The following is a 44,127-nucleotide window of genomic DNA, read 5'->3' as shown; positions in this document are numbered from 1 at the left end:
CAATCATTGTGGGAAGCCCCGCACCAGGTAACTGGTGCGGGGCTTTTCTGCGTTTAGGGGCCGGCCGGCGACCCGCGCCACGCCCGGGCCGGCGCTCGTGCCGGGGCGGCGCTGGGTGGGCTGGGGGGCTGAGATCGTGCGTTTGTCCTGCGGATGCCCGGCATGGGGTCCGGGTTGACGCGCACTGTCTGCTCGTAGTGTTGGGACATGGGCTACGACCTCGTCATCTTCGACAACGACGGCGTGCTGGTGGACAGCGAGCCACTCGCCAACGGGATCCTCGCCGGGTATCTGAGCGAGCTGGGGCACCCCACCTCCTACGACGACTCGCTCCGCGACTACATGGGAGCCGCCGTGCACCGGGTGCACGATGTCGTCTTCGAGCGGAGCGGGGCGCGGCTGCCGGACGATTTCGACGAGACCCTCCACGCGCGGACGTTCGCCGCGTTCGAGCGCGAGCTGAAGCCCGTGCCCGGGGTGGAGGAGGTGCTCGGGGCGCTGACCGCGCAGGGAGTGGCGTACTGCCTCGCTTCCTCCGGGAGCCACGAGCGGATCCGTGTCGGGCACCGGGCGGCCGGGATCGACGGGTGGTTCGAGGAGGAGTGGCTCTACAGCGCGGATGACGTCGGGAAGGGGAAGCCCGCCCCGGACCTGTACCTGCACGCGGCGGACCAGATGGGCGTGCTGCCCGCGCGGTGCGTCGTCGTCGAGGACAGCCCGCTCGGGGTGGAGGCCGCCGTCGCCGCCGGGATGGACGTGTTCGCGTTCACCGGGATGATGTCGGCCGAGCGGCTCCCCGGGGCCACCGGGTACTTCGGGGACATGAAGCAGCTGATCGGGCTGCTCGGCCTGGAGGCCTGAGCGCACCGCACATTGCCGTGTGATCTCTCTACCCACGGGTAGCCGCCGGGCCTACGCTGAGCCGCCATGACAGCTGATGCGCGGCTCCGCCGTGGGCGAGGGTCCCTGGGGTTCGCTTTCTTCGCACAGGGCGTGACCTTCGCCCTGCTCGTGACCCGGATCCCGGCCATCCAGGACCGGTACGGGATATCCGACGGGCTGCTGCCCGCCTTCCTCGCCGCCGTCCCGGTCCTCGCGGGGGTCGCGAGCGTGGCCACCGAGCACCTGGTGAAGCGGGTCCCGCCCGCCCTCGTACTGCGGTGGGCCCAGCCGCTGGTGCTGCTCTCGCTGCTGGGCGTCGGGGCCGGTACCCAGCTGTGGCACGTGGCGGTGGCCCTGGCGGCGTTCGGGCTGTCGGTGGGCGCGCTGGACGCGTCCATGAACATGCTCGGCGTCAGTCTCCAGCGGGCGTACGGGCGCAGCATCATGCTGGGCTTCCACGCCGCGTACAGCCTCGGCGGGATCGTCGGGGCGTCCGCGGCCTGGGCGGGGGCGCACTGGCACCTGTCGCTGCTCACGGGGTACTTCCCGGCGGTGGCGGTGCTGCTGCCGCTGGTGTTCTACGGGAGCCGGTTCTACGTCGGCCACCAGGGCGGGGCGGAAGTGGTCCCCGAGAAGGGGCTGGGCGCCGGCGGGTTCAAGCTGCTGCTGCCGCTGTGCCTGGTGATGGCGTGCGCGTACATCGGGGACTCGACGGTCTCGAACTGGAGCGCCAAGTACCTCCAGGACGTGCTGGGGGGCTCGGAGCAGCTGGCGACGGTCCCCTACAACGTGTACATGGTGACGACGCTGATCGGGCGGGCCGCCGGTGACGTGGGCGTGCGGCGGTTCGGCGCGGTCGCGGTGGTGCGGGCCGGGACGGTGGTCGCCGCGGGCGGGTTCGCGGTGGTGGCCGCCGCGCCCGGGGCGTGGGTGGGGATGCTCGGGTTCACGCTGCTGGGGATCGGGCTGTGCGTGATCGTGCCGCAGACCTTCGCGGCGGCCGGCCGGCTCTTCCCCGGTGCCTCGGACACGGCGATCGCGCGGCTGAACATCTTCAACTACGTCGGGTTCCTGATCGGGTCGCCGCTCGTCGGCGGCATCGGGGACGCCTGGAGCTACCGGGGCGCGATGCTCGTGCCGATGGGACTGGTGCTGGTGACGCTCCTGTACGCCCGCTCGTTCGGTGCGCAGGGCGCCCGATACGGTGTCCGGCATGAGCGGCGAGCCGGTGACCGGGCTGTTGATGTGGGACGAGGCGGTAACGAGGTATGACTTCGGGCCGAGCCATCCGATGGACCCGGTGCGCCTGGCGCTGACCATGGGCCTGGTGCGCGCCTTCGGGCTGGACCGGGAGATGGAGGTGCGGGCGGCTCCGGAGGCGGGGGAGTCGACGCTGCGGCTCGTCCACCGCGAGGACTACGTGGCGGCCGTGCGGGAGGTGTCGGCGGATCCCGGGGTGGCCGACGGTTCGTACGGGCTCGGCACCATGGACGATCCGGCGTTCCACGGCATGCACGAGGCGTCCGCGCTGATCGCGGGGCAGTCGGTGGCGGGCGCGGAGGCGCTCTGGCACGGGGAGGCCGAGCACGCGGTGAACTTCGCGGGCGGGCTGCACCACGCGATGCCCGGGGGCGCGGCGGGGTTCTGCGTGTACAACGACGCGGCGCTCGCGATCGCGCGGCTGCTGGAGCTGGGGGCCGAGCGGGTCGCGTACGTGGATGTGGACGTGCACCACGGTGACGGGGTGCAGGCGGCGTTCTGGGACGACCCGCGGGTGCTGACGGTCTCCCTGCACGAGCACCCCCGGACGCTGTTCCCGCAGACGGGCTGGCCCGAGGAGACGGGCGGTCCGGCGGCCGAGGGCTCCGCGGTGAACGTGGCGCTGCCCGCCGGGACCGGCGACGAGGGGTGGCTGCGGGCGTTCCACGCGACGGTGCCGGAGCTGCTGGCGGACTTCCGGCCGCAGGTGCTGGTGACGCAGCACGGGGCCGATACGCACTTCGAGGACCCGCTGGCCCACCTGGCGGTGTCGCTGGACGCCCAGCGGGCCGTCCAGGAGGCCTGTCACCGGCTGGCGCACGAGCACGCGGGCGGGCGCTGGCTGGCGCTGGGCGGCGGCGGCTACTCGGTGGTGGACGTCGTACCGCGCTCGTGGACGCATCTGGTGGGGATCGCGGCGCACCGGCCGGTGGATCCGGCGGCGACGGTGCCGGACGCGTGGCGGGACGAGGTGTACGCGCGGACCCGGCAGCCCGCGCCGGCCCGGATGACGGACGGGCGCAATCCCGTGTGGCGGGACTGGGAGGCGGGATACGACCCGGCGGACCGGACGGATCAGGCCGTTCTCGCGACCCGGCGGGCGGTGTTCCCGCTGCGCGGCCTGCTCACGTAGCGCGCTGCCGCATCGTTACGCCAACTGTGGGGCTGTTCGCCGGAATTGAGGATCCGCCGGATGCGGTGCGGCAGCATCGGACGGATGTTGAGCACCGCAGCGCTGCGCGCGCATCTGCTGGCCGCCCGGTTGGCCGGGCCCGTGGCGACCTCGCGGGAGGAGAGCCTGCGCAGTTACCGCCTGTTCGCGGCGCGCGATCCCCGGGTGCTGCTGGGGCTGGATCCCGAGTGGCGCTGGGGCGAGGGTGACTTACTGCGGCTGATGGCGGACAAATGCGGGGTCTCCGCGGACCCTTCGCACGTCAGCGGCCCGGACGTGATCGATCCGGAGCGGACGGTCGCGGCCCTGGAGGCGTTCGCGGAACGGCTGCGGGAGGCGGTCCTGGCGCGGTCGCCCCTGCTGTTCGGGACGGGGCATCCGCACCGGCTCCTGGGGTTCTACGTCAGTTTGGCGCAGGCGCTGTCGGCGGCGGGCTGTGTTGTCCTCACCCCGGCGCAGGGGGTCGGTGTCGACATGGCGACCCGGTTCGGCGTACGCCCGCACCGCATCGATTACGTACGGGGGGTCGCACTGGTGCGAGAACCCGGCGTGCGGGAGCCGGGGAGTGCGACCGGCGCGCACACCCATTCGCCGCTGCCGGTTCGGATCGCGCTCGGGGCGCTGGCGGAGGCCGGCGGGCCGCTGCCGGAGCTGGTGGTCGGAGATCACGGATGGGTCTGCGGTGCAGGTCAGCTCGGTGTGGACGCCATCGGGCTGGCGGACACGGATGATCCTGCGCTGTTCGTCGGGGAGGCCGAGGGGCGCGTCTCGGTGGCGGTTCCGCTTGATGACGCGGTGCGCTCGGACTACTACCGACCGCTCTTGCGCTGGGTACTCCATCGAGCCAGTCTTCCGCCGGGTCAGGAGTGGCTGTAGCTCCTCTTCCCCACTCGTATCACACGCCCCTACTCTGGGGAGTGAGCGTGCGACGACGAGGAGTAACCGGAGGGGAAGCCGGTGCCCGTCATGCGCGGAAGGTCAAGGTGTGTCATGGCTGCTGGCGAGAGGCCTCTCAGTGAGGTTCAGTTCCTGACCGTGGCGGAGGTCGCCTCGGTGATGCGAGTGTCGAAGATGACCGTGTACCGCCTGGTGCACAACGGTCATCTGCCCGCAATCCGGGTGGGCCGGTCCTTCCGGGTCCCCGAAAACGCGGTCCACGAGTACCTTCGAGAGTCCTATGTGGGGGTGGAGTCGGCCTGAGGGGGACGCCTCGGGTCCCCGCGATCGCCCTCGGATTACAAGCTCAGAGCTCGGGCGGGTAGGCTAGGCCGACGTAGGTCGTGTGGGCCCAGACGCCCCGCACCGAGTGAAGAGAAGTGAGCGAGGGTAGTCGTGGGCTCTGTTATCAAGAAGCGGCGCAAGCGGATGGCTAAGAAGAAGCACCGCAAGCTGCTCAAGCGCACCCGCGTCCAGCGCCGTAACAAGAAGTAAACGGCAGCTGTACGTGTTCTCCGCAGCCCCTCCACCATCCTGGTGGAGGGGCTGCGGTGTAACCGGGGGACTTCTTCGAGGGAGGCGCTGAACTCGTGGGGAAGGTCGTGCTCGTCACCGGGGCTGCCCGGCAGCTGGGAGGCCGCTTCGTGCGCCGTATCCAGCGCGACCCGGATGTGGAGCGGGTGATCGCGGTGGACGCGGTGACCCCGACACACCGGCTCGGATCGGCCGAGTTCGTCCGTACGGACATCAGGCAGTCGGCGATCGTCCGCGTGCTCGCCGAGCACGCCGTGGACACGGTGGTCCATCTGGCGGTCACCGGAGGCACGGCGGTGCCGGGCGCCGGCCGCAGCGCCGTCAAGGAAACAAACGTCATCGGGACGATGCAGCTCCTCGGGGCCTGCCAGAAGTCCCCGACGGTGCGCCGGCTCGTGGTGAAGTCCAGTACCAGCGTGTACGGGGGCACCTCGCGGGACCCCGCCGTCTTCACCGAGAGCACCCAGCCCAAATCGCTGCCGTCGGGCGGGTTCGCCAAGGACGCCGCCGAGGTCGAGGGCTACGTACGGGGCTTCGCGCGCCGGCGGCCCGATGTGGCGGTGTGCGTGCTGCGCTTCGCGAACATCCTGGGCCCCTACGCCGACTCGGCGCTCGCCGAGTACTTCTCGATGCCGGTGATGCCGACGGTGCTGGGTTACGACCCGCGGCTCCAGTTCGTCCACGAGGACGACGTACTGGACGTCCTGGGGCTGGCGGCGCGCGAGCCCCGGCGCGGGACGCTCAACAGCGGTACCTTCAACATCGCGGGCGACGGCGTGATGCTGCTGTCGCAGTGCTCGCGGCGGCTGGGGCGGCCCACGGTGCCGCTGCTGCTGCCCGCGGTGACATGGGTGGGGGCCGCGCTGCGGACGGTGGGGGTCACGGACTTCTCGCCCGAGCAGATCAGGCTGCTGACCCATGGGCGGGTCGTGGAGACCACCCAGATGCGGGACACCCTGGGGTTCAAGCCGATGTACACCACCGCCGAGACCTTCCTCGACTTCGCCCGGAGCCGGGGGAACGGGCTGCTGCCGCCGGAGCGGGCGGGGCGGGCGGTGGACCGGGTGGCGGGGATGCTGAACGCGGATCTGACGAGTGCCGGGCCTACGGTTGAGGGAGCGCAGCGATAGTGGCGGACGCCAAGGTCATTCCGTTCGACGAGGACCGGCCGAGGAGGCGCCCGCCGCGCCGGGTGCGGGTCGCCGCGGCGACGGAGCCGGAGGCGGTGGCCCCGCTGCCCGCGCCGGGCGCGGAGGCGGGCACCGGGCCGGGCGGCGGCAGCTGGGACCGGCGGATCGCCGGCGGGCTGGCGTTCCTGCGGCGGCGGGTCACCGGGGACTACGAGGTCGACGACTTCGGCTACGACGAGGAACTGACGGACCAGGTCCTGATGTCCCTGCTGCGGCCGCTGTACGACAAGTACTTCCGGGTCGAGGTCAAGGGCGTCGAGAACATCCCGAAGGAGGGTGGGGCGCTGATCGTGGCGAACCACTCGGGGACGCTGCCCCTGGACGGCCTGATGATGCAGGTCGCGGTGCACGACCACCATCCGGCGCGGCGCCACCTTCGGCTGCTGGCGGCGGACCTGGTGTTCATGCTGCCGGTGGTCAACGAGCTGGCGCGCAAGGCCGGGCACACCCTGGCGTGCGCGGAGGACGCGCAGCGGCTGCTGGAGGCCGGGGAGCTGGTCGGTGTCATGCCGGAGGGCTTCAAGGGGATAGGGAAGCCGTTCGGAGACCGGTACAAGCTCCAGCGGTTCGGGCGGGGCGGCTTCGTGTCGACGGCGCTGCGGGCGGGGACGCCGATCGTGCCGTGCTCGATCGTGGGGGCGGAGGAGATCTACCCGATGGTCGGCAACGCGAAGACGCTCGCGCGGCTGCTGGGGATCCCGTACTTCCCGATCACGCCGACGTTCCCCTGGCTGGGGCCGCTCGGGGCGGTGCCGCTGCCGACGAAGTGGACGATCCAGTTCGGGGAGCCGATCCCCACGGACGGGTATCCGCCGGAGGCGGCGGAGGATCCGATGCTGATGTTCAACCTCACCGACCAGGTGCGGGAGCAGATCCAGCACACCCTGTACCGGCTGCTCGTGCAGCGGCGGTCGGTCTTCTTCTGACCGGACGCCTTCCGGCCGGGCGCCACGAACGCCGGCGAGGCGGGATGATCCAGCCTCGCCGGCGTTCGGGTGCCGGGCTACTCCGCCGCGTCCTCCGCGCTCAGGCCCAGGCCCGGGAGGAGACCCGGGAGCAGGGGCGGGAGCGTGATGTCCGGCTTGGGGAGCTCCGGGGTGGCCGCCGAGGGAACGGGGGAGTGACCCCCGGGCGGGTTCAGGAGGTCACCCGTACCGCCCAGGAGGCCGCCGGAGGCCGGGGGCTTGCTGGTGGTGCTCCCCGACGGCGCCGCCGGGCTGGCGGGGTGTCCGCCGGCCGACGGGGTGCCGGGGGAGGCGGCGGGCTGCTGCTTCCCGGCGGGCGCGCTCGGCTTGGCCGAGGTCGCCCCGGTTCCGCCGCGGGGCTGCTCCGGTGGCTTGGGGAGCATGCTCTGCAGCGGCGCCACGTCCTCGTCTATGGCCTGGAAGACCGACTCGACCTCTCCGCCCACGTCACCCAGCTGCGGCGGGAGCTTCTCGCGGAGCCTGCCCCACGCGTCGCGGTGCGAGCGGGAGAAAGAGGACAGCGTCTGGATCGGGCCCAGCGAGCCGTCCCGCTCGTACGCCGCCTGGAGGAGCCGGTGGCCCTCCGAGGCGTCGTGTCTCATGCCCGCCAGCGCTCGGCGGATCTCGCCCAGGGACTCGTGGTCCAGGACGCCCGTACGGCCGCGCTCCATCAGCCTGCGGGCTTCCGACAGACGGTGCGAGGCCTGGTCGAGGTAGAGCTCGCCCCGGTCCGAATCGTCGTCGGCCATCCCGAGCTTGAGATCCTCCATGCCCCGCTTGACGGGGTACAGGGAGTCACCCGGCAGGGCGTCCGTACTGGCAGCGGCCACTCCGCTGAAAGCCCCCGCGGCCACACCGACCGTGAGGCCGCCCGCTGCGATGCCCTTGGACCAGCGGGAGCGGGGCCGCAATTTCCGGAGCGAGGTCGCCCGGTGGGCGCCGCGGCCGGTCCGCTGCTCGGGCACCAGAGGGTCCGGGGCGGCACCGCCCCCGGCCCTCTCCTCCATCACCATGGCCTCCATGGCGGCAACGAGCTGGGCTCGCTGCACCACTTTGACCTCGGGGTCCAGCTCCGGGCGCGGCATTCGTTCGCCGAGCACGCTCGCCAGGGCCAACAACCGGTTGTGGTCAGCAGGTTCGGCAGGTGCCTCGGACTGCTCGGCCGCCGGGTCCGGTTCCGAAGGATCGGATGGGTTCCGATCCTCCAGGGCCTGGGCGAAGGCGTTCGCCCGCCGGTGCGGAGTCACGTTCGCGATCACTGGCGGCACCTCCTCTCGTCATGACGATCGACTCCCCAAGGTGTCCGGAAGGTTGCCTTCCTTGAGCACATCCACACTTTCGGGTGAGCGGCTTCGGGCAGGGCGTGTCCACAGGGAGCCTGCATTCCGCACAACGAGCGGCGCGGCACTTGGGTTACGGACGAAGGATGATCGGACCACAGCGTCATCAGAGTCAGGTCGTTTTGTCGTGTAGGCATGGGTGTGGGCTTCGGCGCGGGAGCGCCACCCGTCGGCGCGCGTCGTCCCCGTCAGCGCGCGTCGTCGGGGAGCAGGCGGGCCAGGGTGCGCACCGCCCGGTACTGGAGCGTCTTGATGGCGCCCTCGTTCTTCCCCATCACGCGGGCGGTCTCGGCGACCGAGAGGCCCTGGAGGAAGCGCAGGGTCACGCACTCCTGCTGCTGAGGGTTGAGTTTCCGTACGGCCTCCAGCAGGGCCGCGTTGGAGAGGGACTCCAGGACGGAGTCCTCGGGGGACCGTTCCACCTCGTTGGCGTCCAGCATTTCGCCGGTCGTCACTTCCAGGCGGAAGCGGCTCGACTTGAAGTGGTCCGCGACCAGGTTGCGCGCGATCGTCACGAGCCAGGCGCCGAAGTCCCGGCCCTGCCAGGTGAAGGTGGAGATGCGGCGCAGGGCGCGCAGGAACGTCTCGCTGGTGAGGTCCTCCGCGGTCGCCTTGCCGCCCACGCGGTAGTAGATGTACCGGTAGACGGTGTCGCTGTACTGGTCGTAGAGCCGGCCGAAGGCATCCGCCTCTCCGGCCTGGGCGCGTTCGACCAGGTCCATCATGCGGGCCTGGTCGCTGTCCGCGGTGGGGCGGCGGGCGGTGGGGGCGCTCGTGCCGGTGGCACCGCCGCCCGCGTTGCCGGCGGAGCGACCGCGTCTGCCCACGGTCGCTCCGCCATCCGTCAGGGCATAGCAGGGACCGGCCGGGCCGAGGCCGGCAGGGACCGCGGCGGCGAGGGCGGGGACGGCGTACGCGGTGGGGACGAAGCCGCGCAGGTGGTCGAGGACCGTCGCGCGCAGCGTAGCCAGGCCCGAGGCGTCAACCCCGACAGGTGGGTACACGGGACTCCCAGAGGCAGAGCTTCCATCACGTGCAGTGCGGGACCGTTCACCCGTCGTGGCGACAGATGGCCGGTGGCATGCGTTTGAGGAGAATAACGCTTCGTACAGGCAGTGCTACACCCAGTTGCTCAAATCACCGCTTCCGACACTTCTGTTGCGTGTCGAGGGCATATTCAGACGCAATTGGTGATCGGTTCTTGATCGGTTGGATGCGCGGAATGGACGCTTCCAAGGTGGCTCGCGACCGAGTGGGGCATGCCGGAGCGCCGCGCCGAAGGCGCGGGCGGAGGTGGGGAGATCGCCGCCGGGGCGGCGGGCCGGGAGGCGCCCGGGAGCGGGCCGCGGGGCGCGCGGGGCTCCGGCGCAGGCGGCGGCCTGAGGGCGGGGCCCGCGGGGTTACTTGCGGCGGCGGTGCAGGGCGATGGCGGCGGCGGCGCCGCCCGCGATCGCGCCGACGCCGGCGGCCGCCGGGACGCCGACCTTCACGGCCTTGCGGCCGGTCCGGTAGTCGCGCAGCCGCCAGTCGTTGGCCCTGGCATGCTTGCGCAGTTTTGTGTCGGGATTGATCGCGTACGGGTGTCCGACGAGCGACAGCATCGGGATGTCGTTGTGCGAATCGCTGTAGGCGGCGCAGCGTTCGAGATCGAGGCCCTCGGCGGCGGCCAGCGCGCGGACGGCCTCCGCCTTCGCGGGGCCGTGCAGCGGTTCGCCGACGAGCCGGCCGGTGTAGACGCCGTCCACGGACTCGGCGACGGTGCCCAGGGCCCCGGTCAGGCCGAGGCGGCGGGCGATGATCGTGGCGGTCTCGACGGGGGCGGCCGTCACCAGCCACACCTTCTGGCCGGCGTCGAGGTGGGCCTGGGCCAGGGCGCGGGTGCCCGGCCAGATCCGCTCGGCCATGTACTCGTCGTAGATCTCCTCGCCGATGGCCATGAGTTCACAGACCCGGTGGCCCTTGACGATGGACAGGGCGCTGTCGCGGGCGTCCTGCATGTGCTCGGGGTCCTCGACTCCGGCCAACCGGAACCAGGCCTGCTGCCAGGCGAAGCGGGCGAGCTCGCGCCGCTGGAAGAACTCGCGCTTGTAGAGGCCGCGTCCGAAGTGGAAAATCGCGGCGCCCTGCATGACGGTGTTGTCGAGGTCGAAGAAGGCGGCGGCCAGATCGTCCCCGGCGACGGGGAAGGGGTCAGGGGCGGCCTCGGCGGCCGGTTCGGGCTCCGCCTGCGCCGTGTTGACCTGGACGTTCTCGTCGTCCTCGTCGATTTCCGGATCCGGCGCACCGGTCAGAGCGGACTTGCGGGCGGCCTCGGCCGAGGCCTCGCCTGCCAGCACGCTCCGCGCTGTCGCGGAGCGCCTACGGGGGGTGAGCCATCCCAGAGCGGCCATGACGCGAGCATAGCCACTGTGTTCGGGAGTTCCCGAACCGATGGGATGCGGAGGCGTGAACTCTGCGGGGCGGGGGTGTTACGGACGGCGCGGGAGAATGGGGGCCATGAGCCCTTTGCTGCGTCGTAAGGAAAAGAAGCGCCCCGAGGAGCGGGTGGTCACGCTCATCGGGAAGCCGGGGTGCCATCTGTGCGATGACGCCCAGGAAGTGATCGAGAAGGTGTGCGCCGAGACGGGCGCGCGGTGGGAGAAGAAGGACATCTCCGAGGACGAGGAGCTCTACCGGCTGCACTGGGAACAGATCCCGGTGGTCCTGGTCGATGGTGAACAGCACACCTTCTGGCGGGTGAACCCTGAGCGCCTGCGCCGGGCATTGGGAGCCTGACCGCGCGGGCGGTTACCATCATGGGCGATTTATGGGGACTCGGGGGCGTATCGATGAGGAGTGTGTACGGTTTTGCCCCCATCCGGATTTGAACGGGTTCGGCCCGTTCCCGGTTCCGCCCCCGCGCGCCCGGGTCGCGTGACCCCGGTCACTTTGCTCGGACAAAGCGGACACAATCTTTGTGCACGCGTTCACAAAGACATAGCCTGCTTCCGACGGGGCGGTCTTGGGACAAGTGACCGCCTGCAGCCCCGCTCATCCCGCAGGAGCATCGTGGCAACTGGCCGAACTCACCGACCGGCGACCCGCAGCCGAGGTATCCCCGAGGCCACGGTCGCCCGGCTTCCGCTGTACCTGCGCGCCCTCACCGCGCTCTCCGAGCGATCGGTGCCCACGGTGTCCTCCGAGGAGCTCGCGGCCGCCGCCGGAGTCAACTCCGCGAAGCTGCGCAAGGACTTCTCCTACCTCGGTTCCTACGGGACGCGCGGCGTCGGCTACGACGTCGAGTACCTCGTCTACCAGATCTCCCGCGAACTGGGCCTGACCCAGGACTGGCCCGTCGTCATCGTCGGCATCGGCAACCTCGGCGCGGCCCTCGCCAACTACGGCGGCTTCTCCGCGCGCGGATTCCGCGTCGCGGCGCTCATCGACGCCGATCCGGCGATGGCCGGGAAGCCGGTCGCCGGCATGCCCGTGCAGCACACCGATGATCTGGAGAAGATCATCTCGGAGAACGGCGTCTCGATCGGCGTGATCGCGACCCCCGCGGGCGCGGCCCAGCAGGTCAGCGAGCGGCTGATCGCGGCGGGCGTCACCTCCATCCTGAACTTCGCGCCGACCGTGCTGTCCGTGCCCGACGGCGTGGACGTGCGCAAGGTCGACCTGTCGATCGAGCTCCAGATCCTGGCCTTCCATGAGCAGCGCAAGGCGGGCGAGGAAGCGGCGGCCGCCGGTTCCGCCGACGCCGACGCCGACGGGGCCCCCGACGCGGGCGCCGGCGCCCCCGACGGGGCCGGAGCCGGGACGGGTGCGGCCCCGGCCGCCGCCCTGATGCCGCCGGCCGGCCGCGCCGCCGCTGCCGCCGCGCGCAAGGGCGGCCCCGACGGTGACGTCCCGGCGGTGATGCCGGCATGAGTCTGCTCGTCGTGGGGCTGAGCCATCGCAGCGCGCCGGTCAGCGTGCTGGAGCGGGCCTCCCTGAACGCCGACGCCAAGGCGAAGCTGCTGCACGACACGCTGGCCGCGGAGCCCGCGGCCGAGGCGACGGTGCTCGCCACGTGCAACCGGATCGAGCTCTACGCCGACGTGGACAAGTTCCACGCGGGCGTGTCCGAGCTGTCGACGCTGCTCGCGCAGCACAGCGGGGTGGCTCTGGAGGAGCTCACTCCGTACCTGTACGTGCACTACGAGGACCGGGCGGTGCACCACCTGTTCTCGGTGGCGTGCGGGCTGGACTCGATGGTGGTCGGCGAGGGCCAGATCCTCGGTCAGATCAAGGACGCGCTGGCGCTGGGGCAGGAGCTCCACACCGCCGGGCGGCTGATCAACGACCTGTTCCAGCAGGCGCTGCGGGTGGGCAAGCGGGCGCACTCCGAGACCGGGATCGACCGGGCCGGGCAGTCGCTGGTCACGTTCGGCCTGGAGCAGCTGGCCGTGCACCTGCCGGTGCGGGAGTGGGCCGTCGGCAAGCGGGCGCTGGTGCTCGGAGCCGGGTCGATGTCCTCGCTGGCGGCGGCGACCCTGGCGCGGGTCGGCTTCGCCGAGATCGCGGTGGCGAACCGGACCGCCGAGCGGGCGGAGCGGCTCGCCGAGATTCTGGTTGCCTCGGGCACCGGGGTGGCGGCGCGGGCCGTCGCCATGTCGGCTGCCGCCGATGAGCTGACACGTGTTGACGTGGTCGTCTCCTGCACCGGTGCGACCGGGCTCGTGCTGACCGCGGACGACGTGGCCGCGGCCGTGTCCCGGGGCTCGGCCGCGCACACGTCGGCGGGGCCGGACGACCGGGGCTCGGCCCCGGACCCCGCGCCTCAGACGCCGACGGGGCTGGATGGGGTCGACGCCGGAGTCGTCGCGCGGCTCGTGGCCGCCGCCGATGGCGGGCGGCGGCGGCTCGCCGACGCCGGGGCCGTGAGGGTGCTGGCCGCCGTGCCCGAGGGCGACGGCTGTCCCGTCGGCGACGGGCGGGCCGCGATCGCCGGAGTGGACGCCAGTTCGCTGGAGCTGCACGGCACCTGGGCCGACCAGGGCGAGGCCGCCGCGCAGCGCCAGCCCCGGCGCGGGGTGCGGGCGCAGGTCGACGGCGTCGCCGTCCGGCTCGCCCTCCTCGACCTGGCCATGCCCCGCGACATCGACGCCGCCGTACACCGCATCCCCGGAGTACGGCTCGTGGACATCGAGTCGCTCGCCGAGGCCTCCGCCGACGCGCCCATGGCTGCCGATGTGGACGCCGTACGTGGGATAGTCACCGAGGAAGTGGCCGCCTTCGGCGCCGCGCAGCGGGCCGCGCACATCACGCCCACCGTCGTGGCCCTGCGGGCCATGGCCGCCGAGGTCGTGGCCATGGAAGTGGCCCGGCTCGACGGCCGGGTCCCCGACCTCGACGAGCGCCAGCGCGCCGAGGTGACTCAGACCGTGCGGCGCGTCGTGGACAAACTCCTCCACGCGCCGACCGTGCGCGTGAAGCAGCTCGCGAGCGAGCCCGGCGGCGCCGGGTACGCCGAGGCGCTGCGCGAACTCTTCGACCTCGACCCGCAGACGGTGGCCTCCGTCAGCCGGGCCGACGCGGCAGACCAGAACGACGACTCAGGACGGGCATCATGAATCCACGTCTCGACCAGCCCCTGCGGCTCGGCACGCGGCGCAGCAAGCTGGCCATGTCCCAGTCCGGCCATGTCGCCGACGCGGTCCGGGCCATCACCGGCCGCCCCGTAGAGCTCGTGGAGATCACGACGTACGGGGACGTCTCCCGTGAGCACCTCGCGCAGATCGGCGGCACCGGCGTCTTCGTGACGGCGCTGCGCGACGCCCTGCTGCGCGGCGAGATCGACTTCGCCGTGCACTCGCTGAAGGACCTGCCGACCACCCAGCCCGACGACCTCGTGATCGCGGCCATGCCGCCCCGCGAGGACCCGCGCGACGCGCTCGTCGCCCGCGACGGCCTGACCTTCGAGCAGCTGCCCGACGGCGCCCGCGTCGGAACCGGTTCGCCGCGCCGCATGGCGCAGCTCAACCACGCCGCGCGCGCCCTCGGCAAGCGCATCGAGACGGTCGCCATCCGCGGCAACGTCGACACCCGGATCGGCTTCGTACGGAACGGCGAGCTCGACGCCGTCGTCCTCGCGGCCGCCGGCCTCAACCGGATCGGCCGCAGTGATGAGGCGACCGACTTCCTGTCCGTGGACAGTGTGCTGCCGGCTCCCGGCCAGGGCGCCCTGGCCGTGGAGTGCCTCGCGTCCGACGCGGAGCTCATCGCCGCGCTCGCCGAACTCGACGACCCGCACACCCGGGCCGCCGTGACCGCCGAGCGTTCCCTGCTCGCCGCCCTGGAGGCCGGCTGCAGCGCCCCCGTGGGCGCGCTCGCCGACCTCCTGGCCGACGGGCAGATTGTCAATGAAATGCGCCTGCGCGGCGTCGTCGGCACCCTCGACGGCACGACGCTCGTGCAGCTGTCCACCACCGGTCCCGTGCCCCAGTCGTACGACGACGCCATGGCGCTCGGCCGCGAACTCGCGGACGAGATGCTGGCCAAGGGCGCGGCCGGTCTTATGGGGGAGCGATCGCTTTGAACCCCTCACGTCCGACCACCTCCGCCCTTCCGGCCGTCGCCGCCCAGGGACACGTCACCTTCCTCGGTGCCGGCCCCGGCGACCCGGGTCTGCTCACGCTGCGCGCCGTCGAGGCGCTCACGGCCGCGGACGTACTGATCGCGGAGCCCGAGGTGCTCGATGTCGTACGTACGCATGCGCGCGCGGGTGTCGACACGCCGCAGCTGACGATCGCTGACGAAGCGTCAGCAGCCGCCGGTATCCCGGCGATCCGGGACGCGGCCAATCTTGTCATGGAGGCCGCGCGCTCCGGCAGGCGGGTCGTGCGTGCCGTCACCGGAGACCCCGGACTCGACGGCAACGCGGCCCAGGAGATGCTCGCCTGCGCCACCGCGGGCATCCCCTTCGAGGTGGTCCCCGGCGTCGCGACCGCCGTCGGCGTGCCCGCCTACGCGGGTGTCCCGCTCCGCGGCGAACAGGGCGCGGACGTCCGCTTCGTCGACGCCCGCACCGCCTCGGCGCGCTGCTGGAGCGAGGTCGGCGCCAGCGACGGCGTCCTCGTCGTCTCCGCGACGCTGGAGACGGTGTCGGCGGCCGCCGCCGAGCTGGTCAGCGCCGGGCGCAAGCCCGACACCCAGCTGACGGTGACCGTGGGCGGCACCACGACCCGCCAGCGCACCTGGAGCGCGACCCTCGGCACCATCGCCACGGTGTTCAAGCAGGGCAAGGTCCTCCCCTCGCCCGAGGGCGCCCGCCCGGTCATAGCCGTGGTCGGTGAGCACGGCGCCACCGCGCGCCGCGAGGAGCTGGCCTGGTTCGAGTCGAAGCCGCTGTTCGGCTGGCGGGTGCTCGTGCCGCGCACCAAGGAGCAGGCCGCTTCGCTCTCCGACCAGCTCCGTTCGTACGGCGCGGTGCCGCACGAGGTGCCGACCATCGCCGTGGAGCCGCCGCGCACCCCGCAGCAGATGGAGCGGGCCGTCAAGGGGCTCGTCACCGGACGCTACGAGTGGATCGCCTTCACCTCGGTCAACGCCGTGAAGGCCGTCCGCGAGAAGTTCGAGGAGTACGGGCTCGACGCCCGCGCCTTCGCCGGGATCAAGGTCGCCGCCGTGGGCGAGCAGACCGCCGCCGCGCTCGTCGAGTTCGGCGTCAAGCCGGACCTGGTGCCGAGCGGCGAGCAGTCCGCCGCCGGGCTGCTGGAGGACTGGCCGCCCTACGACCCGGTCTTCGACCCGATCGACCGCGTCTTCCTGCCGCGCGCCGACATCGCGACCGAGACGCTGGTCGCGGGCCTGATAGAGCTCGGCTGGGAGGTCGACGACGTCACGGCCTACCGCACCGTGCGCGCCTCTCCGCCGCCGGCGGACACCCGCGAGGCCATCAAGGGCGGCGGCTTCGACGCCGTTCTCTTCACCTCGTCCTCCACCGTGCGCAACCTCGTCGGCATCGCCGGCAAGCCGCACAACGTCACCGTGATCGCCTGCATCGGCCCGGCGACCGCGAAGACGGCGGAGGAGCACGGCCTGCGCGTGGACGTCCTGTCGCCCGAGCCGAGCGTCGGCAAGCTGGCCGAGGCCCTGGCCGAGTACGGCGCGGCCCGCCGCGAGGCGGCCAAGGAGGCCGGCGAGACGGTGTTCCGGCCGAGCGAGCGCCGCCCCGGCGCCCGCCGGCGCCGCACCACCTGAGCGGTGGGCAGGAGTTGATCAGGGCCCGGACGCACCGCGCGTCCGGGCCCTGACCCGTGCCGGGGGCCCGCCGGACACGGCCTACGCTGGTTCCCGACTGTTCTCGAAGCTCGAAGAGGCGACTGAGTATGAGCGCGTACGGATCCTTCCCCGGCTCCCGGCCCCGCCGGCTGCGGACCACCCCGGCGATGCGGCGCATGGTCGCGGAGACCCGGCTGCACCCCTCGGACCTGATCCTCCCCGCGTTCGTGCGCGAGGGCATCAGCGAGCCCGCCGCCATCTCCGCGATGCCGGGCGTGGTCCAGCACACCCGGGACACGCTGCGGAAGGCCGCCGTGGAGGCGGTGGAGGCGGGCGTCTCCGGCATCATGCTCTTCGGCGTCCCGGCCGACGAGAACAAGGACGCGCTGGGCACGGCGGGCACCGAGCCGGACGGCATCCTCCAGCTCGCGATCCGCGACGTGAGGGCCGAGGTCGGCGACGACCTCGTCATCATGTCGGACCTGTGCCTGGACGAGTACACCGACCACGGCCACTGCGGCGTCCTGGACGAGAACGGCCGCGTCGACAACGACGCCACGCTGGAGCGCTACGCGGAGATGGCCCAGGTCCAGGCGGACGCGGGCGTCCACGTGGTCGGCCCCAGCGGCATGATGGACGGCCAGGTCGGCGTCATCCGCGACGCCCTCGACGAGACCGGCCACGAGGACGTCTCGATCCTCGCGTACACCGCGAAGTACTCCTCCGCCTTCTACGGCCCCTTCCGCGAGGCCGTCGGCTCCTCGCTCCAGGGCGACCGCAAGACGTACCAGCAGGACCCGGCGAACGCCCGCGAGTCCCTGCGGGAGCTGGCGCTGGACCTGGACGAGGGCGCCGACATGGTGATGGTCAAGCCCGCCGGCCCCTACCTGGACATCCTCCACCGGGTCGCGCAGGCCGTGGACGTACCGGTGTCCGCCTACCAGATCAGCGGCGAGTTCGCGATGATCGAGGCGGCGGCCGAGAAGGGCTGGATCGACCGCGACCGCGCCATCCTGGAGAGCCTCCTCGGCATCAAGCGGGCGGGCGCGGACACGATCCTCACCTACTGGGCGACCGAGGTCGCGGGCTGGCTCCGCCGGGAGCGCTGACCGCGTCGGGCCACGGGTTCCGCCGACTGGCCCCTGCCGCATGCCGGGAGCACCCTGGAGGGATGGAGGTCGACCTCTGGAGGTGATCCACCATGCCGACGCTGGTCGGGTGGCATGTGGAGCTGGAATTCACCGAGGAGGGCAACCGCACGAGCGCGGCTGCCCTGGTCAGACTCGGGGACGGCTCCGAGATGAGGGCGCGCGGCTATGCCATGCGCCACCCCACCGACCCGGAGCAGCTGCGGGTCGGCGAGGAGATCGCGGGATCGCGGGCGCTGATGGATCTCGCGTCGCAGCTCTTGCAGAAGGCGCACGCCGAGATCGACGACGCCTCGGGCAGGAACTCCTATCCGCTGACCCAGTGAGTCAGACCCGCCCAGGTTGAGGGCGAGAGGGTGAGCGTGGGGCCGTGCGGGACCTTCGAGTCCCGCACGTGCACCTCGTCCACCGACGTGCAGGGGGCCATTTCGACGCAGTTGCCGCCCTCACTACCGCTGTAGCTGGACTTCCTCCAGACGATGGCCGCTTCCAGGCAGTTGCCGCCGTCGCTGCCGCTGTAGCTCGACTTGAACCACTTGAGTTCGGTGCTCATGTATCTCCTAGCAGCCTGGTCAACAGGTCCCTGGTGTCATCGGGGTTGAGGGCCTGAGTCCGCAGCATTGCATACCTCATCGCCATGATGCTGACCTCGTCGAGGTCGGAGACGACCAGGCTGCCGCGTTGGCTTTCGACATACGCGATGTGCTCGTGGTTCTGGGTTTCCAGCAGGACGAACGGGCCGTCCAGCGCGGGATGGGTCACGTCGCTCGCGAGCAGGACCTGGATCATGACGCCCGGCAGTCGTGAGCACGCCAGCAGGTGGCGCAGCTGTTCCCGGAGGACCTCCGGGCCGCCCAGCGGGCACCGGAGGACCGGTTCCCAGATGACGAAGCTGGCCAGCATCGGGTTTTCCCGGCGGAGCACCGCCTGCCGCTCGATGCGGGCGGCGATCTGATCGGCGATCTCGCCCTCGGTGTAGATCGGGATGCGGCTGCGGAAGACCGCCTCCGCGTAGGCCTCGGTCTGGAGCAGCCCCGGGATGACCTGATTTTCGTAGGAGGACAGGGCCTGGGCCTTCTTCTCCAGCTTCATCAGCGGTTCCGCCCACGGCGGTATCACGTCCATCTGCGGCATCTTGTGCGCGGCGACCGTGAGCAGCCCGGGCAGACCCAGCACCCGGTCCATCAGCTCCGCCACGTCCGGCATCAGGGAACGCCTGCCCTGTTCGATTGAGGCGATGCTCTCCTCCTGGAGCCCCACCTCCTTCCCGAGTTCCCTCTGTGTCAGTCCCTTGGCGACTCGGCCGACGGCGACCTGCTCGCCGACCATCCTCATCGCGTTTGCGTTGGGCCGCGCCCTCTTCCTTGGTGGCATGAACCAGAACTCCCCACCTGCGCCTGCGAAGTACCCGTACCCAACCCGTACAGGGCGGGAGGTACGGACTGCCGTAGTGCAACACGGTAGTCACGGACGGCGACGATCGTCAGGTGAATCTGAACATTCAACCCGCCTTGATGCGGGACCGGTTCTACCCGCGGAGTCTTCAAACGGTGCGCTCTGCCAGGGAGTTCACCGATGTGACCCTTGACGCGTGGGGTGTGACATCGCGCCGGGACGACCTGTTGCTCTGCGTGAGCGAACTGACCACCAACGCCCTGCTGCAGGGCGTCCCGCCCGGCCGGGGCTACCGGCTGCGGCTGCTCCGCTTCGAGGGCGTCGTACGGGTCGAGGTCCACGACAGCGGCCCCGGACGGCCCCGGCGCTCCGGCCGGAACACGTCGGCCGAGCACGGCCGCGGGCTGTTCCTCGTCGAGGCGCTCGCCGATCGGTGGGGGGTCGGCGCGCGCACCCCCGGCAAGGTGGTGTGGTCCGAGTTCGACGCCTGAGGCTCAGCCCAGACGGGCCTCCAGGCGGGCCATCGCCTCCGCGAGTTCCGCCGCCGCGCCCAGCGGGACGACCGCCGCGCGGCCCGGGACGCGGACGCCGCCCGTCAGGGCCACACGGGTGCCGCCGCCCGGCTCCGGCGCGGCCGCCATGCCGATGATCAGGAACCGGCTCTGCAGCCAGCACCAGCCGGGCCGCAGCACCCCGCGCAGACGCGCCCGCAGCCCCCACCGGCTGCGGGCCACCGCCTCCACGCGGTCACCGGCCACCCGCACGACGCGGACCCGCCGCATGTCCGGCTGGAAGCGCCCGAACTCTCCCTCCAGGTCGGACATGAGCGCCCACACCCGCTCCACCGGCGCCGGAACGACCCGCTCGACCACCCGCGCCCCGCGCACCCCGGCCGCCATGACCCGCAGCCGGGCCACCGTGTCGATCGCGGCCGCGCCACTCGCGTACGCCGTCATGAGAACCACGCCTTCCGGAAACTCGAACGGGCCCGGTGCAGCCGGGATTTGGCGGTGCCCGCCGGAACGCCCAGGACGGCCGCCGCGGCCTCCTCGTCCAGGCCCTCGACGTCCCGCAGGACCAGGACGGCCCGGTGCCCCGGGGAGAGCCGGGCCAGCACGTCGCCGATGTCGGCCGCCAGCTGCGGATCCCCGCGCTCCGGTACGTCGGCCAGCTCGGCCGGCACCGCCCGCGCCGCGCGCCGGGCGACCCGTACCGCCTCGCGGACCGCGATCGCCCGCACCCAGCCGTACAGGGCCTCCGGCTCGCGCAGGCCCCGTAGCGCCCGGAACACGGCGACCAGCGCCTCCTGCGTGGCGTCCGGGCCGTCGGCCAGCGCGATCGGGACGCAGATCCGGGCGATGTACGGGGTGAGGTGGTCGAGCAGATCGTGCATCGCGAGGGTGTTCCCGGCGCGGGCCGCCCGGGCGAGGGCGATCCCGCGGTCCTCCCCGGCGACCGGGCTCACCGGACGCGCGCCAGCCGGGCCGCCGCCCAGCCCAGACCGAGGCAGACGGGCGTGTACAGGGCGAGGTTGAGGGCCCGGAACGGGCCGGCCGGGCTGTCGAGGAGCCCGGCCGCCCACCCCAGCCCCGCGAGGCCCCGCACCACCAGCCCGCCCGCGACGGCCCCCGTCACCAGCCGCGCGGGACGCCCGCCGCGGCCGTGGGCGTGCGCCAGGACCGCGCCGGCGGCCGTCAGGGTCAGCGCCGCGAGCGGCAGCACCACGCGCGGCGCGAAGGACACCTCCAGGCCGATCACCGCCAGCGACAGCGCCCGCTCGCTCGCGGCGGGCCAGGTCAGGCCGGTGGCCCAGTACAGGTGCGCGAGCCCGTCGGCGGCCAGGACCGCCGCCACCACGACCCCCGTACGGCGCCGCCGTGCTGTCTCGTCCATGAGCGCTCCCCCCTCGGTGGTGCGGCCGAGTGGACGGCCGCGACACCCAAAAGAGGAGGCGCACAGGGAGAACGTTCCCTGTGCGCCTCGTCACACCGGCGGAGCGAGAGCCGTCAGAGGCGCTCGGGCGTCCGGATGCCCAGCAGGGACATGCCCTTGGTGAGCGTCCGCGCCGTCAGGTCGCACAGGAACAGCCGGTTCTCGCCGACGACCAGCTCCGGCTCCGGCTTGATGACCGGGCACTGGTCGTAGAACGTCGTGAACAGCGAGGACAGCTGGTACAGGTACGCCGCCAGCTTGTGCGGGGCGTGCTCGGCGGCCGCCTCGGCGATCAGCTCGCCGAACTGGTCCAGGTGCAGACCCAGCGCGCGCTCGGCCGGCGCCAGCTCCAGCTCCGGGTGCGCGACCGGCGTCCGGTCACCCGCCTCGGCCGCCTTGCGCAGGATCGACCTGATGCGGGCGTACGCGTACTGGAGGTAGACGGAGGTGTCGCCGTTCAGCGAGACCATCTGGTCCAGGTCGAACTTGTAGTCACGGGCCGCCGAGGTCGAGAGGTCCGCGTACTTCACGGCGCCGATGCCGACGAACCGGCCGTTCTCGACGATCTCCGCCTCCGACAGGCCGACCTTCTCCGCCTTCTCGCGCACGACGGCCGTCGCCCGGTCCACGGCCTCGTCCAGCAGGTCCACCAGCCGCACCGTCTCGCCCTCACGGGTCTTGAACGGCTTGCCGTCCTTGCCGAGGACCGTACCGAAGGCCAGCTGCACCGCCTGGACGTCCTCGTTCAGCCAGCCGGCGCGGCGGGCCGTCTCGAAGACCATCTTGAAGTGGAGCGACTGGCGCGCGTCCACCACGTAGATGAGGGTGCTGGCCTTCAGGCCGCCCACGCGGTCGCGGATCGCCGACAGGTCGGTCGCCGCGTACCCGAAGCCGCCGTCCGACTTCTGGACGATCAGCGGGGTCGGGTTGCCGTCCGGCCCCTTGTACTCGTCGAAGAACACGCACAGCGCGCCGTTGGAACGGACGGCGACGCCCGAGTCCTCCAGCAGCTTGCAGGTCTCCGTCAGCATGTCGTTGTAGCCGGACTCGCCGACCACGTCCGCGTCCTGGATGTCCATGTCCAGCTTGTCGAAGACCGAGTAGAAGTAGATCTTCGACTCGTCGACGAACCGCTGCCACATGGCGAGGGTCTCCGCGTCCCCCGCCTGGAGGTCCACCACCCGGGCCCGGGCCCGCGTCTTGAACTCCTCGTCGGAGTCGAAGAGCGCGCGCGAGGCCTTGTAGAGACGGTTCAGGTTGGACATGGCCTCCTCACCGGAGACCTCGATGTCCGCCTCGGCACCGGCGGCCTTGTGGTCCAGCTCGTGCGGGTGCTCGATCAGGAACTGGATGAGCATGCCGAACTGGGTGCCCCAGTCGCCGATGTGATGACGACGGACCACCTTCTCGCCCGTGAACTCCAGGATCTCGACCATCGCGGCACCGATCACGGCCGAGCGCAGGTGCCCGACGTGCATCTCCTTGGCGACGTTCGGCTGCGCGTAGTCGATCACCGTCGTGCCGGCGGAGGGGTTCAGCGGCACACCCAGCCGGTCGTCACCGGCGCGCGCGGCCAGCGTCTCGATGATCGCCCGGTCCGAGACCGTGATGTTGAGGAAGCCCGGGCCCGAGACCTCGATCTCCCGGATCACATCGCCCTCGCCGCCCGTCGGGATGCCCCCGACCACGGTCGTCGCCAGCTCACGCGGATTGGCCTTCGCCTTCTTCGCCAGCGCGAGGATGCCGTTGGCCTGGAAGTCGGCCCGGTCGCTTCGTCGCAGCAGCGGGTCAGCGGCACCGGCCTCCGGCAGGGCGGAGACGAGGGCGTCCGCGACGCGCTGATTGACGGAAGAAGCGAGGGAAGGGACCGATGCCATGAGCTGCCGTTCCTGTGAGGGAGGGATGGGTACCACGATTGGTTGTTCCGACAAGTGCCGAGTATCCCACGCGGGCGCCATCCGGTTCGCGGCATAAAACAACCGCGGAGCGCCCCACGACGTCTGGGAGAATGGCTGAAGCCAGCATTCGAGATAGAAGGACGTGTCGTGGCTCAGAGCAGCACCGAGACCGACTGGGTCTCCCGTTTCGCGGACGAGGTCATCGCCGAGGCGGAGCGCCGAGCACCCGGCAAACCTGTCGTCGTCGCGTCCGGACTCTCCCCCTCCGGCCCCATCCACCTGGGCAACCTCCGCGAGGTCATGACCCCGCACCTGGTCGCCGACGAGATCCGCCGCCGCGGCATCGAGGTCCGGCACCTGATCTCGTGGGACGACTACGACCGCTACCGCAAGGTGCCCGCGGGCGTGCCCGGCATCGACGAGTCGTGGGCGCAGCACATCGGCAAGCCGCTGACCGCCGTGCCCGCACCGGCCGGATCCGCGTACCCGAACTGGGCCGAGCACTTCAAGGCCGCCATGGTCGAGGCGCTCGCCGAGCTGGGCGTCGAATACGACCCCATCAGCCAGACCGAGCAGTACACCAGCGGCGTGTACCGCGAGCAGGTGCTCTTCGCGATGAAGCACCGCGGCGACATCGACGCCATCCTCGACCAGTACCGCACCAAGCAGAAGCCGGGCGGCAAGAAGCCGCAGCAGAAGCAGGTCGACGAGGCCGAGCTGGAAGCCGCCGAAGGCTCCGGCGCCGCCGCCGAGGACGACGGCAGCAGCTCCGAGAGCGGCTACTTCCCGTACAAGCCCTACTGCGCCTCCTGCGGCAAGGACTTCACCACCGTCACCTCGTACGACGACGAGACGACCGAGCTGACCTACGTCTGCGCCGAGGACCAGTTCACCGAGACGGTCAAGCTCAGCGAGTTCAACCGCGGCAAGCTGGTCTGGAAGGTCGACTGGCCGATGCGCTGGGCCTTCGAGGGCGTCATCTTCGAGCCCTCCGGCGTCGACCACTCCTCGCCCGGATCGTCCTTCCAGGTCGGCGGGCAGATCGTGCACATCTTCGGCGGCGAACAGCCGATCGGCCCGATGTACGCGTTCGTCGGCATCAGCGGCATGGCCAAGATGTCCTCCTCCAAGGGCGGCGTCCCGACCCCGGCCGACGCGCTGAAGATCATGGAACCGCAGCTGCTGCGCTGGCTCTACGCCCGCCGCCGCCCGAACCAGTCCTTCAAGATCGCGTTCGACCAGGAGATCCAGCGGCTCTACGACGAGTGGGACAAGCTGGAGTCCAAGGTCACCGACGGCTCGGTGCTCCCCGCCGACGCCGCCGCGCACACCCGCGCCGTGCGGACCGCCGCCGGCGAGCTGCCCCGCACCCCCCGCCCGATGCCGTACCGGACCCTCGCGTCCGTCGTCGACATCACCGCCGGGCACGACGAGCAGACCCTGCGCATCCTGTCCGACCTGGACCCGACCACCCCGCTGACCTCGCTCGACGAGGTCCGGCCGAGGCTCGACCGCGCCGAGAACTGGATCACCACCCAGGTCCCGGCCGACCAGCGCACCCTCGTGCGCGAAGACGCCGACACCGAGCTGCTGTCCTCGCTCGACGCCGAAGGCCGCGAATCGCTGCGGCTGCTCGTCGACGGGCTCGACTCGCACTGGTCGCTCGACGGGCTCACCACCCTCGTCTACGGCGTCCCGAAGGTGATGGCCGGGCTGGAGCCCGACGCCAAGCCCACGCCGGAGCTCAAGGTCGCGCAGCGGACGTTCTTCGCCCTGCTGTACCGCCTGCTCGTCACCCGCGAGACCGGACCCCGGCTGCCCACCCTGCTGCTCGCGGTCGGCGCCGACCGCGTGCGCAAGCTGCTGGCCGCCTGAGCCGATACGCACAAGGGCCCGCACCCCGAGGGGGGTGCGGGCCCTTTGCGCTGCCCAGTCGGTCAGGCGATGTGCTCGCTCTCCAGCTCGCGCTGGTAGCGCATCTTCAGCCCCGGCATCAGCTTCCGGATCATCGACGAGCTGCGCGGGTGCTCGATCCCGTGCCGGTCCGCGAGGTGTATGTCCACCTGCTCCGGGGTCGGGAAGTCCGAGTGCTCGTCGAGGTACGCGCGGAACACCTCGTACGCCGCCTCCGCGAACTTGACGTCGTCGAACCCGGCCTCGGCCTCGGCCTCGGCGTCCGCCGCCTCCTGCTGCGGAAGGTCCTCACCCGGCCCGGCCGGGGGCATCACCGGCGTCGGCTCCAGACCCTCGACGTACTGCGGGTTGTAACCACCCTCGTACGAGGCCTGCGGCGCCAGCGGACCGGCGAACCAGGCGCTGTTGTGCGCCGCGGGCATGGCGGTCGGATCCACGGCGAACGCCGCCGCCGCGGCCTGACCGGCCGCCTGCCCGGCCAACTGCTCGGCAAGCTGCCCCTGCGCCTGGCCGTTGGCCTGGCCGGCCGTCTGCCCGGGAAGCTGCTCCTGCGCCTGGCCGTCGGGCTGGCCGAGAAGCCGGCTCGGGAACTGGCCGTTGGCCTGGCCGGCCGTCTGACCGGGGAGCTGCTCCTGCGCCGGGCCGTCGGGCTGGCCGAGAAGCCGGCTCGGGAACTGGCCGTTGGCCTGGCCGGCCGTCTGACCGGGGAGCTGCTCCTGCGCCGGGCCGTCGGGCTGGCCCAGGAGCCGGCTCGGGAACTGGCCGTTGGCCTGGCCGGCCGTCTGACCGGGGAGCTGCTCCTGCGCCGGGCCGTTGGCCCGACCGGCCAGCAGCGCGAGCTGCTCCGCGAGCTGGGCTTGGCCCTGGGCATCGGGCTGGCCCTTGGCGCTGGCCAGCAGCGCGAGCTGGGCCAGGAGCTGGGTCTGGCCGTCGGGCTGGCCCGGCTGGGCGCCGGGCTGGTCCGCGGGGAGGCCCGAGGGCTGGTCCGCGTCCTCGTCACGCCCGGCCAGGGCAGCGGCTGGAGGCAGCAGGAGGGGATCGATGCCCGCCGCCGCCAGGCCTTCCGGCGCCGTCTGCGACAACGGCACACCGATCCGGGCCAGCCGCAACGGCATCAACGCCTCGACCGGGGCCTTGCGGCGCCACGCCCGCCCGTACCGCGCCTGGAGACGCGCCTGGTAGATCAGCCGGTCCTGCTCCATACCGACCGCCTGCTCATAGGAGCGCAGCTCCCACAGCTTCATCCGCCGCCACAACTTGAACGTCGGCAACGGCGAGAGCAGCCACCGCGTGATGCGGACGCCCTCCATGTGCCGGTCCGCGGTGATGTCCGCGATCCGCCCCACCGCGTGCCGCGCCGCCTCCACCGTGACCACGAACAAGATCGGGATCACCGCGTGCATGCCCACGCCCAGCGGGTCCGGCCAGGCCGCCGCGCCGTTGAACGCGATCGTCGCCGCCGTCAGCAGCCACGCCGTCTGCCGCAGCAGCGGGAACGGGATCCGGATCCAGGTCAGCAGCAGATCCAGCGCCAACAGGACACAGATGCCCATGTCGATGCCTATCGGGAACACCAGCGAGAAGCTGCCGAAGCCCTTCTGCAACGCCAACGCGCGCACCGCGGCGTACGATCCCGCGAAACCGATCCCCGCGATGACCACGGCCCCGGCGACCACCACACCGATGAGTATTCGGTGCGTACGAGTCAGCTGCATCGCGGCCACCCGCGATCCCCTCCCCTTAATGAGCTACGGCAGGCACAGCGTACGGCCTACTGTCCGGAGGGCGACTGCTCCGGCTTCGGGGACTCCTGCTTGGCCTCGCCCTTGTTGGCGGCCTCCACCGAAGCGACGGTCTCCTTCGCGGCAGCGATGGCGTTCTCCATCAGCTGCGCCTGCTCAGGAGCGTCCGCGCCCTCGTAAGAGGCACCGTTGTAGTCCACCGTGACCACGACGTTCTGCGTACGCGCCACGATCGTCGTGTTGAAGAACTGGACGTCCTTCTTCACCCCGTACACCACCGACGTGCCCTCGTCGCCGATGCTGCCCGCCGGCTCCACCTTCACATCGGTGGCGTCCTGCGTGGCCTTCGCCGACTCGACCTGCTTCTTGTACTGCTCCTCGGCGCGCTTGTTGCCGCTGCCCAGCGACGCGTGCGACTCGTAACGGACCAGCGACACCGCGAGCCAGCGGTACTTCGAGCCCTTCAGGCCATCGACGTCGAGGCCGTTCCAGGAGCAGCTGGCCCGGCTGGACAAGTCGTTCGACTTCGTCGCCGCACCGCTCTTGTCCTTCGCCTGCGGAACGAGCGAGTCGATGCTCTTCTCCGACATGGCCTTGCAGGGATCGGGCAGCGTGGCGTACGCCACCTTCTCCAGCTCGGCCGACGCCTTCGGCTTGGGCTTGGAAGAGGACGACGACGAGGACGAACCGGACTTCTTGCCGTTGTCCGAACCCGAACCCGAGTCCTTGCCCGAATCGGAGGAGCAACCGGCGACGGTGAGGATCACCGGGACGGCTGCGCAGGCGAGAACGCGGGTGAAGCGCGAGGCTGATCGGTGCATGGTTCCTTCAGACGTTGTGGGTCTTCGTGGGTCTTCGTACGGGCGTACGGAGGACGTTTCCAGGGCGCGGGACCCCGACAACGGTAGCCCGACGCCGCGCCGGCCTGCTGTGCCCGCCGTCACGCCGACGCCGCCCGGGCCCCCGTCAGCCGCCGAACCGCTCGGACAGCGCCTCCGCCAACTCCCGCGCCGCGTCCTGGGTTTCCGTACTCGGCGGGACCGTCCCGGCCGCCGACGGCTGCACGCTGTACTCGACCGTGACGATGACATTCGAGGCACGGAACACGATCCGCACGCTGCGCGCCTGCGCGGCGCTCGCACCGGCCGCGCCCAGCTTGTCGTCGAGGAAGGCCTCGTCACCGAGGTCCTCCAGGACCCGGGACCCGAGCACGGGGGCGGGGGAGCCGCTCGGGCTCCCGCTCGGAGCGGGGCTCGTACTCGTACCCGCGCTCGCACCCGCACTCGCGCTGGCCGAGGGGCCGGGACCGGCACTGGTGCTGGCACTGGCACTGGGGCTCGGGCTGGTGGTGGGCCCGGGGAAGGGCAGCTTCGCGTCCGTCAGCTGACGCACGTACACCTGCCGCGCCCGGTCGTCGTCACTGGCGGTGGCGCGGTCGTAGGAGACCACGCGCTCGAAGCCGACGTACAGCAGCCGGGTTTCGGAGGGCGTTCCGGCGGCCCAGCGGCAACCGACGTGCCGGTCGCCGTCGTAGGAGGTGTCCGCGGCGCCGGCGTAGAGCTTCTCGCGCTGCTCCTCGGTGAGGGAGTCCGGGGTCGGCAGCATCGCCTTGAGGCGCTTGATTTCGGGGGCCTTGCAGGGGGAGGGCAGGCTGCGGTACTTCCCCGCGGGCGCGGGGGCGGGACTTCCGCCGGCCTTCGCGTCGCTCACGGTCCGGTCGCCGCCGCTGCTCGTACACCCGGTGAGACCGGCGGTCGCGAGCGCGGTGAGCATCGCTATGCCGGGCAGGACCCGTCGTACTGCTGTGGCCGCTCTGGCTGCCTTGCGCTGCACGTCCTCTGGCTCCCTTCGACCGGCCGGCCGGCCGCCGGTCAGGAAAATGCGTTGCCGCGGCTGAGGCGCGGCTGGACACAATGTCTATCGCACACGCTGGTGCCGGCGCCGGTCCGCTGTCTGTTTTGGGGCCATGAGCGAGGCTTTTGCGTATTGAGACTTTTCTTTGACTAACGGGGTATTGGGGCGGTTATGTCGTATGTAGAGGTGCCCGGGGCTAAAGTCCCGATCCGGATGTGGACGGATCCGGCGTCGGTCGAGGCCGGCGCGATGCAGCAGCTCCACAACGTCGCGACCCTCCCGTGGATCAAGGGCCTGGCGGTCATGCCGGACGTCCACTACGGCAAGGGCGCCACGGTCGGCTCGGTGATCGCCATGAAGGACGCGGTCTGCCCGGCGGCGGTGGGCGTGGACATCGGCTGCGGCATGTCGGCGGTGAAGACCTCCCTGACGGCGAACGACCTGCCCGGCGACCTGTCGGCGCTGCGCTCGAAGATCGAGCGCGCGATCCCGGTGGGCGCGGGCATGCACCGCGACCCGGTGGACCGGGAGCGGCTGTACGGGTTCCCGGTGGAGGGGTACGGGGGGCTGTGGGAGCGGTTCGACTACCTGGCGGACGAGGTGAAGTTCCGGCGCGAGAGGGCGCTAAAACAAACCGGAACCCTTGGATCCGGCAACCATTTCTGGGAATTGTGCCTCGACTCAACAAATGCGGTGTGGATCATGCTCCACTCCGGTTCCCGGAACATCGGCAACGAACTCGCCGAGCACCACATCGGCATCGCCCGGGGGCTCTCGCACAACCAGGGACTGGTCGACCGCGACCTCGCGGTGTTCCTCGCGAAGACCCCGGAGATGCAGGCCTACCGGAACGACCTCTTCTGGGCGCAGGAGTACGCCAAGTACAACCGCGCCGCGATGATGAGCCTGTCGAAGGAGGTCATCCGCAAGGAGTTCCGCAAGGCCAAGGTCTCCTTCGGCGAGGAGATCAGCTGCCACCACAACTACGTGGCGGAGGAGCGGTACGACGGCATGGACCTGCTGGTCACGCGGAAGGGCGCGATCCGCGCCGGCAGCGGTGACTACGGGATCATCCCGGGCTCGATGGGGACGGGCTCGTACATCGTGAAGGGCCTCGGGAACGACAAGTCCTTCAACTCGGCCTCGCACGGCGCGGGACGCAAGATGAGCCGTACGGCGGCGAAGAAGCGGTTCTCGGCGCGGGACCTCGCGGAGCAGACCAAGGGCGTGGAGTGCCGCAAGGACACGGGCGTCGTGGACGAGATCCCGGGCGCGTACAAGTCGATCGAGCAGGTCATCGACCAGCAGACCGACCTGGTCGAGGTCGTGGCGAAGCTCAAGCAGGTCATCTGCATCAAGGGCTGACGGACAGCGGAAGGGCCCGGACCGATCTCACCGGTCCGGGCCCTTCCGCGTCACGCTTCAGTTCTTGTCGGTCCAGTCGGTGTCGAAGACCAGCTCGGCCAGCCGGAAGACGACGCGCGTGCGGGAGAGCTTGCCGTAGACGCGGACGTAGTACGCGTCCTCGCCGCCGTACCGGAACACCATGCGGCGCTTGGGCGAGTACGGCACCCCGGCCACGTGCCCGGACTCGGCAACGGCCCGCAGCTGCGCCTGCGCCTCCTCACGGGTGCCCTCGAACTTCTTCACCGTCTGGAACGCGTGCAGCTCGGAGTCGTGGTTCTCCGCGGTGATCACCCACTGGGCCATGTCGGCTCCCCTCCCCTAGATGGGAGCAGGCTACGGGTGCCGCTCAACGGCTACAGCTCGCGGTGGACCTTCGTGTTCGAGGCCTGGGCGCGGGGGCGGACCACCAGGAGGTCGATGTTGACGTGGCTGGGGCGGGTGACGGCCCAGGTGATGGTGTCGGCCACGTCGTCGGCGGAGAGGGGGGCGGCGACGCCCGCGTAGACCTTCTCCGCCTTCTCCGCGTCGCCGCGGAAGCGGGTCTTCGCGAATTCCTCGGTCTTGACCATGCCCGGGGCGATCTCGATGACGCGGACGGGCTGGCCGACGATCTCCAGGCGGAGGGTTTCGGCGAGGACGCGGGCGCCGTTCTTGGCGGCGACGTAGCCGGCGCCGCCCTCGTACGTGGAGTGGCCGGCGGTGGAGGAGAGGACGACCACGGTGCCGTCGCCGGAGGCGGTGAGGGCGGGGAGGAGGGCCTGGGTGACGTGGAGGGTGCCGATGACGTTGACCTCGTACATCGTGCGCCAGTCGGCGGGGTCGCCGGTGGCGACGGGTTCGGCGCCGATGGCGCCGCCGGCGTTGTTGACGAGCACGTCGCAGCGGTCCAGGGAGGCGGCGAAGGTGTCGACGGCGGCGCGGTCGGTGACGTCGAGGGCATACGGCGTGGCGGCGCGGCCGGCGGCGGTCAGCTCGGCGGCGAGGGCCTCGATGCGCTCCTTGCGGCGGGCGGTGAGGACGACGTGGTAGCCGGCCTCGGCGAGCTGCCGGGCGGTGGCCGCGCCGATTCCGCTGCTCGCGCCGGTGACTACGGCGGTTCGGGTGGCGGCCGTGCTCATGTGCGGGCTCCTCGGTCGTGCGTACGGGCGATTGCTCGCCAGCATAGGCGGGGGTCAGCTGCCGCGCGGGGCGTACATGATCAGGGCCATGCCGGCCAGGCAGACGAGGGCGCCGGTGATGTCCCAGCGGTCGGGGCGGTAGCCGTCGGCGACGGCGCCCCAGACGAGGGAGCCGGCGACGAAGACTCCGCCGTAGGCGGCCAGGACGCGGGCGAAGTCGCCTTGGGGCTGGAGGGTGGCGACGAAGCCGTAGAGGCCGAGGGCGATGACGCCGGCGCCGATCCAGGCCCAGCCCTTGTGTTCACGGACGCCTTGCCAGACGAGCCAGGCGCCGCCGATTTCGAGGAGGGCGGCGAGGGCGAACAGGGCGGCGGAGCGGGCGATGAGCATGGCCGGAAGCCTACGAGGGGTGTCGGGGCGCCGGGGTGCGGCGAATGGGGGAGGGCTCGCCCTCGTTCGTGTGATGGTCCGACCGGTGGGTGGGTGTGCTGGCTAGCCTCCGCGCGTGGAGGTGGTGGCGGTGCGCCGTGGTGCCGTACGGAGTGTGGTGGTGGCGGGTTCGCTGGTGCTCGGCGTGGCGGGCCTGGCCGGTGGTGCGCAGGCGTCGGCCGGTGAGGCCCCGGGCGCTCGGGGTGCTCGGGGCGTCTGGGCTGCCGGGGGCGCCGGGGCGGGGTCCGAGGCGGATGTGTCGTACCACGGGCGGGTGCGGCTGGCCGGGGGCCGGCTGCGGGTGTGGCTGATCCCGGCGAACGACGGGCCGTCGGCGCTGCCCGACGCCACGGTGCGGGTGCGGCTGTCGGCCGACCTCGCGGACCGGCAGGAGCTGGCGGAGGGCTGCGCGCGGACGGGGACGCGCGAGGTGGTGTGCGAGACGGGTCCGCTGCCGCGGCACGGGCGGGGCCGGCACATCGCTCTGGCGCTGGAGCTGCGGGAGCGCCCGGACGAGGTGTCGGTGCGGGTCGACACCTGGTGGAACGGCGGTGCGTCCGACCGGAACCGGGCCAACAACGAACTGGTGGTGCTGGCCCTGGACACGGGTGACTCCTACGCGTTCTGAGCGGGGCCGCCCGGTGTCGGGCGTCGCGGCAGCAGCCAGGCCCCTACGGCGGCGGTGAGCTCGGCGTCCGTGGCGGCGGGGGCGCTCCAGGCGAGGTAGCCGTCGGGGCGGACGAGTGCGCAGGCGGTGCGGGCGCCGTCGCGCCAGTGGGCGTGGGTGAGGGGGGTTGCGGGTGGGGTGGCGGCGCCGGGCGGGGTGATGAGGACGAAGCCGCCCGCGCGCAGGGCCTCGTACAGCCGTTGTCCGCCGGCGAGGGCGATGTCGGGGGCGCGCCGGCCGGCGGGGCGGCGGGTGCCGGGTGGGGGCGGGTAGGAGATGCCGAGGCCGGAGACGGTGGCGAGGGCGCGGTCCTGGGCGGGTCCGATCCGGCCGAGGAGGCGGGCGCCGAGGTTGCGGGCGGTGCGGCGGAGGGGGCCGGCGGCCATGACGACGCGGACGAGGGCGCCGCTGGTGCGCAGGACGAGGCGGCCGACGGGGTGGCGTTCGCGGTGGTAGCTGTCGAGGAGGGCTTCGGGGTCGGGGCTCTGGCCGTGGAGGGCGGCGGCGAGTTTCCAGGAGAGGTTGGCGGCGTCCTGGAGGCCGGTGTTCATGCCGAGGCCGCCGGCGGGGGAGTGGACGTGGGCGGCGTCGCCGGCGAGGAAGACGCGGCCGACGCGGTAGGAGGGGACCTGGCGTTCGTCGCTGCGGAGGCGGGAGATCCAGCGGGGGTCGTGCATGCCGTGGTCGGTGCCGAGGGCGGTGGTGGTGATGGCGCGGAGTTCTTCGAGGTCGGCGGGGTCGCCTTCGGCGGCGTGGGAGTCGCGGTGCCAGGCGATGGCGCGGTACCAGCCGTCTCCGAAGGGGACGAGGAAGGCGAAGGCGTCGGCGGTGCCGTTGACGGCGAGGAGGTCTTCGGGCGGGTGGGTCAGGCGTACGTCGGCCAGGATCATGGAGCGGATGACGGCCTGGCCGGGGAAGGGGAGGCCGAGAGCTCGGCGGACGGTGGAGCGGACGCCGTCGGTTCCGACGGCGTGGCGGGCGTGGATGCGGTGGATGCCGTCGGGGGTGCGGAAGTCGACGGCGACGGTGCCGGGTTCGAGGTCTTGGCGGAGGCCGATGACTTCGCGGTCATATCGGATGACGGCCCCTGTGGACAGCGCGCGGCGCTCCAGGAGTTTCTCTGTCTCATATTGGGGGGTGATCAGTACGAACGGGTAGCGGGAGCGCAGGCGTTGGAGGGAGAGGGCGATGCCACCGAAGGGGCGTACCCGGTCGATCCGTCGGCCGGTGGAGACGAGTTCGTCGGCGAGGCCGCGGGCGTCGAGGAGTTCGAGGGTGCGGGCGTGGACGGCGAAGGCGCGGGTGAGGTTGGCGGCGGTGCGGGCGCGGCGTTCGAGGAGGATGACGTGGAGGCCGGCGGCGGCGAGGTCCCCGGCGAGCAGGAGTCCGGTGGGGCCGGCGCCGATCACGACGACGTCGGCGGTTTCGGGGTCTCGCGGGGCTTCGGCGGCGGGGGCTTCGGCGGCGGTCATGCTTCGGCAGTGTGCCAGCCGGGCGCCTCCGGGCAGGGGCGCTACGCGGTGCCGACGCCGCCGAATTCGGCGACGGCTTCGGCCACGATCCGCTCCAGGCGGGCGTGGTGTGCGCCGCGCCAGTAGACGCGCTCGCAGTCGGCGCACTGGGCGAAGACGTCGTACGAGCGTTGCGTGCCGTGTTCGAGGCGGTCGCCGACGCTGTCCTTGTCGGCGTCGCGGAGGGAGCCGTTGCATGCGGTGCAGCGGGTCCAGGGGGCGAGGGTGGGGGCGAATCGGCTGAGGACGTCGCGCAGTTGCTCGTCGGGGTTGTCGCTGTAGACGTACGCGCCGGCGAAGAGCTCGCGGCGGCGCAGCAGTCCGCGGTCGCGGGAGAGCAGTACGCGGTGTTCGGCGGCGGAGCGGGTGGCGAGGGCGGGGTCGCCGATGTCCTCGTTCTCGTAGGCGGCGTCGACGCCGAGGAGGCGCAGGCGGCGGGCGAGGGTGCCGAGGTGGACGTCGAGGAGGAAGCGCAGGGGGGCGCCGGTGATGGGCTGGGGGCGGCTGACCGCGAGGACTTCCACGGACTGGCCGGCTCGGGGCACGTAGGAGACGGGTACTTCCTCGCCGTCGACGAGGAGGCGGCCGACTTCGGTGAGCGGGACGCCGGCGGATTCGACGACGTGTCCGATGCTGGAGGCGCCGTCGATGCCGGTGGGAACGCGTTCGGCGCGCCGGCTGGGCGGTGCGAAGAGGCGCAGTTCAGGGGCGAGGGTGAGCTCGATGCCGGGTCCGTTCACGGCCCCAGCATGCCACCGCCCACTGCCCCGCCGCGCCGGATTTACCGGGTCCCGTGGCGGCGTCGGCGGTGCGGCCGGTGGTGCGACGGGCGGTGCGGCGGGGTCAGGGCCAGACGAGGCAGTAGGGCTGGTGGCCGGCTTCGTGGAGGCGGTGGGAGAAGTCCTGCCACTCGTGGAGCAGCTGGTAGACGTTGAACGCGTCGCGGGGGCCGCCGCGGTCGGGGACCGTGGACCAGATGAAGGCGGCCGCGCCGACGGATTCCTCGCCGATGCCGCGCAGGGGGTCGACGACGGTCATCGGGAGCTTGACGACGGCGTAGTCGGGGTGGAGGACGACCAGTTCGAGCGGGGGCACCTTGTGCAGGGGTATGCCCTCGATGCCGGTCAGGACCATCGCGGCGACGGTCTCCGGTTTGATCTTGGTGAACATGCCGCCCATGCCGAGCTCGTCGCCGCCGAGTTCCTCGGGCCGCATCGTGACGGGCACGCGGGCTGCCGTCGCCCCGTCGGGGGCGCCGAAGTATTTGTAGGTCACTCCCATGCCGCGGCCCCTGGGTGCGCCGTCGCCGTCGTGGTCGTCGGGCGTCTGGAAAGGGCCCGGTACGGCGTCCGCGGCGTCCGTGGCGCGCCTGCGGTGTTTGCCGCGGCGGCGCGCGTCGCGGGCGCGCTGCGGGTCGAGGCCGTCCGTACCCTCGCCCGGTCCACCACCGCGTTGCATATCTCCACCCGACTGGTATTGCCTGCCCCGGCCCCGCGGCCCCCGCCACGCGGCCTGATCATCATGGCAGTGACCTCCCCCGGGGCGGCGCGGTGAAACGCCCGTCCGCAAGTCAGTCGCGGCCTGATGAGACCATGGCTGGTGTGAGCTACCCGTATCCGTATGAAGCCCCAGTCTCGCAGAACCTGTTTACGCGTGCGTCCCTCGTGACGCCGGGCGGCGTGAACTCTCCCGTGCGTGCCTTCCGCGCCGTGGGTGGAACGCCCAGGTTCATGGTGTCTGGTACCGGTCCTTATCTGACCGATGCCGACGGCCGCGAGTACGTCGACCTGGTCTGCTCGTGGGGTCCGATGATCCTCGGGCACTCCCACCCGGCCGTCACGGAGGCGGTGATGGCCGCGGTCGCCCGCGGCACCTCCTTCGGTACGCCCGGTGAGGGTGAGGTCGCGCTCGCCGAAGAGATCGCCCTGCGTGTCGAGCCGGTCGAGCAGGTCCGTCTGGTGTCCTCGGGCACCGAGGCGACCATGTCCGCGATCCGGCTGGCCCGTGGTTTCACCGGCCGGGCCAAGGTGGTGAAGTTCGCCGGCTGCTACCACGGGCACGTGGACGCGCTGCTGGCCGCGGCCGGCTCGGGTCTGGCGACCTTCGCGCTGCCCGACACCCCCGGGGTGACCGGTGCGCAGGCCGGGGACACGATCGTGCTCCCGTACAACGACCTGGAGGCGGTCCGGGCGGCGTTCGCCGCGCACCCGGGTGAGATCGCCTGTGTGATCACGGAGGCGGCGCCCGGCAACATGGGTGTCGTGACTCCGGCGGCCGGTTTCAACCAGGGGCTCGCGGACGTGTGCCGGGAGAACGGCGCGCTGTACATCTCCGACGAGGTGATGACGGGCTTCCGTACCTCGCGCGCCGGCTGGTTCGGTGTGGACGGGGTCAAGCCGGACCTGATGACCTTCGGCAAGGTCATGGGCGGCGGGTTCCCGGCGGCGGCGTTCGGCGGCCGCGCCGATGTGATGGGTCACCTGGCTCCGGTCGGCCCGGTCTACCAGGCGGGCACGCTGTCCGGTAACCCGATCGCCACGGCGGCGGGTCTGGCGCAGCTGCGGCTGCTGGATGACGCCGCGTACGAGAAGGTCGACGCGGTGTCGGCGCGGATCCAGGGCCTGGTCACGGAGGCGCTGACCAAGGAGGGCGTGGCGCACCGGCTCCAGACGGCCTCCAACATGTTCTCCGTGTTCTTCACCGAGGACGAGGTGACGAACTACGACGAGGCGAAGAAGCAGGAGGCTTTCCGCTTCAACGGGTTCTTCCACTCGATGCTGTCCCAGGGCGTCTACCTGCCGCCTTCCGCCTTCGAGTCCTGGTTCGTGTCGACGGCCCACGACGAGCGGGCCGTCGAGCGGATCGCGGCGGCGCTGCCCGCCGCCGCCCGCGCCGCGGCCGAGGCCACCCCGGAGGTGTCCGCATGAGCGAGATCACGGTCGTCCACCTGATGCGGCACGGCGAGGTGCACAACCCGGACGGGGTGCTCTACGGCCGCCGTCCCGGCTATCACCTCTCCGACCTGGGCCGCGAGATGGCGGACCGGGTCGCCGAGCACCTGGAGAGCCGGGACATCACGCATGTGGTGTCCTCGCCGCTGGAGCGGGCGCAGGAGACCGCCACGCCGATCGCGAAGCTGCACGGTCTGGAGCTGGCGACCGACGGCCGGCTGATCGAGGCGGGCAACGTCTTCGAGGGCAAGACCTTCGGTGTCGGTGACGGCGCGCTGCGCAAGCCGGGCAACTGGAAGCACCTGACGAATCCGTTCAGGCCGTCCTGGGGCGAGCCGTACGTCGAGCAGGTCGTCCGGATGATGAGCGCGATCGAGTCGGCGCGCGACGCGGCCCGCGGTCATGAGGCGGTCGCGGTCAGCCATCAGCTGCCGATCTGGATCGTGCGCAGCTTCGCGGAGAAGCGGCGGCTGTGGCACGACCCGCGGCGCCGGCAGTGCACGCTGGCCTCGCTGACCTCGTTCACGTACCAGGGCGATGCGCTGGTGTCGGTGGGCTACAGCGAGCCGGCGCGGGACCTGGTTCCGGCGCATTTGCTGGCGGGGGCGAGGCCCGTGAAGGGGAAGTCGAAGGCGTTCGGCGCCTGACCAGCGCCTTAGCAGCCCGTCGGGGGGTGCGGAAGATCCGCAAATCGCCCATGCGAAACTTTTCACATGAGCCTTAGCCGCGCCCCCCGTCGCCGCCGCTCGACCAGCGGCCGTGCCACCCTGCTGACCGCGGTGACCCTCGCCGGCGCCTTCACCCTCGCGGCGTGCGGCGATTCGGGCGGTGGCGGTAAATCCGCCGGTTCCGCCGGCGGCAACTACGTGACGGGCCCCAGCGGCATCTCCACGGTCGCCAAGGCGGACCGCACGGACGCGCCCAAGCTCGACGGCGAGACCGTCGACGGCAAGACCCTCGACACCACCGCGCTCAAGGGCAAGATCGTCGTCCTGAACGTGTGGGGTTCGTGGTGTCCGCCCTGCCGGGCGGAGGCGCCGAACTTCGCGAAGGTCTCCAAGGAACTCGCCGATGCCGGCAAGGACGTCGCCTTCGTGGGCATCAACACCCGCGACAACAGCAAGCAGAACGCGGCGGGCTTCGAGGAGACCTTCGGGATCACCTACCCGAGCCTCTACGATCCGGACGGCAAGCTGATGCTGCGCTTCCCCAAGGGGACGCTGAACGCGCAGTCGATCCCGTCCACGATCGTCCTCGACCGGGAGGGCAAGATCGCCGCCCGTACCCTGGTCGCGGTCAACGAGGAGCAGCTGCGCTCGATGATCGACCCGCTGCTCGCGGAGAAGTGACCTCGTGGTCACCGAACTCTCCCCGCTCCTCCTCGCGGCCGAGCCGACCGGCGTGAACACGACGGTCATGAACGGCGCGCTGCTGCTGGCCCTGCCGCTCGCGCTGGTGGCCGGGCTGGTCTCGTTCTTCTCGCCCTGTGTGCTCCCGCTCGTCCCCGGCTACCTCTCGTACGTGACCGGCGTCGGCGGAGCCGATCTCGCCGAGGCGCGGCGGGGCCGGATGCTGGGGGGCGCGACCCTGTTCGTCCTGGGGTTCTCGGCCGTCTTCGTCTCCACCGGAGCGCTCTTCGGCTACTTCGGGGACACCCTGGCGGCGAACAAGGACGGCATCTCCCGGATCCTGGGCGGCCTGGTCATCGTGCTCGGCCTGTTCTTCATGGGGGCGATCCCCGGTCTGACGATGCGCGAGTTCCGCTTCCACAAGAAGCCGGCGGTGGGCCTGATCGGCGCGCCGGTGCTCGGCGTGCTCTTCGGGGTCGGCTGGACCCCCTGCATGGGCCCGACGCTCGCGGCCGTCAACACGCTCTCCCTCGATCAGGCGACCGCCGGCCGCGGCGCGCTGCTGACCGTCGTGTTCTGCCTGGGACTGGGGCTGCCCTTCATCGTCACCGCCCTCGCCTTCCGCAAGGCGCTCGGCGCGTTCGGCTGGGTGAAGCGGCACTACGCGTGGGTGATGCGCATCGGCGGCGGCATGCTGATCCTGACGGGTCTGCTGCTCGTCACAGGAATGTGGAGCAGCATCGTCGGCGAGATGCAGAGCTGGACCAACGGCTTCACGGTGGGGATCTGAGGACTACACGGACATGAGTACGACTGACAACGCGCCCTCCGGCGCGACACGATCCGAAACCCCCGCCGAGGCCGAGGCCGAGGCCGGGACCGAAGCCGATGCCCGGGCCGAGGCGAGCGCCGAGGCGGCCGCCGGGGCGCAGCTGTCCACCGCGCCCCTCGAAGACGCCCCGGCCGATCCCGTCGGCATCGGTGTCTTCGGCTGGGTCCGCTGGTTCTGGCGCCAGCTCACCTCCATGCGGGTGGCGCTGATCCTGCTGTTCCTGCTGTCCCTCGGCTCGATCCCCGGCTCCCTCATCCCGCAGACCCAGGTCGACGCCCTCAAGGTCGCCGCCTGGAAGAAGGAGCACGCCTCCTGGGTCGGGATCGCGGAGAAGCTCCAGCTGTTCGACGTCTACAGCTCGGTGTGGTTCTCCGCGATCTACCTCCTGCTGTTCATCTCGCTGATCGGCTGCATCCTGCCGCGCTCCTGGCAGTTCGTCGGCCAGCTCCGGGACCGCCCGCCGGGCGCCCCGAAGCGGCTCGACCGGATGCCCGCGTACGCGACGTGGCGCACGGAGAAGCCCGCCGGCGAGGTGCTCGCGCACGCCAGGACCCTGCTGGGCGGCCGCCGCTTCCGCACCGAGCCGTCCGGCGACTCCGTCGCCTCCGAGAAGGGCTATCTGCGCGAGGCCGGGAACCTGGCCTTCCACATCGCCCTGATCGTGATGCTGATCGCGTTTGCCTGGGGCCAGCTGTTCAAGTCCGAGGGCGGCAAGCTCGTCCTGCGCGGCAAGGGCTTCTCGAACACGCTCACCCAGTACGACGACTTCAAGAAGGGCGGCTTCTTCGAGCCCGACGACCTGCCGCCGTTCTCCTTCACGCTCGACAAGTTCGACGCGACCTTCGAGGAGTCCGGCCCGCAGAAGGGCACCCCGCGCGACTTCAAGGCGTACGTCACCCTCCGCGAGGGCTCGGACGGCAAGCCGCAGAAGCGCGAGATCGAGGTCAACACCCCGATGCAGGTCGAGGGCTCCAAGGTCTACCTGCTGGGGCACGGCTACGCGCCGGTCATCTCGGTGACCTCCCCCGACGGCAAGGTGATCTTCAAGGACGCCGTGCCGATGCTGCCGCAGGACGCGAACCTGACCTCCTCCGGAGCCGTCAAGGTCACCGACGGCTACAAGAACAAGGACGGCAAGGCGGAGCAGCTCGGCTTCAACGCCTGGTTCGTTCCGACGTACGCGGGCGAGGGCAAGGGGACGATGTTCTCCCAGTTCCCGGAGCTGAAGTTCCCCGTGCTCGCGCTCAACGCGTACCACGGCAGCCTCGGCGTGGACTCGGGCCTTCCGCAGAACGTGTACCAGCTCAACACGTCGAAGATGGAGAAGTTCACCGACGAGAACGGCGAGCTGTTCAAGCGGAAGCTGCTGCCCGGCGAGACGATGACCCTTCCCGACGGCGCCGGCACGGTGAAGTTCGAGGGCATCGAGCGCTGGGCCACCTTCTCCGTCACCCACCAGCCCGGCAGCGGCCTCGCCCTCGCGGGCGCGATCGCCGCGATCGGCGGCCTGGCCGCCTCCCTGTTCATCCAGCGCCGCCGGATCTGGGTCCGCGCGGTGACCGGCGAGGACGGCGTGACCGTCGTCGAGATGGCGGGCCTGGGCCGCAGCGAGTCCGCCAAGCTCCCGGAGGAGCTGTCGGCGCTCGCCGCGGAGCTCCACCAGCAGGCGCCCACCGCGCCCGTGCCCGACCGACCTGCCAAGGAAACCGTTGAAGTTGAAGGGGAGCGCGGATGACGCCGCTCGCAGTCGCAACCGATGAGCACCTCGCTCAGATCAGCAACTACCTGGTCTATTCGTCGATGGCGGTCTACATGCTCGCCTTCTTCGCGCACATCGCCGAGTGGATCTTCGGCAGCCGCAGCAAGGTGGGCCGTACGGCCGCCGCGCTGACCGCCTCCAAGGCCGCCGGGGCCGCCGGGACCGCCGGGGCCCCCGCGGTGCAGGTGCGCGGCAAGGGCGGTACCGCCGTACTGGACCGGCCGAAGGTGGTCACGCGGTCCGCGGCCGGCTCCCGTGACGTCCCGGACGGCCCGGGCGCGGCCGGCGGCACCGAGCAGGGCGACCTGTACGGGCGGATCGCGATCTCGCTGACCGCGCTCGCCTTCATCATCGAGGCGGCCGGTGTCGTCGCCCGCGCCATGTCCGTGCAGCGCGCCCCCTGGGGCAACATGTACGAGTTCTCGCTGACCTTCTCCACGGTGGCGGTCGGCGCGTACCTGGCGCTGCTGGCGCTGAAGAAGAACGTGCGCTGGCTCGGCCTGATCCTGGTCACCACCGTCCTGCTGGACCTCGGCATCGCCGTCACCTGGCTGTACACCGACAGCGACCAGCTGGTGCCCGCGCTGCACTCGTACTGGCTGTGGATCCACGTCTCGACCGCGATCTTCTGCGGCGCCGTCTTCTACATCGGCGCGGCCGGCGCGGTGCTGTACCTGTTCCGCGACTCCTACGAGGCCCGGCTCGCCGAGGGCCGCACGCCGGGCCGGTTCGCGGCCTCGGTGATGGAGCGGCTGCCGTCCGCGGCCTCGCTCGACAAGTTCTCGTACCGCATCAACGCGGCCGTCTTCCCGCTGTGGACGTTCACCATCGTCGCGGGCGCGATCTGGGCCGGCGACGCGTGGGGCCGCTACTGGGGCTGGGACCCCAAGGAGGTCTGGTCCTTCGTGACGTGGGTGGCGTACGCCTGCTACCTGCACGCCCGCGCCACCGCCGGCTGGAAGGGCCGCAAGGCCGCGTACCTCGCGCTCTTCGCCTTCGCCTGCTGGATCTGGAACTACTACGGCGTGAACATCCTGCTCAACGGCAAGCACTCCTACGCGGGCATCTGACCGGCGGGAGTGGGACGCTGGTGTCATGTCTCCCGTGAGCCATGGCACCAGCGAGAGCCGGGGCGAGGACCGCCGGCTGCTGAGGTTCGAGCCGCACCTGCCCCACGCCTACGAGACGATCTGGCCCGCCCTGACCACGCCGGACGGGCTGCGCGGCTGGCTGGCCGAGGCGGACGTCCTGGAGCGGCACCTGGGCGGAGCGGTCACCCTGCGCGGGGCGGACGGCGGGCCGGAGCTGTCGGGGCAGGTCACGGCCTGGGACGTCGAGCGGGTCGTGGAGTACACGCTGACCGGGCTCGGGCGGATCCGCTTCCACCTGGAGCCCGTGGGCACCGACTCGACCGTGATCCGCTTCTCCCACGAATACACCCCGAACCAGCCCGGCCCCGGCCCCGGCCTCGACCGGCCCGGCTCCGCCGGGGGCCGCGCGGCGGACGCGGACCACCTGGCCGGCTGGCACCGTCGCTTCGAGCTGCTGGAGTCCGCGCTGGAAGGCCACCCGGCGGCGCCCCCGGCCCGCGCCGACCAGCGCCTGGCCGCCCTACGCGCCTCCTACACCCCACCCGCCGCCGCAGCCTGACCCCAGGCGCCCCCCCGGGCCCGGCCCCCGCCGCCCGGTCTCGGCCCCGCCGCCCGGACCCTGGCTGACGCCGTCCGGTCTCGGCACCCGCCGCGCGGGCCTCAGCGCCCGCCGCCCGGGCCCTGGCACCCGCCGCGCGGTCTCGGCGTACCGCCCAGGTCTCGGCACCCGTCGTCCCGGTCTCGGCACCCGCCGCGCCGGTCTCGGTGCGATTGCTCACCACACCGGGCGCAGCGCCGGCAGTGGGCCCTCTCCGTGCAGTGCGCGCACGAGGCGGGACAGCTCACCGCGCAGGGCGCCGAGGTCGGCGGTGTGCGCGAGTTCGGCCTCCAGCTCGTGCAGGATGCGGCCCGCCACGGCCAGGTGGTCGTGCGCCGCCCGGGTCAGGACCACGAGCTTGCGCCGCCCGCCCTCGGGGTGCGGTTCGCGGCGGACGTAGCCGCGCCGCTCCAGGTCGTCGACGATCTGCCCCGCCGCCTGTTTGGTCACCCCGAGCCGCTCGGCGAGCTCGGTGGCGGTGGCGCCGGAGCGCCCCAGTACCTGGAACGTCATGCCGTGCAGGGGGCGCAGATCCTCGTACCCGGCCGCGGCGACCCGGCGGGTGAACTCGCCGAGCAGCAGCTGGAAGCCCATGCCGAGCAGAAACATCAGCTCGACGCCCTCGTCTTGGTTGCTGGTCACGCAGACATGGTGACACGGGCGTGTAAAGGTGCTTTACTCATGGCGAGTAAAGCACCTTGACTCACGATGAAGAAGACGAGGCCACCCCATGCGCGTGATCAGCGTTTCCCCCGACAGCGTCACCACCACCCCGAACGCCACCATGACCGGGCTCGCCGCCCCCAGCCGGGGCAGCTCCGAGCTCAGCACCTGGACGGTCGACATGCCCGCCGAGGCCACCGGACCCGAGCACTCCGTCAGCCGCGAGCAGGTCTGGACCGTCACCACCGGCACGCTGGAGGTCACCTGCGACGGCCGCACCGAGAGGGTCGCCACCGGCCAGACCCTGGTCCTCCCGCCGGACGTCCCGCGCACCATCAGCGCCCCCGGACGCTTCGAGGCGCACGTCGCGATGCGCGCGGACGCCGTCGTCACGGTCACGGGCGCGGAGGGCACCCGCGAACTGCCCTGGGCGCGCTAGGCGCTCCGGGCGCGCAAGAGGCGCCCTTAGTTCTTGTCCTTGCCGTCCTGCTCGTCGCGCAGGGACCGCAGGAACTCCGGGTTGTCGTCCGGCGCCACCCACTGCGCGCGCCGCGCCCGGCCCGCGCCGCCGCCGAAACCGCCGCCCGCGAGCGTCCGCTTCTTGCCCGCCACCAGCCACACCACCGGGCCGACGATCGAGAAGAGCAGGATGATGATCACCCAGATCACCTTGGGGAGGTGCTTGACCTCCTCCTCCGGCGTGTTCAGGCAGTCGATGAAGGCGTAGATGGTCAGCGCGATGATCAGCAGGAACGGCAGATAGCGCAGCACGGTGTGGGACCGACTCCCGGGCAGTGGCGGCGGGGCCCCGCAGGGGGCGCCCCGGTGACGCCTCCAGGGTAGTTGGTGACGGATACTGGCCCCTATGGCTTACGACGATCTCCGCTCGCTGCTCCGGGCTCTGGAGCGAGAGGGCGACCTCAAGCGCATCAAGGCCGAAGTCGACCCGTACCTGGAAATCGGGGAGATCGTCGACAGGGTGAACAAGGCGGGCGGTCCCGCGCTGCTGTTCGAGAACGTCAAGGGCTCGGCGATGCCGCTGGCCATGAACGTCTTCGGGACCGACCGCCGCCTCCTCAAGGCCCTCGGCCTGAAGTCGTACGCGGAGATCAGCGAGAAGATCGGCGGGCTGCTCAAGCCCGAACTGCCGCAGGGCTTCATCGGCGTCCGCGAGGCCTTCGGCAAGCTCGGCTCGATGGTGCACGTGCCGCCGAAGAAGGTGAAGGGCGAGTCCGCCCCCGTCCAGGAGGTCGTCCTCACCGGCGACGACGTGGACCTGGACCGGCTCCCGGCCCTGTTCACCTGGCCCAAGGACGGCGGGTCCTTCTTCAACCTCGGTCTGACGCA

General features: G+C 71.6%; 48 protein-coding genes (1 of these 48 only partly in view). 28 read left to right on the top strand and 20 right to left on the bottom strand.

What is annotated here, in order from left to right; all coding sequences use genetic code 11:
- Positions 1-207: 207 nt before the first annotated feature.
- The 8 genes from IE248_RS05530 to IE248_RS05495 all read left to right on the top strand — a co-directional run bounded on the left by IE248_RS05530 (position 208) and on the right by IE248_RS05495 (position 6,899).
- Entirely contained in the window at positions 208-861 is a 654-nt protein-coding gene (locus IE248_RS05530) for an HAD family hydrolase (protein WP_008738572.1), read from the top strand.
- Between the two features lie 66 nt (positions 862-927).
- Positions 928-2,154 carry an MFS transporter gene (locus IE248_RS05525; RefSeq protein ID WP_190030041.1) on the top strand — a complete coding sequence of 409 codons (1,227 nt, stop codon included), beginning with the start codon at positions 928-930 and terminating at the stop codon, positions 2,152-2,154.
- Positions 2,126-3,274: an acetoin utilization protein AcuC gene (locus IE248_RS05520; RefSeq protein ID WP_073773917.1), complete on the top strand. Its 1,149-nt coding sequence runs from the start codon at positions 2,126-2,128 to the stop codon at positions 3,272-3,274. The genes IE248_RS05525 and IE248_RS05520 overlap by 29 nt, the downstream gene beginning before the upstream one ends.
- Positions 3,275-3,358: 84 nt before the next feature.
- The gene (locus IE248_RS05515) at positions 3,359-4,189 is read left to right on the top strand and encodes a phosphatase (RefSeq protein ID WP_100581978.1); all 831 of its coding nucleotides are present in this window, start codon (positions 3,359-3,361) and stop codon (positions 4,187-4,189) included.
- Between the two features lie 114 nt (positions 4,190-4,303).
- A complete protein-coding gene (locus IE248_RS05510; protein ID WP_008738568.1) occupies positions 4,304-4,513 on the top strand; it encodes a helix-turn-helix domain-containing protein in 210 nt (69 codons plus the stop codon).
- A gap of 132 nt (positions 4,514-4,645) precedes the next feature.
- Complete coding sequence (locus IE248_RS05505; RefSeq protein WP_003948845.1) at positions 4,646-4,744, top strand: 30S ribosomal protein bS22; 99 nt, start codon at positions 4,646-4,648, stop codon at positions 4,742-4,744.
- A gap of 95 nt (positions 4,745-4,839) precedes the next feature.
- Complete coding sequence (locus tag IE248_RS05500) at positions 4,840-5,913, top strand: NAD-dependent epimerase/dehydratase family protein (RefSeq protein WP_073773886.1); 1,074 nt, start codon at positions 4,840-4,842, stop codon at positions 5,911-5,913.
- Entirely contained in the window at positions 5,913-6,899 is a 987-nt protein-coding gene (locus IE248_RS05495) for a lysophospholipid acyltransferase family protein (protein WP_008738566.1), read from the top strand. Before IE248_RS05500 ends, IE248_RS05495 begins: the two co-directional genes overlap by 1 nt.
- A gap of 77 nt (positions 6,900-6,976) precedes the next feature.
- Here IE248_RS05495 and IE248_RS05490 read toward each other — a convergent pair whose 3' ends face one another.
- The 3 genes from IE248_RS05490 to IE248_RS05480 all read right to left on the bottom strand — a co-directional run bounded on the left by IE248_RS05490 (position 6,977) and on the right by IE248_RS05480 (position 10,668).
- Positions 6,977-8,197, bottom strand: coding sequence for a DUF5667 domain-containing protein (locus IE248_RS05490; RefSeq protein ID WP_073794527.1), 1,221 nt, complete (start codon positions 8,195-8,197; stop codon positions 6,977-6,979).
- A gap of 269 nt (positions 8,198-8,466) precedes the next feature.
- Positions 8,467-9,282, bottom strand: a complete 816-nt coding sequence (locus IE248_RS05485) for an ECF subfamily RNA polymerase sigma factor, BldN family (RefSeq protein WP_008738564.1) — start codon at positions 9,280-9,282, stop codon at positions 8,467-8,469.
- A 396-nt stretch (positions 9,283-9,678) separates the two neighbouring features.
- Positions 9,679-10,668 (bottom strand): HAD family hydrolase, encoded by a 990-nt coding sequence (locus tag IE248_RS05480; RefSeq protein WP_073794529.1) that lies wholly within the window; start codon positions 10,666-10,668, stop codon positions 9,679-9,681.
- 106 nt (positions 10,669-10,774) lie between these two features.
- Here IE248_RS05480 and IE248_RS05475 point away from each other — a divergent pair, with 106 nt between their 5' ends.
- From IE248_RS05475 to IE248_RS05445, 7 genes are all read left to right on the top strand, one after another.
- The gene (locus IE248_RS05475) at positions 10,775-11,053 is read left to right on the top strand and encodes a glutaredoxin family protein (protein WP_047961083.1); all 279 of its coding nucleotides are present in this window, start codon (positions 10,775-10,777) and stop codon (positions 11,051-11,053) included.
- Positions 11,054-11,326: 273 nt separating this feature from the next.
- The gene (locus tag IE248_RS05470) at positions 11,327-12,187 is read left to right on the top strand and encodes a redox-sensing transcriptional repressor Rex (RefSeq protein ID WP_100581817.1); all 861 of its coding nucleotides are present in this window, start codon (positions 11,327-11,329) and stop codon (positions 12,185-12,187) included.
- Entirely contained in the window at positions 12,184-13,872 is a 1,689-nt protein-coding gene (locus IE248_RS05465; RefSeq protein ID WP_124289173.1) for a glutamyl-tRNA reductase, read from the top strand. Before IE248_RS05470 ends, IE248_RS05465 begins: the two co-directional genes overlap by 4 nt.
- Positions 13,869-14,837: a hydroxymethylbilane synthase gene (hemC, locus tag IE248_RS05460; RefSeq protein ID WP_008738559.1), complete on the top strand. Its 969-nt coding sequence runs from the start codon at positions 13,869-13,871 to the stop codon at positions 14,835-14,837. The genes IE248_RS05465 and hemC overlap by 4 nt, the downstream gene beginning before the upstream one ends.
- A complete protein-coding gene (locus tag IE248_RS05455; protein ID WP_008738557.1) occupies positions 14,834-16,501 on the top strand; it encodes a bifunctional uroporphyrinogen-III C-methyltransferase/uroporphyrinogen-III synthase in 1,668 nt (555 codons plus the stop codon). Before hemC ends, IE248_RS05455 begins: the two co-directional genes overlap by 4 nt.
- A 128-nt stretch (positions 16,502-16,629) precedes the next feature.
- Positions 16,630-17,631 (top strand): porphobilinogen synthase, encoded by a 1,002-nt coding sequence (hemB, locus tag IE248_RS05450; protein WP_073773877.1) that lies wholly within the window; start codon positions 16,630-16,632, stop codon positions 17,629-17,631.
- A 92-nt stretch (positions 17,632-17,723) separates the two neighbouring features.
- Positions 17,724-17,996 carry a DUF1876 domain-containing protein gene (locus tag IE248_RS05445; protein WP_073794533.1) on the top strand — a complete coding sequence of 91 codons (273 nt, stop codon included), beginning with the start codon at positions 17,724-17,726 and terminating at the stop codon, positions 17,994-17,996.
- Here the strand turns inward: IE248_RS05445 and IE248_RS05440 are convergent.
- Together IE248_RS05440 and IE248_RS05435 are read right to left on the bottom strand one after the other, a co-directional pair.
- Positions 17,978-18,223 carry a DUF397 domain-containing protein gene (locus tag IE248_RS05440; protein ID WP_190030040.1) on the bottom strand — a complete coding sequence of 82 codons (246 nt, stop codon included), beginning with the start codon at positions 18,221-18,223 and terminating at the stop codon, positions 17,978-17,980. The two genes, IE248_RS05445 and IE248_RS05440, sit on opposite strands and share 19 nt — an antisense overlap.
- A complete protein-coding gene (locus tag IE248_RS05435) occupies positions 18,220-19,005 on the bottom strand; it encodes a helix-turn-helix domain-containing protein (protein ID WP_229895127.1) in 786 nt (261 codons plus the stop codon). Before IE248_RS05435 ends, IE248_RS05440 begins: the two co-directional genes overlap by 4 nt.
- Positions 19,006-19,184: 179 nt before the next feature.
- On the opposite strand from IE248_RS05435, the gene IE248_RS05430 reads away from it, so the two are divergent.
- Positions 19,185-19,556: an ATP-binding protein gene (locus IE248_RS05430; RefSeq protein ID WP_190030087.1), complete on the top strand. Its 372-nt coding sequence runs from the start codon at positions 19,185-19,187 to the stop codon at positions 19,554-19,556.
- Between the two features lie 3 nt (positions 19,557-19,559).
- Here the strand turns inward: IE248_RS05430 and IE248_RS05425 are convergent, their stop codons facing one another.
- The 4 genes from IE248_RS05425 to argS form a co-directional block, all read right to left on the bottom strand.
- On the bottom strand, positions 19,560-20,021 hold the full coding sequence (locus tag IE248_RS05425) for a hypothetical protein (RefSeq protein ID WP_078489011.1): 462 nt from the start codon (positions 20,019-20,021) through the stop codon (positions 19,560-19,562).
- The gene (locus IE248_RS05420) at positions 20,018-20,530 is read right to left on the bottom strand and encodes an RNA polymerase sigma factor (RefSeq protein WP_008738545.1); all 513 of its coding nucleotides are present in this window, start codon (positions 20,528-20,530) and stop codon (positions 20,018-20,020) included. Before IE248_RS05420 ends, IE248_RS05425 begins: the two co-directional genes overlap by 4 nt.
- Positions 20,527-20,958, bottom strand: a complete 432-nt coding sequence (locus IE248_RS05415) for a DUF3995 domain-containing protein (RefSeq protein WP_190030038.1) — start codon at positions 20,956-20,958, stop codon at positions 20,527-20,529. Before IE248_RS05415 ends, IE248_RS05420 begins: the two co-directional genes overlap by 4 nt.
- A gap of 113 nt (positions 20,959-21,071) precedes the next feature.
- Positions 21,072-22,874, bottom strand: coding sequence for an arginine--tRNA ligase (gene argS / locus IE248_RS05410; RefSeq protein WP_190030037.1), 1,803 nt, complete (start codon positions 22,872-22,874; stop codon positions 21,072-21,074).
- A gap of 168 nt (positions 22,875-23,042) precedes the next feature.
- Here argS and lysS point away from each other — a divergent pair, with 168 nt between their 5' ends.
- Positions 23,043-24,770 (top strand): lysine--tRNA ligase, encoded by a 1,728-nt coding sequence (gene lysS / locus IE248_RS05405; protein WP_190030036.1) that lies wholly within the window; start codon positions 23,043-23,045, stop codon positions 24,768-24,770.
- A gap of 62 nt (positions 24,771-24,832) precedes the next feature.
- Here lysS and IE248_RS05400 read toward each other — a convergent pair whose 3' ends face one another.
- The 3 genes from IE248_RS05400 to IE248_RS05390 form a co-directional block, all read right to left on the bottom strand.
- Positions 24,833-26,524, bottom strand: coding sequence for a DUF2637 domain-containing protein (locus IE248_RS05400; protein ID WP_373301466.1), 1,692 nt, complete (start codon positions 26,522-26,524; stop codon positions 24,833-24,835).
- A gap of 56 nt (positions 26,525-26,580) precedes the next feature.
- Positions 26,581-27,372: a DUF3558 family protein gene (locus tag IE248_RS05395; protein WP_037791408.1), complete on the bottom strand. Its 792-nt coding sequence runs from the start codon at positions 27,370-27,372 to the stop codon at positions 26,581-26,583.
- Between the two features lie 145 nt (positions 27,373-27,517).
- Entirely contained in the window at positions 27,518-28,384 is an 867-nt protein-coding gene (locus IE248_RS05390) for a DUF3558 domain-containing protein (RefSeq protein ID WP_229895126.1), read from the bottom strand.
- A gap of 192 nt (positions 28,385-28,576) precedes the next feature.
- Here IE248_RS05390 and IE248_RS05385 point away from each other — a divergent pair, with 192 nt between their 5' ends.
- Positions 28,577-29,770 carry an RtcB family protein gene (locus tag IE248_RS05385; protein ID WP_190030034.1) on the top strand — a complete coding sequence of 398 codons (1,194 nt, stop codon included), beginning with the start codon at positions 28,577-28,579 and terminating at the stop codon, positions 29,768-29,770.
- Between the two features lie 57 nt (positions 29,771-29,827).
- Here IE248_RS05385 and IE248_RS05380 read toward each other — a convergent pair whose 3' ends face one another.
- From IE248_RS05380 to IE248_RS05370, 3 genes are read right to left on the bottom strand one after another with little or no spacing between them, the layout of a single operon-like run.
- Positions 29,828-30,115 carry a hypothetical protein gene (locus tag IE248_RS05380; protein ID WP_190030033.1) on the bottom strand — a complete coding sequence of 96 codons (288 nt, stop codon included), beginning with the start codon at positions 30,113-30,115 and terminating at the stop codon, positions 29,828-29,830.
- A gap of 50 nt (positions 30,116-30,165) precedes the next feature.
- On the bottom strand, positions 30,166-30,930 hold the full coding sequence (locus IE248_RS05375) for an SDR family NAD(P)-dependent oxidoreductase (RefSeq protein WP_190030032.1): 765 nt from the start codon (positions 30,928-30,930) through the stop codon (positions 30,166-30,168).
- 54 nt (positions 30,931-30,984) lie between these two features.
- Positions 30,985-31,320 (bottom strand): YnfA family protein, encoded by a 336-nt coding sequence (locus IE248_RS05370; RefSeq protein ID WP_073794549.1) that lies wholly within the window; start codon positions 31,318-31,320, stop codon positions 30,985-30,987.
- Between the two features lie 115 nt (positions 31,321-31,435).
- Here IE248_RS05370 and IE248_RS05365 point away from each other — a divergent pair, with 115 nt between their 5' ends.
- Complete coding sequence (locus IE248_RS05365) at positions 31,436-31,987, top strand: hypothetical protein (protein ID WP_008738529.1); 552 nt, start codon at positions 31,436-31,438, stop codon at positions 31,985-31,987.
- Here IE248_RS05365 and IE248_RS05360 read toward each other — a convergent pair.
- From IE248_RS05360 to IE248_RS05350, 3 genes are all read right to left on the bottom strand, one after another.
- A complete protein-coding gene (locus IE248_RS05360) occupies positions 31,975-33,498 on the bottom strand; it encodes an FAD-dependent monooxygenase (RefSeq protein WP_229895125.1) in 1,524 nt (507 codons plus the stop codon). The two genes, IE248_RS05365 and IE248_RS05360, sit on opposite strands and share 13 nt — an antisense overlap.
- A gap of 41 nt (positions 33,499-33,539) precedes the next feature.
- Positions 33,540-34,277, bottom strand: a complete 738-nt coding sequence (locus IE248_RS05355; protein WP_100581826.1) for a Mut7-C RNAse domain-containing protein — start codon at positions 34,275-34,277, stop codon at positions 33,540-33,542.
- 103 nt (positions 34,278-34,380) lie between these two features.
- On the bottom strand, positions 34,381-34,818 hold the full coding sequence (locus tag IE248_RS05350) for a hypothetical protein (protein WP_008738524.1): 438 nt from the start codon (positions 34,816-34,818) through the stop codon (positions 34,381-34,383).
- Between the two features lie 311 nt (positions 34,819-35,129).
- On the opposite strand from IE248_RS05350, the gene hemL reads away from it, so the two are divergent.
- The 7 genes from hemL (at position 35,130) to IE248_RS05315 (ending at position 42,078) form a co-directional block, all read left to right on the top strand.
- Positions 35,130-36,464, top strand: a complete 1,335-nt coding sequence (gene hemL / locus IE248_RS05345; protein ID WP_190030031.1) for a glutamate-1-semialdehyde 2,1-aminomutase — start codon at positions 35,130-35,132, stop codon at positions 36,462-36,464.
- Positions 36,461-37,135, top strand: a complete 675-nt coding sequence (locus tag IE248_RS05340) for a histidine phosphatase family protein (RefSeq protein WP_008738522.1) — start codon at positions 36,461-36,463, stop codon at positions 37,133-37,135. The genes hemL and IE248_RS05340 overlap by 4 nt, the downstream gene beginning before the upstream one ends.
- 66 nt (positions 37,136-37,201) lie before the next feature.
- On the top strand, positions 37,202-37,837 hold the full coding sequence (locus IE248_RS05335) for a TlpA family protein disulfide reductase (RefSeq protein WP_008738521.1): 636 nt from the start codon (positions 37,202-37,204) through the stop codon (positions 37,835-37,837).
- A 67-nt stretch (positions 37,838-37,904) separates the two neighbouring features.
- Positions 37,905-38,627, top strand: coding sequence for a cytochrome c biogenesis CcdA family protein (locus IE248_RS05330; protein WP_050779294.1), 723 nt, complete (start codon positions 37,905-37,907; stop codon positions 38,625-38,627).
- A gap of 13 nt (positions 38,628-38,640) precedes the next feature.
- Positions 38,641-40,404: a cytochrome c biogenesis protein ResB gene (gene resB, locus IE248_RS05325; protein WP_190030030.1), complete on the top strand. Its 1,764-nt coding sequence runs from the start codon at positions 38,641-38,643 to the stop codon at positions 40,402-40,404.
- Positions 40,401-41,498: a c-type cytochrome biogenesis protein CcsB gene (gene ccsB / locus IE248_RS05320; protein ID WP_073794565.1), complete on the top strand. Its 1,098-nt coding sequence runs from the start codon at positions 40,401-40,403 to the stop codon at positions 41,496-41,498. Before resB ends, ccsB begins: the two co-directional genes overlap by 4 nt.
- 25 nt (positions 41,499-41,523) lie before the next feature.
- Positions 41,524-42,078, top strand: coding sequence for an SRPBCC domain-containing protein (locus IE248_RS05315; RefSeq protein WP_190030029.1), 555 nt, complete (start codon positions 41,524-41,526; stop codon positions 42,076-42,078).
- 216 nt (positions 42,079-42,294) lie between these two features.
- Here the strand turns inward: IE248_RS05315 and IE248_RS05310 are convergent, their stop codons facing one another.
- Positions 42,295-42,726 (bottom strand): MarR family winged helix-turn-helix transcriptional regulator, encoded by a 432-nt coding sequence (locus IE248_RS05310; protein WP_037791452.1) that lies wholly within the window; start codon positions 42,724-42,726, stop codon positions 42,295-42,297.
- A 121-nt stretch (positions 42,727-42,847) separates the two neighbouring features.
- On the opposite strand from IE248_RS05310, the gene IE248_RS05305 reads away from it, so the two are divergent.
- A complete protein-coding gene (locus IE248_RS05305) occupies positions 42,848-43,219 on the top strand; it encodes a cupin domain-containing protein (protein WP_073773859.1) in 372 nt (123 codons plus the stop codon).
- Between the two features lie 26 nt (positions 43,220-43,245).
- On the opposite strand, the gene IE248_RS05300 is transcribed toward IE248_RS05305, so the two are convergent.
- Positions 43,246-43,551: a PLD nuclease N-terminal domain-containing protein gene (locus IE248_RS05300; RefSeq protein ID WP_037791402.1), complete on the bottom strand. Its 306-nt coding sequence runs from the start codon at positions 43,549-43,551 to the stop codon at positions 43,246-43,248.
- Between the two features lie 94 nt (positions 43,552-43,645).
- Between IE248_RS05300 and IE248_RS05295 the strand changes: the two genes are divergently transcribed.
- Positions 43,646-44,127 carry the start of a menaquinone biosynthesis decarboxylase gene (locus IE248_RS05295; protein ID WP_008738498.1) on the top strand. 976 nt of this gene lie beyond the right edge of the window, so only the first 482 of its 1,458 coding nucleotides appear in the window; its start codon is at positions 43,646-43,648; the stop codon falls past the right edge of the window.

Origin of the sequence: Streptomyces goshikiensis, assembly GCF_014650555.1 — a bacterium.
GTDB classification, from domain to species: domain Bacteria; phylum Actinomycetota; class Actinomycetes; order Streptomycetales; family Streptomycetaceae; genus Streptomyces; species Streptomyces goshikiensis.
This window is presented reverse-complemented; position numbering and strand designations above follow the sequence as displayed.

Excerpts from the sequence above, each read along its gene's own strand:
- IE248_RS05530 (WP_008738572.1), top strand. The coding sequence starts at position 208 with ATGGGCTACGACCTCGTCATCTTCGACAACGACGGCGTGCTGGTGGAC.
- IE248_RS05525 (WP_190030041.1), top strand. The coding sequence starts at position 928 with ATGACAGCTGATGCGCGGCTCCGCCGTGGGCGAGGGTCCCTGGGGTTC.
- IE248_RS05520 (WP_073773917.1), top strand. The coding sequence starts at position 2,126 with ATGTGGGACGAGGCGGTAACGAGGTATGACTTCGGGCCGAGCCATCCG.
- IE248_RS05515 (WP_100581978.1), top strand. The coding sequence starts at position 3,359 with ATGTTGAGCACCGCAGCGCTGCGCGCGCATCTGCTGGCCGCCCGGTTG.
- IE248_RS05510 (WP_008738568.1), top strand. The coding sequence starts at position 4,304 with ATGGCTGCTGGCGAGAGGCCTCTCAGTGAGGTTCAGTTCCTGACCGTG.
- IE248_RS05480 (WP_073794529.1), bottom strand. The coding sequence starts at position 10,668 with ATGGCCGCTCTGGGATGGCTCACCCCCCGTAGGCGCTCCGCGACAGCG.
- IE248_RS05475 (WP_047961083.1), top strand. The coding sequence starts at position 10,775 with ATGAGCCCTTTGCTGCGTCGTAAGGAAAAGAAGCGCCCCGAGGAGCGG.
- IE248_RS05465 (WP_124289173.1), top strand. The coding sequence starts at position 12,184 with ATGAGTCTGCTCGTCGTGGGGCTGAGCCATCGCAGCGCGCCGGTCAGC.
- hemC (WP_008738559.1), top strand. The coding sequence starts at position 13,869 with ATGAATCCACGTCTCGACCAGCCCCTGCGGCTCGGCACGCGGCGCAGC.
- hemB (WP_073773877.1), top strand. The coding sequence starts at position 16,630 with ATGAGCGCGTACGGATCCTTCCCCGGCTCCCGGCCCCGCCGGCTGCGG.
- IE248_RS05445 (WP_073794533.1), top strand. The coding sequence starts at position 17,724 with ATGCCGACGCTGGTCGGGTGGCATGTGGAGCTGGAATTCACCGAGGAG.
- IE248_RS05440 (WP_190030040.1), bottom strand. The coding sequence starts at position 18,223 with ATGAGCACCGAACTCAAGTGGTTCAAGTCGAGCTACAGCGGCAGCGAC.
- IE248_RS05435 (WP_229895127.1), bottom strand. The coding sequence starts at position 19,005 with ATGAGGATGGTCGGCGAGCAGGTCGCCGTCGGCCGAGTCGCCAAGGGA.
- IE248_RS05430 (WP_190030087.1), top strand. The coding sequence starts at position 19,185 with ATGCGGGACCGGTTCTACCCGCGGAGTCTTCAAACGGTGCGCTCTGCC.
- IE248_RS05425 (WP_078489011.1), bottom strand. The coding sequence starts at position 20,021 with ATGACGGCGTACGCGAGTGGCGCGGCCGCGATCGACACGGTGGCCCGG.
- IE248_RS05415 (WP_190030038.1), bottom strand. The coding sequence starts at position 20,958 with ATGGACGAGACAGCACGGCGGCGCCGTACGGGGGTCGTGGTGGCGGCG.
- argS (WP_190030037.1), bottom strand. The coding sequence starts at position 22,874 with ATGGCATCGGTCCCTTCCCTCGCTTCTTCCGTCAATCAGCGCGTCGCG.
- IE248_RS05400 (WP_373301466.1), bottom strand. The coding sequence starts at position 26,524 with ATGCAGCTGACTCGTACGCACCGAATACTCATCGGTGTGGTGGTCGCC.
- IE248_RS05395 (WP_037791408.1), bottom strand. The coding sequence starts at position 27,372 with ATGCACCGATCAGCCTCGCGCTTCACCCGCGTTCTCGCCTGCGCAGCC.
- IE248_RS05385 (WP_190030034.1), top strand. The coding sequence starts at position 28,577 with ATGTCGTATGTAGAGGTGCCCGGGGCTAAAGTCCCGATCCGGATGTGG.
- IE248_RS05380 (WP_190030033.1), bottom strand. The coding sequence starts at position 30,115 with ATGGCCCAGTGGGTGATCACCGCGGAGAACCACGACTCCGAGCTGCAC.
- IE248_RS05375 (WP_190030032.1), bottom strand. The coding sequence starts at position 30,930 with ATGAGCACGGCCGCCACCCGAACCGCCGTAGTCACCGGCGCGAGCAGC.
- IE248_RS05370 (WP_073794549.1), bottom strand. The coding sequence starts at position 31,320 with ATGCTCATCGCCCGCTCCGCCGCCCTGTTCGCCCTCGCCGCCCTCCTC.
- IE248_RS05360 (WP_229895125.1), bottom strand. The coding sequence starts at position 33,498 with ATGACCGCCGCCGAAGCCCCCGCCGCCGAAGCCCCGCGAGACCCCGAA.
- IE248_RS05350 (WP_008738524.1), bottom strand. The coding sequence starts at position 34,818 with ATGGGAGTGACCTACAAATACTTCGGCGCCCCCGACGGGGCGACGGCA.
- hemL (WP_190030031.1), top strand. The coding sequence starts at position 35,130 with ATGGCTGGTGTGAGCTACCCGTATCCGTATGAAGCCCCAGTCTCGCAG.
- IE248_RS05340 (WP_008738522.1), top strand. The coding sequence starts at position 36,461 with ATGAGCGAGATCACGGTCGTCCACCTGATGCGGCACGGCGAGGTGCAC.
- IE248_RS05335 (WP_008738521.1), top strand. The coding sequence starts at position 37,202 with ATGAGCCTTAGCCGCGCCCCCCGTCGCCGCCGCTCGACCAGCGGCCGT.
- IE248_RS05330 (WP_050779294.1), top strand. The coding sequence starts at position 37,905 with ATGAACGGCGCGCTGCTGCTGGCCCTGCCGCTCGCGCTGGTGGCCGGG.
- resB (WP_190030030.1), top strand. The coding sequence starts at position 38,641 with ATGAGTACGACTGACAACGCGCCCTCCGGCGCGACACGATCCGAAACC.
- ccsB (WP_073794565.1), top strand. The coding sequence starts at position 40,401 with ATGACGCCGCTCGCAGTCGCAACCGATGAGCACCTCGCTCAGATCAGC.
- IE248_RS05315 (WP_190030029.1), top strand. The coding sequence starts at position 41,524 with ATGTCTCCCGTGAGCCATGGCACCAGCGAGAGCCGGGGCGAGGACCGC.
- IE248_RS05310 (WP_037791452.1), bottom strand. The coding sequence starts at position 42,726 with ATGTTTCTGCTCGGCATGGGCTTCCAGCTGCTGCTCGGCGAGTTCACC.
- IE248_RS05305 (WP_073773859.1), top strand. The coding sequence starts at position 42,848 with ATGCGCGTGATCAGCGTTTCCCCCGACAGCGTCACCACCACCCCGAAC.